General features: G+C 38.2%; 56 protein-coding genes (1 of these 56 running past the window's edge). 24 read left to right on the forward strand and 32 right to left on the reverse strand.

Annotated elements, in window-relative coordinates; all coding sequences use genetic code 11:
- Nucleotides 1-391 precede the first annotated feature (391 nt).
- Nucleotides 392-1828, reverse strand: a complete 1437-nt coding sequence (locus FW757_RS19185) for a sigma-54 dependent transcriptional regulator (protein WP_149981502.1) — start codon at nucleotides 1826-1828, stop codon at nucleotides 392-394.
- A 163-nt stretch (nucleotides 1829-1991) separates the two neighbouring features.
- Complete coding sequence (locus FW757_RS19190) at nucleotides 1992-2777, reverse strand: flagellin N-terminal helical domain-containing protein (protein ID WP_446441579.1); 786 nt, start codon at nucleotides 2775-2777, stop codon at nucleotides 1992-1994.
- A gap of 210 nt (nucleotides 2778-2987) precedes the next feature.
- Between FW757_RS19190 and pseB the strand changes: the two genes are divergently transcribed.
- Genes pseB through FW757_RS19205 form a run of 3 tightly spaced genes read left to right on the forward strand, consistent with a single transcriptional unit; the run spans nucleotide 2988 to nucleotide 6333 of the window.
- Entirely contained in the window at nucleotides 2988-3989 is a 1002-nt protein-coding gene (gene pseB, locus FW757_RS19195) for a UDP-N-acetylglucosamine 4,6-dehydratase (inverting) (protein WP_149981506.1), read from the forward strand.
- The gene (gene pseC / locus FW757_RS19200; RefSeq protein WP_182718186.1) at nucleotides 3986-5140 is read left to right on the forward strand and encodes a UDP-4-amino-4,6-dideoxy-N-acetyl-beta-L-altrosamine transaminase; all 1155 of its coding nucleotides are present in this window, start codon (nucleotides 3986-3988) and stop codon (nucleotides 5138-5140) included. The genes pseB and pseC overlap by 4 nt, the downstream gene beginning before the upstream one ends.
- 56 nt (nucleotides 5141-5196) lie before the next feature.
- Complete coding sequence (locus tag FW757_RS19205) at nucleotides 5197-6333, forward strand: Gfo/Idh/MocA family protein (protein ID WP_446441580.1); 1137 nt, start codon at nucleotides 5197-5199, stop codon at nucleotides 6331-6333.
- Between the two features lie 5 nt (nucleotides 6334-6338).
- Here FW757_RS19205 and FW757_RS19210 read toward each other — a convergent pair whose 3' ends face one another.
- Genes FW757_RS19210 through pseI form a run of 5 tightly spaced genes read right to left on the reverse strand, consistent with a single transcriptional unit; the run spans nucleotide 6339 to nucleotide 11817 of the window.
- Nucleotides 6339-7865: a class I adenylate-forming enzyme family protein gene (locus tag FW757_RS19210; protein ID WP_446441581.1), complete on the reverse strand. Its 1527-nt coding sequence runs from the start codon at nucleotides 7863-7865 to the stop codon at nucleotides 6339-6341.
- Nucleotides 7855-9438 carry a hypothetical protein gene (locus FW757_RS19215; RefSeq protein ID WP_182718189.1) on the reverse strand — a complete coding sequence of 528 codons (1584 nt, stop codon included), beginning with the start codon at nucleotides 9436-9438 and terminating at the stop codon, nucleotides 7855-7857. The genes FW757_RS19210 and FW757_RS19215 overlap by 11 nt, the downstream gene beginning before the upstream one ends.
- 2 nt (nucleotides 9439-9440) lie before the next feature.
- The gene (locus tag FW757_RS19220; RefSeq protein WP_076923517.1) at nucleotides 9441-9683 is read right to left on the reverse strand and encodes an acyl carrier protein; all 243 of its coding nucleotides are present in this window, start codon (nucleotides 9681-9683) and stop codon (nucleotides 9441-9443) included.
- Nucleotides 9683-10771 carry an FkbM family methyltransferase gene (locus tag FW757_RS19225; protein ID WP_182718190.1) on the reverse strand — a complete coding sequence of 363 codons (1089 nt, stop codon included), beginning with the start codon at nucleotides 10769-10771 and terminating at the stop codon, nucleotides 9683-9685. The genes FW757_RS19220 and FW757_RS19225 overlap by 1 nt, the downstream gene beginning before the upstream one ends.
- A complete protein-coding gene (gene pseI / locus FW757_RS19230; protein WP_182718191.1) occupies nucleotides 10768-11817 on the reverse strand; it encodes a pseudaminic acid synthase in 1050 nt (349 codons plus the stop codon). Before pseI ends, FW757_RS19225 begins: the two co-directional genes overlap by 4 nt.
- 186 nt (nucleotides 11818-12003) lie before the next feature.
- On the opposite strand from pseI, the gene FW757_RS19235 reads away from it, so the two are divergent.
- From FW757_RS19235 to FW757_RS19320, 18 genes are all read left to right on the forward strand, one after another.
- A complete protein-coding gene (locus FW757_RS19235) occupies nucleotides 12004-12729 on the forward strand; it encodes a cytidylyltransferase domain-containing protein (RefSeq protein ID WP_076923520.1) in 726 nt (241 codons plus the stop codon).
- Between the two features lie 68 nt (nucleotides 12730-12797).
- Complete coding sequence (locus FW757_RS19240) at nucleotides 12798-13745, forward strand: NAD-dependent epimerase/dehydratase family protein (protein WP_182718192.1); 948 nt, start codon at nucleotides 12798-12800, stop codon at nucleotides 13743-13745.
- Entirely contained in the window at nucleotides 13742-14350 is a 609-nt protein-coding gene (locus FW757_RS19245) for an SIS domain-containing protein (protein WP_182718193.1), read from the forward strand. The genes FW757_RS19240 and FW757_RS19245 overlap by 4 nt, the downstream gene beginning before the upstream one ends.
- A complete protein-coding gene (locus FW757_RS19250) occupies nucleotides 14350-15624 on the forward strand; it encodes a hypothetical protein (protein ID WP_182718194.1) in 1275 nt (424 codons plus the stop codon). Before FW757_RS19245 ends, FW757_RS19250 begins: the two co-directional genes overlap by 1 nt.
- 3 nt (nucleotides 15625-15627) lie before the next feature.
- A complete protein-coding gene (locus tag FW757_RS19255) occupies nucleotides 15628-16623 on the forward strand; it encodes a GDP-mannose 4,6-dehydratase (protein ID WP_182718195.1) in 996 nt (331 codons plus the stop codon).
- Nucleotides 16601-17293, forward strand: a complete 693-nt coding sequence (locus FW757_RS19260; protein ID WP_253188782.1) for a class I SAM-dependent methyltransferase — start codon at nucleotides 16601-16603, stop codon at nucleotides 17291-17293. The genes FW757_RS19255 and FW757_RS19260 overlap by 23 nt, the downstream gene beginning before the upstream one ends.
- A complete protein-coding gene (locus FW757_RS19265) occupies nucleotides 17293-18249 on the forward strand; it encodes a thiamine pyrophosphate-dependent dehydrogenase E1 component subunit alpha (protein ID WP_169019240.1) in 957 nt (318 codons plus the stop codon). Before FW757_RS19260 ends, FW757_RS19265 begins: the two co-directional genes overlap by 1 nt.
- On the forward strand, nucleotides 18239-19294 hold the full coding sequence (locus FW757_RS19270) for an alpha-ketoacid dehydrogenase subunit beta (protein WP_076923526.1): 1056 nt from the start codon (nucleotides 18239-18241) through the stop codon (nucleotides 19292-19294). Before FW757_RS19265 ends, FW757_RS19270 begins: the two co-directional genes overlap by 11 nt.
- Nucleotides 19294-20064: an SDR family oxidoreductase gene (locus FW757_RS19275; RefSeq protein ID WP_145239465.1), complete on the forward strand. Its 771-nt coding sequence runs from the start codon at nucleotides 19294-19296 to the stop codon at nucleotides 20062-20064. The genes FW757_RS19270 and FW757_RS19275 overlap by 1 nt, the downstream gene beginning before the upstream one ends.
- Nucleotides 20065-21843, forward strand: a complete 1779-nt coding sequence (locus FW757_RS19280; RefSeq protein WP_076923528.1) for a thiamine pyrophosphate-binding protein — start codon at nucleotides 20065-20067, stop codon at nucleotides 21841-21843.
- Entirely contained in the window at nucleotides 21843-22691 is an 849-nt protein-coding gene (locus FW757_RS19285; protein ID WP_145239468.1) for an FkbM family methyltransferase, read from the forward strand. The genes FW757_RS19280 and FW757_RS19285 overlap by 1 nt, the downstream gene beginning before the upstream one ends.
- Nucleotides 22692-22694: 3 nt before the next feature.
- Complete coding sequence (locus FW757_RS19290) at nucleotides 22695-23750, forward strand: alcohol dehydrogenase catalytic domain-containing protein (protein WP_182718196.1); 1056 nt, start codon at nucleotides 22695-22697, stop codon at nucleotides 23748-23750.
- On the forward strand, nucleotides 23747-25195 hold the full coding sequence (locus FW757_RS19295; protein ID WP_182718197.1) for a PfkB family carbohydrate kinase: 1449 nt from the start codon (nucleotides 23747-23749) through the stop codon (nucleotides 25193-25195). Before FW757_RS19290 ends, FW757_RS19295 begins: the two co-directional genes overlap by 4 nt.
- Nucleotides 25192-25911 carry a nucleotidyltransferase family protein gene (locus tag FW757_RS19300; protein ID WP_446441582.1) on the forward strand — a complete coding sequence of 240 codons (720 nt, stop codon included), beginning with the start codon at nucleotides 25192-25194 and terminating at the stop codon, nucleotides 25909-25911. Before FW757_RS19295 ends, FW757_RS19300 begins: the two co-directional genes overlap by 4 nt.
- 30 nt (nucleotides 25912-25941) lie before the next feature.
- Nucleotides 25942-27399, forward strand: coding sequence for an AMP-binding protein (locus FW757_RS19305; protein ID WP_182794264.1), 1458 nt, complete (start codon nucleotides 25942-25944; stop codon nucleotides 27397-27399).
- A complete protein-coding gene (locus FW757_RS19310; protein ID WP_145239482.1) occupies nucleotides 27399-27656 on the forward strand; it encodes a hypothetical protein in 258 nt (85 codons plus the stop codon). Before FW757_RS19305 ends, FW757_RS19310 begins: the two co-directional genes overlap by 1 nt.
- Nucleotides 27649-28383, forward strand: a complete 735-nt coding sequence (locus tag FW757_RS19315; protein ID WP_182794265.1) for a hypothetical protein — start codon at nucleotides 27649-27651, stop codon at nucleotides 28381-28383. The genes FW757_RS19310 and FW757_RS19315 overlap by 8 nt, the downstream gene beginning before the upstream one ends.
- Complete coding sequence (locus FW757_RS19320; protein WP_182794266.1) at nucleotides 28380-29210, forward strand: AAC(3) family N-acetyltransferase; 831 nt, start codon at nucleotides 28380-28382, stop codon at nucleotides 29208-29210. Before FW757_RS19315 ends, FW757_RS19320 begins: the two co-directional genes overlap by 4 nt.
- Here FW757_RS19320 and FW757_RS19325 read toward each other — a convergent pair.
- The 24 genes from FW757_RS19325 to FW757_RS19440 form a co-directional block, all read right to left on the reverse strand.
- Nucleotides 29192-30571: an FAD-dependent oxidoreductase gene (locus FW757_RS19325; RefSeq protein ID WP_182739659.1), complete on the reverse strand. Its 1380-nt coding sequence runs from the start codon at nucleotides 30569-30571 to the stop codon at nucleotides 29192-29194. The two genes, FW757_RS19320 and FW757_RS19325, sit on opposite strands and share 19 nt — an antisense overlap.
- Before the next feature lie 51 nt (nucleotides 30572-30622).
- The gene (locus FW757_RS19330; RefSeq protein ID WP_169019233.1) at nucleotides 30623-31288 is read right to left on the reverse strand and encodes a class I SAM-dependent methyltransferase; all 666 of its coding nucleotides are present in this window, start codon (nucleotides 31286-31288) and stop codon (nucleotides 30623-30625) included.
- Between the two features lies 1 nt (nucleotide 31289).
- Complete coding sequence (locus tag FW757_RS19335; RefSeq protein WP_182794267.1) at nucleotides 31290-32597, reverse strand: DUF4910 domain-containing protein; 1308 nt, start codon at nucleotides 32595-32597, stop codon at nucleotides 31290-31292.
- A 2-nt stretch (nucleotides 32598-32599) separates the two neighbouring features.
- Nucleotides 32600-34681: a motility associated factor glycosyltransferase family protein gene (locus FW757_RS19340; RefSeq protein WP_182739656.1), complete on the reverse strand. Its 2082-nt coding sequence runs from the start codon at nucleotides 34679-34681 to the stop codon at nucleotides 32600-32602.
- A gap of 9 nt (nucleotides 34682-34690) precedes the next feature.
- Entirely contained in the window at nucleotides 34691-34990 is a 300-nt protein-coding gene (locus tag FW757_RS19345; protein WP_182718206.1) for a hypothetical protein, read from the reverse strand.
- The gene (gene fliS / locus FW757_RS19350) at nucleotides 34980-35408 is read right to left on the reverse strand and encodes a flagellar export chaperone FliS (protein WP_149981556.1); all 429 of its coding nucleotides are present in this window, start codon (nucleotides 35406-35408) and stop codon (nucleotides 34980-34982) included. Before fliS ends, FW757_RS19345 begins: the two co-directional genes overlap by 11 nt.
- 28 nt (nucleotides 35409-35436) lie before the next feature.
- Nucleotides 35437-36855 (reverse strand): flagellar filament capping protein FliD, encoded by a 1419-nt coding sequence (gene fliD, locus FW757_RS19355; RefSeq protein WP_182734918.1) that lies wholly within the window; start codon nucleotides 36853-36855, stop codon nucleotides 35437-35439.
- A 31-nt stretch (nucleotides 36856-36886) separates the two neighbouring features.
- Nucleotides 36887-37321 carry a flagellar protein FlaG gene (locus FW757_RS19360; protein WP_149981560.1) on the reverse strand — a complete coding sequence of 145 codons (435 nt, stop codon included), beginning with the start codon at nucleotides 37319-37321 and terminating at the stop codon, nucleotides 36887-36889.
- 77 nt (nucleotides 37322-37398) lie between these two features.
- On the reverse strand, nucleotides 37399-38361 hold the full coding sequence (locus FW757_RS19365; RefSeq protein WP_149981562.1) for a flagellin N-terminal helical domain-containing protein: 963 nt from the start codon (nucleotides 38359-38361) through the stop codon (nucleotides 37399-37401).
- 165 nt (nucleotides 38362-38526) lie between these two features.
- Nucleotides 38527-39495, reverse strand: coding sequence for a flagellin N-terminal helical domain-containing protein (locus FW757_RS19370; RefSeq protein WP_182718208.1), 969 nt, complete (start codon nucleotides 39493-39495; stop codon nucleotides 38527-38529).
- A gap of 430 nt (nucleotides 39496-39925) precedes the next feature.
- The gene (locus FW757_RS19375) at nucleotides 39926-40888 is read right to left on the reverse strand and encodes a flagellin N-terminal helical domain-containing protein (RefSeq protein WP_149981565.1); all 963 of its coding nucleotides are present in this window, start codon (nucleotides 40886-40888) and stop codon (nucleotides 39926-39928) included.
- A gap of 349 nt (nucleotides 40889-41237) precedes the next feature.
- Nucleotides 41238-42470 carry a flagellar hook-associated protein FlgL gene (flgL, locus tag FW757_RS19380; protein WP_149981567.1) on the reverse strand — a complete coding sequence of 411 codons (1233 nt, stop codon included), beginning with the start codon at nucleotides 42468-42470 and terminating at the stop codon, nucleotides 41238-41240.
- A 2-nt stretch (nucleotides 42471-42472) separates the two neighbouring features.
- Entirely contained in the window at nucleotides 42473-44479 is a 2007-nt protein-coding gene (locus tag FW757_RS19385; protein WP_182718210.1) for a FlgK family flagellar hook-associated protein, read from the reverse strand.
- A 1-nt stretch (nucleotide 44480) separates the two neighbouring features.
- Nucleotides 44481-45449 carry a flagellar assembly peptidoglycan hydrolase FlgJ gene (gene flgJ, locus FW757_RS19390; protein WP_404674971.1) on the reverse strand — a complete coding sequence of 323 codons (969 nt, stop codon included), beginning with the start codon at nucleotides 45447-45449 and terminating at the stop codon, nucleotides 44481-44483.
- Between the two features lie 204 nt (nucleotides 45450-45653).
- Nucleotides 45654-46748: a flagellar basal body P-ring protein FlgI gene (locus tag FW757_RS19395; protein ID WP_149981574.1), complete on the reverse strand. Its 1095-nt coding sequence runs from the start codon at nucleotides 46746-46748 to the stop codon at nucleotides 45654-45656.
- An 11-nt stretch (nucleotides 46749-46759) separates the two neighbouring features.
- Complete coding sequence (gene flgH, locus FW757_RS19400; RefSeq protein ID WP_182740804.1) at nucleotides 46760-47443, reverse strand: flagellar basal body L-ring protein FlgH; 684 nt, start codon at nucleotides 47441-47443, stop codon at nucleotides 46760-46762.
- 18 nt (nucleotides 47444-47461) lie between these two features.
- Nucleotides 47462-48250 carry a flagellar basal-body rod protein FlgG gene (gene flgG, locus FW757_RS19405; RefSeq protein WP_149981578.1) on the reverse strand — a complete coding sequence of 263 codons (789 nt, stop codon included), beginning with the start codon at nucleotides 48248-48250 and terminating at the stop codon, nucleotides 47462-47464.
- Between the two features lie 21 nt (nucleotides 48251-48271).
- Nucleotides 48272-49036 (reverse strand): flagellar basal body rod protein FlgF, encoded by a 765-nt coding sequence (locus FW757_RS19410; protein ID WP_182718213.1) that lies wholly within the window; start codon nucleotides 49034-49036, stop codon nucleotides 48272-48274.
- A gap of 159 nt (nucleotides 49037-49195) precedes the next feature.
- Nucleotides 49196-50551 carry a flagellar hook protein FlgE gene (gene flgE / locus FW757_RS19415; RefSeq protein ID WP_182740803.1) on the reverse strand — a complete coding sequence of 452 codons (1356 nt, stop codon included), beginning with the start codon at nucleotides 50549-50551 and terminating at the stop codon, nucleotides 49196-49198.
- 56 nt (nucleotides 50552-50607) lie between these two features.
- Nucleotides 50608-51300, reverse strand: coding sequence for a flagellar hook assembly protein FlgD (locus FW757_RS19420; RefSeq protein WP_182718215.1), 693 nt, complete (start codon nucleotides 51298-51300; stop codon nucleotides 50608-50610).
- Between the two features lie 14 nt (nucleotides 51301-51314).
- Nucleotides 51315-51746, reverse strand: coding sequence for a flagellar basal body rod protein FlgC (flgC, locus tag FW757_RS19425; protein WP_149981585.1), 432 nt, complete (start codon nucleotides 51744-51746; stop codon nucleotides 51315-51317).
- A 2-nt stretch (nucleotides 51747-51748) separates the two neighbouring features.
- Entirely contained in the window at nucleotides 51749-52159 is a 411-nt protein-coding gene (gene flgB, locus FW757_RS19430) for a flagellar basal body rod protein FlgB (RefSeq protein WP_149981587.1), read from the reverse strand.
- Between the two features lie 199 nt (nucleotides 52160-52358).
- A complete protein-coding gene (locus FW757_RS19435) occupies nucleotides 52359-53189 on the reverse strand; it encodes a CheR family methyltransferase (RefSeq protein ID WP_149981589.1) in 831 nt (276 codons plus the stop codon).
- Between the two features lie 20 nt (nucleotides 53190-53209).
- Nucleotides 53210-54142 (reverse strand): chemotaxis protein, encoded by a 933-nt coding sequence (locus FW757_RS19440; RefSeq protein WP_149981591.1) that lies wholly within the window; start codon nucleotides 54140-54142, stop codon nucleotides 53210-53212.
- 141 nt (nucleotides 54143-54283) lie between these two features.
- On the opposite strand from FW757_RS19440, the gene flgA reads away from it, so the two are divergent.
- The 3 genes from flgA (at nucleotide 54284) to flgN (ending at nucleotide 55808) form a co-directional block, all read left to right on the forward strand.
- Entirely contained in the window at nucleotides 54284-54991 is a 708-nt protein-coding gene (gene flgA, locus FW757_RS19445) for a flagellar basal body P-ring formation chaperone FlgA (RefSeq protein WP_182718216.1), read from the forward strand.
- Nucleotides 54992-55069: 78 nt separating this feature from the next.
- Complete coding sequence (gene flgM, locus FW757_RS19450; RefSeq protein ID WP_149981594.1) at nucleotides 55070-55384, forward strand: flagellar biosynthesis anti-sigma factor FlgM; 315 nt, start codon at nucleotides 55070-55072, stop codon at nucleotides 55382-55384.
- Entirely contained in the window at nucleotides 55377-55808 is a 432-nt protein-coding gene (flgN, locus tag FW757_RS19455; RefSeq protein ID WP_182718217.1) for a flagellar protein FlgN, read from the forward strand. The genes flgM and flgN overlap by 8 nt, the downstream gene beginning before the upstream one ends.
- A 122-nt stretch (nucleotides 55809-55930) precedes the next feature.
- Here the strand turns inward: flgN and FW757_RS19460 are convergent, their stop codons facing one another.
- Nucleotides 55931-57671: the 3' end of a beta strand repeat-containing protein gene (locus FW757_RS19460; protein WP_446441583.1), read on the reverse strand. The gene runs 3959 nt beyond the window's last position; 1741 of the gene's 5700 nt are visible here — the last part of the coding sequence; the start codon falls outside the window, past its right edge — the gene reads right to left on this strand; it ends in the stop codon at nucleotides 55931-55933.

The raw sequence follows: 57671 nt of genomic DNA on the forward strand, positions 1-57671 counted from the left end.
GTGCTAGGTGCTAGAAAATCTTCTCTTTGCGCAATTAATCTTGTAGGCGCGGGTTTATCCCGCGCAATTAAAATGTATTCACAAAGAGGTTAAGAGTGCGCTGCGCTTATGAGGTAAAAAAAAGTATCAGATTTTAGGGTATTCGAAGCTCATTGCTCGAAGCCCGTGGCATTTTTTCTTCTCATTTACCCTCATTGTTTTCTCTTTGTGCAAAAAGTTTTTAGTGATTTATTCACTACAGCCCCCCCCCGAATTAAAGACGGTGTGCGCGTCAGCAAGCTTAACGCCTACGAGTAATGACGAAACCCATTCTACAGGTGTAATCTCCATCGTGCTTGGTTAATTTCTGCCTAAAACCTGCTACCTGACACCTAAAACCTGCTCTTAGCTGTTAATCTCGTGATAGGTTATATTTTTTCATTTTTTCAACTAAGGTTGTGCGGCGTACACCCAAGATCTCCGCAGCACGCGCTACGACATAATCATAACGCTCTAAGGCCTGAGTGATCAGGCTAATTTCCAGCTCAGCTAAATAATCTTTTAGCTCAATCCCTTCGTCGGGTAAAAGGTCTGCTGATGGCTGAATTGCTTCAACTTCTGGCTCATCGTCGTAATCACTAAAACCAGTACTGAAAATATCATTGAAAGCATCACGCTCCATAAGCTCTTCGGGATATTGTGGTTCATAAGCATCAACTTCAATATAACGATATTTTGCTGGTAGATCGGGAATATCAACCACTTTATCTGGCAACATGATCACCATACGCTCAACTAAGTTCGCTAACTCGCGAATATTCCCCGGCCATGTGTGCTCTTTTAAACTATCAATTGCCCGCTCAGTAAACTTAGCGGTAGTACCACTTTGCTCATTAATACGGCGCATTAACTCTTTTAATAATAATGGAATATCATCAGCACGTTCTGCAAGAGATGGGTTTTCGATAGGAAAAACATTGAGTCGATAATATAGATCTTCGCGGAAACTTCCTTGCTCTATCATTTGTTCAAGATCACGGTGTGTTGCAGCAATCACCCGCACATCGGCTTGAATTGGTTTTGTACCACCAACCCGCTCATAGCTGCGCTCTTGTAACACTCGTAATAACTTTACTTGCATTTGTAGCGGCATATCGCCAATTTCATCTAAAAAAAGCGTCCCACCTTGGGCAAGTTCAAAGCGGCCTTTACGCGCTGAAATAGCACCAGTGAACGCGCCTTTTTCATGACCAAATAACTCACTTTCTAACAGCTCCGCAGGTATCGCCCCACAGTTAACGGGTACAAATGGCCCTGTATTACGTTTTGATAGTAAATGAACATTACGAGCAACCACTTCTTTACCAGTACCTGATTCGCCTAAAATTAATACATTAGCGTCCGTTTTAGCAACTTGTTCAATTAAAAAGCGTACATCTTTAACCGCTTCAGTTTCACCAACTAAGCCATCAAAGGTTTTGTGCGGTTTTGCGTGTTTATGCTCATTTGGTAACATCCGTTGATACTGTTGGCAATCATGCAGTAATTGAGTCGTTACATCATGGTTAAAAGGTTCACAGATAAGGCCAACTACATTGGCAATGCTCAACAGTGGTTTAAGGGTTTCACCAATTAATAGAAATGGTATTGTTGGATGGCGCTTGATCACGCTTTCATGATCTAAGCTTTGCAATGCACCGAGGATCACCATACATGATTGCTTTTGGTATTTTTCACATTCTTGTTCAAGGCTTGCATCGTCAAGCAGTTGCACTGCCTCACCAATAAAGGTAAGCGCAGCATGTAAACCAATCGCACGATTATTATTATTGTCTAAAATCAAGATCATTATTTAGCGAACCACAGTTACTACAAGCTATTAATAATTTAAATTGTAAGCGAGTTTGACAGGGATGCAAGCACAAAGCGGCAGTTTTTTGACATAGATGCCAAAAAACAGACACTAAGCTAATTGCAAGTAATACTTAAGAATTACTGTTTTATCATAGCCGTTATAATAACCCTAAAATAGATTCAGCCGATTGGTTAGCTTGGCCACGCAGTGCTATTGACGCTTGAGCTAAAATATCATTTGATACCTGCTGTGAAACCGCCTGAGCATAATCGGTATCTTGAATTCGACTTTGGCTCGCGGCAATACTTTCTTGCTGAGTACCCAGGCCTTTAATAGTGCTAGCCAATGTATTTTGAAAAGCACCAAGTTCAGCACGCTGGGCGTTAATTTCGTCCGCCGCTTGGTCACTAATATCAATTGCAGCTTGTGCACCTGCTTGAGTAGAAATATCAATTGTTGATATTACTGATGCAAAACTACCATCCGAAGGAGTAACCGTTTGATTTGCATTCGCATCTGGACCAACTTGAAACGACACCGACTGACCATCAAACAAAGGTTTACCTGCAAAATTGGCATTTTCAAACGTCTCTGTAATCTGACTTTGTAATTGCACCACTTCTTCTTGCAAAGCAGCACGGTCATTATCATTTAATGCGCCATTACCTGCTTGAATAGATAATTCACGAATACGCGAGACAGCATCGTTGACACCCGACAAGTTTGACTCGGTCGCTTGCGAATAAGAAATACCATCATAGGCATTATTCACCGCTTGGCTGTAACCGTCTTGCTGGGAGGTTAACCGATCTATAATTTGCAATGCCGCGGCATCATCTGCCGCAGAGTTGACTTTTTTACCCGTAGCAAGTTGCTCTGCAAGCTTGTTACTGGTTTGCTGTGTTTGGTTTAAAAAACTAGTTGCTGGTGATTGAATTTTCATAACAGGCTCCGACACGCTGATTGGTTAAATTATAGCTTAATTTGCCAAATTTTGCACTTTGTACCATTGTTTAATTAAATTAACTTGGCATCGTGCTTGCTAACCTACTCTGTTAATAGGTAAAGTACTGAGCAGTGTATTAAATTTCACTTTTTGCGTATTTAATTTTTTACTATAACTACGCCAATGATAAATAACTTGGGTAAAACTATGTTCGATAACAAAACAATTTTAATTACCGGTGGTACCGGATCATTCGGTAAAAAATACGTAAAAACGTTACTTGAGCGATACAAGCCAAAAAAAATAATTATTTTCTCTCGTGATGAGTTAAAACAATTTGAAATGCAGCAAGACTTTGATCAACCATGTATGCGTTACTTTATCGGTGATGTACGCGACAAAGACCGCTTACGCCGTGCAATGCGTGGAGTAAATTACGTTATTCATGCTGCAGCTCTTAAACAGGTCCCTGCCGCAGAATATAACCCGATGGAATGCATCAAAACTAACATTAATGGTGCTGAAAATGTCATTGATGCTGCCTTAGACAATAATGTTGAAAAAGTCATTGCGCTTTCTACTGATAAAGCAGCCAACCCAATTAATTTATATGGTGCGACAAAATTAGCATCCGATAAATTGTTTGTTGCCGCTAATAATATTGCCGGTGGTAATCGCACCACATTTTCAGTTGTTCGCTACGGTAATGTAGTCTGCTCGCGCGGTTCAGTAGTGCCTATTTTCCAAAAGTTTATTGATCAAGGCCGCGACCATATCCCTATCACCCATGAAGAAATGACCCGCTTTTGGATCAGCCTTCAGCAAGGTGTTGATTTCGTTTTAACTAACTTTGAGAGGATGTTAGGGGGAGAAATTTTTGTTCCCAAGATCCCATCAATTCGTATTACTGATTTAGCAACAGCAATGGCACCAAACCTGCCACAAAAAAATATCGGTATTCGCCCGGGCGAAAAATTACATGAGGTGATGTGCCCTTCTGATTTGTGTTTTGATACCTACGAATTTGATGATCATTTTGTGATTGCACCTGGCATTAAATTTAGTAGTCGCAGCAATAATTTTGATACAAATGCATTAAATGAGTGCGGTAGGAAAGTTGAGATCGGATTTGAATATAGTTCTTTAAGTAACCCCCACTTCTTAACGATAGAAGAAATAGCAGCTTTTAATATTCAGGCACTTTTATGATCCCATATGGAAAGCAATCTATTGACCAAGCAGATATTGATGCGGTACTCAATGTCTTACAATCTGACTGGCTCACGCAAGGTCCTAAAGTACCCGCATTTGAAGCTGGCATTGCTAGTTACTGTAAAGTAAAGCATGGCATTGCAGTAAATAGTGCAACATCGGCGTTACATATCGCATGCCTAGCATTAGGCGTTGGAGAAAACGATATAGTCTGGACATCTCCTATTTCTTTTGTAGCATCAAGTAATTGCGCACTTTATTGTGGTGCTAAGATTGACTTTGTTGATATTGACTTAGATACCGGCAACATGTCGATTAAGGAACTTGAGCAGAAGCTGATCCTAGCAGAAAAAAATAACTGCTTACCTAAAGTTGTAATACCGGTACACTTGGCGGGTCAATCATGTAATATGCAAGCCATTCATCAGCTCGCTACTAAATATGATTTTAAAATTATCGAAGATGCCTCTCACGCCATTGGTGCTAAATATTTAGATAAGCCTGTTGGTAATTGTGAGTTTTCAGATATTTGCGTATTCAGCTTTCATCCTGTGAAAATCATCACGTCAGCTGAAGGCGGTATGGCGGTTACAAATGATGATAATTTAGCAAAGCGTTTAAAAAGATTAAGAAGCCATGGGATCACATCAGATGAAAGTGAAATGACCGATGCAAGCCATGGGCCTTGGTACTATCAGCAAATCGAGCTTGGCTTTAATTATCGAATGACTGATTTACACGCAGCGTTAGGGCTTAGCCAACTAAGTAAAGTTGACGAATTTATTAAGCAGCGACATCACCTTGCTAAAATATATGATACACATCTTAATTTAAATTTGGTTCGTCCATTGCAACAAATTGATACCTGTTATTCCGCTTATCACTTGTACATAATTCAACTTAATAATAGCGATGCAACTCGTCATAAAAACGCTGTAACTCAGCTTCGAGCAGTAGGGATCATTGGCCACGTTCATTATATTCCAATACATTTACAGCCATACTATCAAGCTCTAGGCTTTAAGGCTGGTGATTTCCCTAATGCTGAAAAATATTATCAAGGTGCTATCACCCTTCCTCTTCATCCATCGTTGAAAGAGCAAGAAGTGCATTTTATACTGAACACTCTACAGCAAATCTTAAATTAAAGTTTTCAACCTTTTTGACGATATAAACATATTATTTAATGAACCTTGAGGCAACTATGTTACAAACTCACCCGACTTTCAAACTTGCTTTTATTGGCGGGGGTAACACGTCAGCTGTTGGCTATGTACACTTTTGCGCAGCTCACATGGATCATAAATTTCAAGTTGTTGCCGGTGCCTTTTGTCGTAATCAAGACAATAATCAAGCTACAGGTATTCATTGGGGGATCCCAGCAGAATGTGTTTACGCAGATTGGAAAGAAATGGTCGAAGCTGAAAAGGGTCACATTGATGCTTTTGTAGTGCTCACTCCAACACCGCATCATTTAGAAGTTTTACAGTATTTATTCGAAAAAAAATTACCCGTAATCTGTGAAAAAGCGATGGTTTGTGGACCACGAGAAATTGCAATTCTTCGCCCTTATTATGATCCAAAGAAACAATTTTTAGCTGTTACTTTTAACTACAGTGGCTATGCAATGGTACGTGAGTTAAAGCATTTAATAAATTCAGGAAAGCTGGGAACAATTCAAAAAATTCATTTAGAAATGCCGCAAGAAGGCTTTCGCCGCCCCCCCGATATCGCGGGAAAAACATCACAACCGCAGGCGTGGCGTCTGCGAGATGCTGAAGTACCAACCATTTGCTTAGATTTAGGTGTTCACCTTCATCACCTAAGTAGCTTTTTATTGGGTGAGGAACCAACTCACACATTAGCCGAATTTAGTAACCACTCTCAATATGCTAATTTAGTCGATGACGTACAAATGCTAGTAAAGTATGCCAGTGGCGTCAAAGGCAGCATGTGGATGTCAAAAACGGCTATTGGTCATCGTAACGGTTTACAGATCAGAGTGTATGGAGATACCGGAAGTGCTAAATGGTTACAGCTCAACCCCGATGAGTTAGAACTAAATTTTAATGATGGTAGGCGAGAGATATTAGACCGAGCGGGTCAGTGCGACTACGCCCACCAATTTAGATATAACCGCATGAAACCAGGCCATCCCACTGGTTTTGTAGAAGCATTTGCAAACTTATACAGCGACATCGCTGAAGATTTACAATGTTTTCAACTAGGGCAAAAAAATAACCAACCATACGTATTTGGTTTAGAACACGCCGCAGATGGCTTAAAGTTATTTGCTGCTGCCAAACGTTCGACACAAACACTTGGCTGGGAAAGCGTGTAATACGCTTAATTACAACTCTCTAGATATGCCTGCTTGATACTCGGTTTATGGATTTTACCCATTTCGGTTTTTGGCAGTCTTTTCATCTCAAACAAAATTCGCGGTTGCTGATAGTCAGTAAGTTCTTTGAATAAATGCATTTGCAACTGCATTTTTGCATTCACTGGCGCAGTATCATTACAAACAAAAGATAATAAAATGACTTCTCCAAATTTATCATCACTTACTCCAAAAGCCGCACACTCAGCAATCCAAGGTAAGTAATTAGTTACCAACTCAATATCGCTCGGGTAAACATTGATCCCGCCCGATTTAATAACTTCTTTTGTTCGACCAACATAATAAAGATAATTATCATCATCCAAATAACCAAGGTCACCAGTAAAAAAATAACCATCACTGTCGTAACTCTGCGCAGTTTGCTCTGGTAAGTTATAATATTGTGCAAACGCAGTTGGTGAGCGACAAGCTATTTCACCGATATTACCATTAGACAAAGTATTACGTTCAGCATCACATATTTTTATTTTCAGATTTGGTAAAGGCTTACCTACACTATTGATCGGTACATTCGGCTCGGTTATATCAAAATCACTGATCACCCCCATTTCTGATGCCCCATAACATTCATGAAAACGGCAATTCAAGGCTAATAACAGTAACTTTTTGTCGTCGCATTCAAGCGTTGCAGAAGATGATACAACACACTTCAAGCTTGTTAACTGCGCTTTTGCTAACTCTGGGATCAAGGCCTTTAGTTGACTTGAAACAGCAAATAAAAAACTAATTTTATGAGTATTGATTGCATCAAGCCAAGCATTAACTGAAAACTTGGGTAAAATAACTACACTTGCGCCCAACATTAGTGGCATCAGTAAAGAGCGCTGTGCAAGTGAATGATATAAAGGTGTTGAAACCAACACAACATCGCTTTTATCTAATTGGTAATACTGAGCCGTCGCATAAAATGCGCGAACAATTTTAGTCGCTTGAGTAAATACTATTGGCTTAGGTTGACCAGTAGAACCTGAAGTCATGGTAAGAATATAAGGTAAATTGATATTTTCTACTGGAAACTCATCATATTGCGCCGTGGATGCAGACATTACATTGACCAAATCAATCAAGTTATCACTATTGCCACCTATCGTAATTATATTGTCGGTAGCTAAAACATCATTATTAACAAGTTGTTCAGCCACACTTATCCATGCTATAGCATACTCGCAATCAGCTACTTGTAACGCTTTTGATAAAGCCTGTCCTTTAAGAGTTAGTGGTAATGGCGCAAGCGCAATACCCAGCTTAGCCGCAGCTAATAAACAATATGTAAACTCGAGGTTATTTGGACAAAATAACGCAACTTTATGTCCTTGCTTAATTCCTAACTGAGTCAGGCCAGCAGCTAAAGAATCAACCTTATTTATTAGTTGTTGGTAGTTAATTTGGGTCTGTTGATATATACACGCAATTTTCTCAGGTTGAGTAACCGTATGTGATTGAACAAGCTGGTATATATTTTTATTGTGCATTTGGGTCCCACATTACAAAATTAAACTGCTCATCGGCCAAAGGAAATAACTGTTGCGTTACTTTATATTCTTTTGAATGTATTGGTATTGCCACAAATCCCATATAGCTATTTAGCAAATTTACAAATTTGTTGTCTTTGTGGATCACCGCAAGCCAAATAGCATTGGGATGACTCGCTTTACAAAACTCAAGTTGCCATTGTAAGGCGATCATAGCTATGGGCAAGGAAAGATCTTGATTACAAGAAAACCAGCCGCCATATAAATACTTATCTTTATATAAATTATGCCAGATATACAAACTTTGAGATTGCCTACTGCCTTCTCGCTCTGTAATCACAAAGTTAAAACGTGATTGATTAAACCACCATAAATAATGTTCCAATGGCTTAATAGCATTCTGCACAGTCATTCTCACGCTATTGCTAGGTAAGTTTCTAGCCGATAAATAACTATTTATATGGGTATCATCAACTTGGCAAACAACCAAATTATCTGTTAATTCAGTCTTTACTTCGCAGTGCTGCTCAGCAATAGCAAAACAATTTGTTGATATCTTCTCACCGACAAGAGCTTTAGCTATTCGCCGTGCCCCCTCGCCATCAACCGATACTTTTCTTTTGGCTACCAGCAATTGTAATCTTGGTAATTGACTAAGAGCGATATCAATTAACTCTCCTAATCGCAAAAAATCATCAATAGAAACATCATTAATATGGAGGTAGTGACCTAACCACTCCAAGATATCAATATCATTAGTCTGGTTATCCTCAAGAGAAAAAGTAATCGCTGGTGTTTTAGTCGCAGCACATTCATAAAAAGAGGTGCCTAATGCACCCACAAAAAGTGAGGCTCTTTCATAATACTCTTTCAGGCAAGTTACATTCTCTAAAATATTAATATTTGGAAACTCTTGCCCAATAGCATACATAGTATCTTTATTCGTTGCATAGGGACCTACCACTATATCAAAAAGAACATTTGCTTGAATGGCTCTTGGTAATCCATCAAAGATTCTTTTTAGAATAAAAAGATCACCACCGCCACCTAATGAAAATAAAACTCGAACGGGAAGATCTGACTCCGAAGAGTGCTTTTCAACGGTACGATATGTGGGATCTAAAATACAATAATTCGGGCCTAAAAGACGAACGCAATCAGTCGGTACTAGCGATTCATAACGGCTCTTTGTATTCGGTCCTACCCATTTATAATCAATCAAAAAATCGCAAGTATGTTGTCGCTCGTTATCATCAATAACGGTTAAGGTAAAACCGGATTTCTTTATCAACTGCTCGTATTCATGCGGTAAAGTATAACTATCAACTATTAAATGCGATAAACTATTCTGATGCATATAATTAATTGTTAAAAGTGCGTCCTCTTCATAATTTTGCCAATGAACATCAGCCACTTTAAAATCTGCATACAGCGTTTGGCTAAACTGACATAAATCATCAAGAATTATGTGGACACCTAATTGATGCTGTTTTAATGCAGAAGCCAAATGTTTCATTCGCATTAAATGACCAATGCCATTGTCTTGCTTATTAGTGATACGAATTGCAAACATAATTATTGCTTTGCCATAACCATATCAACAAATCCACTCACATAATTCGTCTTTGGATCAAGCAATTCCTGAGGTTCAATTTTTATACCGAAAGTCAATTCAATCTGCATTACTAATGTCAGAATCTCAAATGAATCCAAAGCTATATCATCCTTGAATGAAAGCTCTAAAATATTATCAATATCAACAGCGCAACCTCTGTCTGTAAAAAACTGATATAAAAAGTTAATAAGTTGATTTTTCATTAATGAGAACCTTTTGGAATACAATACAAAACGGTGCTTAACCCTAAATGTTCATGTACTCGTAAATACATATCGTAATTAGGCTGCAATTGATCGATAAATTGAGGGAGTTCCCATAAATCTTTCGGTTTATGGTAAACACAAATAGCTAGCACAGGCTGTTGGGTTTGAATTAAACTTTTGGCACCTTCAAGAGCAGCTAATTCGGCCCCCTCTATGTCCATTTTTATATAGTTTATATCCATAGCTTGACAAGTTGAGTCTAAATCAACAACAGATACTGAAGAATCATTTATAACTTCACTTTGTATAATATTGCTGGAGCTTGTTTGCCCTTGATTAAAATTAAGTAAATCAACACATTTCCAAACCCCCGAAGGGAATGCTTGAAAAGAAATTTCAGGATTATTTTTCTTTAGCCTGTTTTGTGTATTTGTAAGTGTTTGATAATTATTTGTATCGGGTTCAAATGAGGAAATATGCTCAAGTGTTATAATATTTTTTTTATGAAGTTCTACAAACGCCTCTACTGTATCCCCAGTATAAGCACCACAATCGATAAAACGAATTGGTGATTGAAAATTGAAAGGTATATCATCTGGGAAGTACTCAATTTTTCTATCCGGTTCAGGGTAGTCATCAATAGAAAGGGATGCCCTAAAAGCACACAATTTATCTAATATATTTTTACTTTTATCATCCCCCAAACGCGCTCGTAACCACTTAATACTTGGTAAATTCAACATATCATGATGACTTGTGCGCATCCATAAATGCTCTAGCTGTGCATATTCCTTAAACACTTCTGGGAACTCTCGTGCAGCCTCAAAAAAGCCAAGAACATTATTATAACCGAGCTCTTGTAGGCGCTCTTTGATTTGCCCTCTATTAGAGTTAACTAACGGCGTTACAGCAACAATGACTGTCATATTACGATCAGCTGTATGCTCATCAAAAATAGGTAAATTATACTTCATCTGGCTAACTAAACGTTGATCGATCCACCCATTAACTTGTAGCTTTTGCTTTACTAAAATTCTATAAAAACATTCTCCAAAATGACCCGCTCCGTAAATTAGATAGTTCATTTAATCGCTCCAACGTGATGCCAAGTCAAAGGCATACCTTTTTTAATCGCTTTCGTTGCGAGTCTGCCCGTTATAAATCCTAAATCCTTTGGCATCAGCTCACCTACACCAGGCCTTAGATTGACCACATTCTCTTTGTTCAAAACTTCACCAGCAGCAATATCCCTCACTGCAAATAGGCAACGCCTTGCTTTACTGGGCTCACTAGGGAAATGTACACTGCCAATAGCCAACTCAACTTGCCTAACTCCTTGAACTAAATCTTCAAGTTCATCTGGTGTCATGGAAAAAAAGCTATCAGCCGTTTCATCTTCTTTACTCATCACAAAATGCTTTTCTATAATTGTCGCCCCCATAGCTACAGAGGCGACAGGTATATGGTTACCTAATGTGTGATCCGATAAGCCTATTGGTACTTTAAAAACATCTGCTAAATGAGGGATTGTTTTTAAATTAATGCTTTGCGGGGGAGCTGGGTAGCTACTTGTACATTTCAATATAGCTAAATCTGTTACTCCTGCTTGGTGAGCAACTTTCACAGCTTCGTCAATCTCAGCAAGCGTTGCTCCACCTGTTGACATAATCACCGGCTTTCCAGTCGCAGCAACTTTTCGAATGAGGTCATGATCGATCAACTCTGGCGAAGCTATTTTATATGCAGGTGAATCAAAAGATTCCAATAAATCGACTGCAGAATCATCAAATGGTGAAGAAAAAATAGTGATACCGATTTCATTCGCCAGCTGAATTAAAGGGGCGTGAAAATCCCATGGCATATATGCCCCTTCGTATAAATCATATAAATATTGTCCTTGCCATGGACCTGTTGCTTCAAAATGCGGTAATTTACAATCCATTGTTAAAGTATCTGCGCGGTAAGTTTGTAACTTTATCGCATCAGCTCCGGCCTCTTTTGCGGCTCTAACTAACGCTTTCGCCTGCTCTAAATTTTGACCATGGTTTGCTGACATTTCGGCAATAATATACACAGGATGACCTGGCCCAATTTTTCTACCATCGATGGTAATTTCAGAATTAAACGCCATTTGCGCCCCTTAAATTGCACTGTCAAAAAATCATTAAATCAAAGCAAATTTCATACCTAATTATCTACAATAGCTTACAATTTGATAAACTATATTGATCCAAAAGGATTTTAACTTTTAAGTTATGTGCAAGAGTGTAATGATTTGCTATATTTATCTCAATAATAATTACGATTACCAGTGACCATGTCTGATGTATTAATAATAATTCAAGCACGTATGACATCAACCAGATTGCCTGCCAAAGTGATGTTGCCGCTGTGTGGCAAACCAGTGTTACAAATTATGCTTGAACGCTTACCAAACTGGCACGATCAAATCATTGTCGCAACAACTAATGATGGCACTGAGCAGCCTATCTTGGATTTATGCACACAGCTGAATATTAAAACCTACCAAGGGGATACACAAGACGTACTAAGCCGCTATTATCTGGCTGCTAAACATTATAATGCTCAATCATCTACAACCATAGTTAGGCTAACGAGTGATTGTCCACTGATTGATGAAGAGCTATGTAACAAAGTGATTAATGAAAGAGTGACTCAAACCTATGACATGGTTAATTTAGGTCCTCATAGTGGTTACCCTAGAGGACTTGACTGCTGCGCATTTTCATTTGATTTACTAGAGAATACCCATCTAAAAGCAACATCACCGGACGATCGTGAGCATGTTACGTTAGGCATGGCAAAATTTAATACTATAACGACTCACACATTCAGTGCGTATGAAGATTATAGCCACTTTCGCCTAACACTTGATGAACCAGACGATTACAAAGCAATTACCGCTGTTTATGAGCATTTTTTGAATAAAGTAGATTTTTCCTATAATGATTTAATAAAAACATTAAAGGAAAACCCTCACATCACCGATATAAATAAACATGTAGAGCAAAAATCTACTTAAGTTAGGCATAATAATTGTATGTCATTGAACATTATATTTATGACTACCAAAGAATTAGAGAATATTAAATGAATCCAAAAACAATATTAGTTACCGGTGCAACTGGCTATAAAGGAACTGTACTGGTTCCAAAACTACTGGCTTTAGGCCATCGCGTAATCGCGTTTGACATCCAATGGTTTGGTAATTTTTTGCCCTCTCATGACAACCTCTCAGTCATTAAAGGTGACGTACGCGACACTGATACGATTAACTTAGACGGTGTGGATTCTATTATTCATCTTGCTTCTATCGCAAACGATCCCTGTGGTGATTTAAACCCTAAATTAACATGGGAAGTGAGTGCGTTAGCAACTATGCGCTTAGCCGATAAAGCAAAGCGCTGTGGAATAAAACAGTTTATTTATGCGTCATCGGGTAGCGTATACGGCGTTAAAGATGAAGAGCAAGTAACTGAGGACTTAACGCTTGAGCCTATTTCTGAATACAACAAAACGAAAATGGTTGCAGAGCGTGTACTTCTTAGTTATGCCGACGACATGGCGGTACAAATTGTACGCCCAGCAACTGTATGCGGTTTATCTAAACGAATGCGCTTAGATGTTTCTGTCAATATGCTGACAATGCAAGCTCTAAAAAATGGAAAAATCACAGTGTTTGGCGGCGATCAAGTCAGACCAAATATTCATATTGACGATATTACTGATCTCTATATTTATATGCTGGATAATCCAGAGAAAGTCTCTGGTGTCTTTAATGCAGGGTTTGAAAATATCTCAATTATGGATATAGCAAAAATGGTACAGGCTAAAATAGCATGTGAGATTGAGGTTACTCCTTCAAATGACCCTCGTTGTTACCGTATTAATTCAGATAAGTTACTATCTAGCGGTTTTACACCCAATAAAAATGTCGACACAGCCATTACCGAAATTATTACAGCTTACAAACAAGACTTACTTAAAGATGAAGACCATTTTTACAACCTTAAATGGATGCAAAGAGAAGTTTTATGACTAACAACCAATCTGCAACCACTATAGCCAAGGATTCAGTGAAAAAACTGACAACAAACTATGTGAACACCCTAACGGATGTATTAAAACAGTTAGATAGTGAACAAGTTAAGAGTCTTGTTGATACCTTACTTACTATGAAGGCAAATAACGGCACTTTATATTTATGTGGCAATGGCGGCTCAGCAGCAAATGCAATCCACCTTGCAAATGACTTTACATTTGGTATTAGCCCAGAAGGTAATGCATTAAAAGTTGAAGCATTACCAGCAAACAGCTCTGTTTTAACTTGCCTAGGCAATGACATTGGTTATGAAAATATTTTTGCACATCAGCTAAAAGTTAAAGCAAACAGCAATGATATTTTACTTGTTTTATCTGGTAGCGGTAACTCTGAAAATATAATTAGAGCGACTCAACAAGCACTCGACATTGGCATGAAAACAGTGGGCATTTTAGGATTTTCTGGCGGTAAAGTTAAGCCGATGCTTGACCAAGTTTTCCATTTCGAAGTCCAAGATATGCAGATATCAGAAGATACTCAAGTTATTGTCGGGCATATCTTAATGAAAGCTCTATACAATGCATTACGTGAGGCTAATTAATGACCACCATTGTCTACGGAATTACAGCCTCAACAGAAATGTTTATCCGATCAGAATATAATACTGACAATAATATTTTTGCTTGTACAAATGGTGGCGAATCATACAAAGGCACGCCTGCAAAATCATTAGAAGAATTATCAAAACTAGAAAAAAAACAAACGCTCCAAGTAGTAATTTGTTCTGAATTTGTCTTTGATATCTTACAATCTTTAAATAAAATTGGTATTACCACTAATCAATGTTCTTTTTTTAACCACATGAGCGGTAAGCTCATTCCTTGTATACAAATGCAATTTGCTATTGATACTAAATCAACGTTATATGCTTTTTATGATCTCTCTTATAATTTGCCCTGCTTTGATGTAACTACTTTTATCGTTTTAGCTGAAATAGAACGAAAAAAACAAAATAAAAAAAATATTCAATTTGTAATTATCCCTAGCCATAGTGACGATACTCCAGGATTAAATGTATATCACGATAACGTTGATGCTAAATGGCGTATCGAAAAGGTTATTAAACCCATGTTTAATTGTCTTGCCTCATGCATAGGTATTGATCAGCCGATTTCGCAAAGTAGCCTTGTATACTATAAAAGCTTGAACCCTAGCATATATCCAAATAACTACTTTCAAAACCCTAGACAAGCAGCTGGAGATTTTAAATTATTAAAATCTTATGCCGAGCAAAATATTAAATTAAGTAACTTAGCACCTCCACAACAAGCTTATACTATTGTTAATGACTTCATAAGACATAACGTGGGCAAAAAAAAGCTAATAACAATTACATTGAGAGAATATTGGGCAAATTCCGAGCACAGAAATAGCAATACAACGGCATGGCTTGATTTTGCATTATCACTAGACCTCAATGAATACTTTCCGCTAATTATTAGAGATACTTATAAAGTAAGTGAGCCCCTTGAAGAAAAATATCAATCGCTTACAACGTATCCCCTTGCAGCTGTAGATTTAAGTATCAGGCTCGCCTTATACCATGAAGCGTATATAAATATGGGTGTTGACAGTGGTCCTCTTTATCCGATTAGCTATCTTGAAGGGGCTCGCTCAATCATTTTTAGATGGTGTTCGAATGATATTCCAAATCTATCAGACAGAACAAATAGCATGCACGGCTTTGAAGTTGGAAAAAATCATTACTTTAATGATAATGAATTTCAAATAAATGCATGGATGGATGATTCATTTGAAAATATTCAAACTCAATTTTCTCTTCTTGAGAATAAAATAAATAAGGCGGCAATCTAAACTATGAATGACTCATCAATTTTAGTTTTAGGAAGCAATTCATTTTCGGGAGCATCATTTTGTGCGCATATGCTAAAAAATGAGCAGCAAATTATTGCTGTTAGTCGCTCACCAGAACCTAATTCAGCATTACTCCCATATAGTTGGCAAAAAAATGCAGATAAATTGCAATTTAGTCAACTGGATATAAATCATCATCTGCAAAAAATTATTGATATTGTTAAACAAAAAAAAATTAAAAAAATATATAACTTTGCAGCCCAGAGTATGGTTGGTCAAAGCTGGCAATATCCAGAACATTGGTTTATGACTAACACTGTTTCAACGATCAAGTTACACAATTCTCTCCGACAATTAGATTTCCTTGAAAAATACATCCATATATCAACTCCCGAAGTTTATGGTAGTTGTAACGGATTAGTACCAGAGCATACTAATTATCAACCCAGTACACCATATGCAGTCTCCCGTGCTGCTGCAGATATGAGTCTACATACATTTGCAGATGTTTATGACTTTCCAGTGGTATTTACACGAGCTGCCAATGTTTATGGTGAAGGCCAACAGCTTTATCGCATAATCCCTCGTACTATTTTATATGCCCTACTAGGCAAAAAATTACAGCTGCATGGCGGAGGGCATTCAACACGATCATTTATACATATTGACGATGTATCTTCAGCGACACAACTTATTGGCGAAAAGGGTAAAAATGGTGATATTTACCATATTTCAACAGATAAAATGATCTCTATTCGAGTACTCGTTGAAACAATCTGCAATATGCTTAAGCTCCCATTTGAACAAGTGTGCCAATCGACTGAAGATCGATTAGGAAAAGATGCAGCATATTTATTAGACACAAAAAAAATTCGCTCCGAGCTAAATTGGCAAGATTCTATTTCATTAGAAAACGGCTTAGAACGAACAATTTATTGGATGAAGCAAAATTTAGATGTACTCGCCAAGCAAGAACATGACTATATTCACAAACCTTGAGGTAATCATGATAGGACAAGAAATAGATTTACTAAAAAATTACCCTAAGTCTAAGCGTGATCTTTCTGGTAGATTAGAAGCCAAAAGTGAAGCAGTTAGAGCTATAGCGCGCCAATTTGACGAGGAATTCTTTGATGGTGATAGAGAGCACGGCTATGGTGGTTTTAACTATCATTCAAGATTTTGGCAGCCAGTCGTGCCTGACTTTATTACGCACTTTGGCCTGCAAGAAAATAGCAGTTTATTAGACGTAGGCTGTGCAAAAGGATTTATGCTTTATGATATTTTACAACAGCTACCAACAATGACATTAAGTGGAATAGATATATCCCATTACGCATTAGACAATGCCAAACAGGAAGTAAAGCACTTATTACAACAAGGTTGCGCTACTAAATTACCTTTCGAAGACAATAGTTTTGATACTGTAATATCAATTAACACTATTCATAATTTAGATCTTAATAATTGTGCAAAAGCACTGCAAGAAATAGAGCGAGTTTCTAAAGCTAAAGCATTTATTACTGTTGATGCATATAGAAATGAACAAGAAAAAGAACGCATGGAAGCCTGGAATCTAACAGCCAAAACAATGATGCATGTTGATCAGTGGAAAGAGTTTTTCAAAGATACAGGCTACACTGGCGATTTTTATTGGTTTATACCCTAATGAAAAAACTTGATGCATATTTTGAATCATTAAGAATTCGAAAAATAGAAGAAATGATAGCCTTACGCTACCCTGAGCAAGAAATGAGATGCCCAACACATCTGTCAATAGGTCAAGAGCTAGTACCTGTTGTTGTTTCTAATTTTTTATCTAAAGATGATAAGGCTTTCAGTTCACATAGAGCACATGCCCACTATCTAGCCAAAGGCGGATCATTAAAGAAAATGATAGCTGAATTATATGGCAAGGCGACAGGCTGCACAGGTGGCAGAGGTGGCTCTATGCACTTAACAGACTTGGATTGCGGTTTTATAGCTAGCACTGCAATTGTGGGTAATAGTATACCACTAGCGGTTGGCAGTGCGCTAAGTCAAAAACTACAAAATAGCAATTTTTTGACCGTAAGTTATTTTGGTGACGGTGCAACGGAAGAAGGCGCTTTTTACGAGTCGTTAAATTTTGCAGCAGTTAAATCTCTTCCTATATTATTCATATGTGAGAATAACCGCTATTCAGTGTATAGCCCATTAGAAGTTCGCCAGCCGGTTAATAGAAGCATTACGGATTTATCGCAATCAATTGGAGTTGAAAGCTTTCACGCTGATGGAAATCTTTTAATACCACTAACCCATGCCGTTGAGAGTGCTATTGAATATATTAGAAAGAATAATGCCCCAGCACTCTTAGAGCTTGATACATATCGTCACAGAGAGCATTGCGGTCCTAATTTTGATGATGACTTAAACTACAGAGCCGCAGGTGAAGTCAAAACATGGCTTGAAAAAGATCCGTTAAAATTATTATTCGCGGAACTATCAGCAGATCAACATTTCGAGAAAACTCATAACGAAATGATTATCAAAATAAAAAATGAAATAGAAGATGCTTTTCTTTTTGCTGAAAATAGCCCTTTTCCAAATCCACAGTTAAACGAAGAGTTTCTTTATGCAAAATAAAACAACAACATTCGCTGAAGAAATAAACCAAGCACAGCACTGTGCCATGGCTGAAGACGATAGCATGATTTGTATGGGATTAGGTATTAATGATCCAAAAGCTATTTTTGGTACAACTACAGGCTTACAATCAAAGTTTGGCTCAGACCGTGTCTTTGATATGCCAACATCTGAAAATGCAATGACGGGTGTAGGGATTGGCGCAGCTATTACTGGCACACGTGTATTAATGACCCATCAACGAGTCGATTTTTTCTTGCTTGCCATGGACCAACTTGTAAATAATGCCGCTAAGTGGCACTACATGTTTAATGGGCAAATGACTGTACCTTTAACAATACGTTTAATCATAGGTAGGGGTTGGGGTCAAGGACCCACTCATCAACAAAGCTTGCAATCATGGTTTGCACATATCCCTGGACTTAAAGTTGTTACTCCAAGCTTAACTGATAATGTAGGACAGCTACTTTATCAAAGTATAATGGATAATAATCCAACTATTTTCCTTGAACATCGATGGCTGCATAACCAAAACATCGACAAAGAAACGTGCGTCGATTACAACTCAAACATGCAAACAACGAGAGTCATCAAAGAAGGTGAAGATGTCACTATCATCGCTAATAGCTATATGCTCCTAGAAGCCATACACTGCCACAACTTCCTAAAAAAACAAGGTGTTAACTGCGAGGTAATTGAGGTATCTGAACCGACAAATATTGATTGGCAAACTATTTATAACTCTGTCAATAAGACTCAAACCTGCATATGCACTGATATAGGACATAACTCATTTTCTGTCTCTAGTGAAATTTCAGCAAAAATATATGAAGCATGCTTTACTTCCTTAAAAAAACCAATAAAACGAATAGCACTCCCCTCTTACCCTGAACCTACGAGCTTTGGATTAACAAAAAAATACTACAAAACCAGAACTGAGATTACTAAAGCTGTATCTGAACTCCTTGATAGGGAAATATTTATGACCGAAGATGTAGAATTTCCTCACGATGTTCCTGGTAACTGGTTTAAAGGCCCGTTTTAATGAATCGAGTATTAATTACAGGAATAAATAGTGGTATTGGGCAAGCACTTGCTGAGCGCTTAAGCCAAAATACGATTATTCACGGTACTTATCGAGGGCGAAAATCAAACTTAGATTTTGCTGAACTAACAAAAGTTGATTTTAGCTCACAAAAAAACGTTGACGATTGGTGCCATAAAACGAACTTTTCAATATATGATAGTATAATTTTTGTTCATGGCACACTCGAGCCAATCGGTTCTCTATCAGATTGCTCTTATGACGATTGGGAAAATGCATATAGAATTAATTACTTATCTATAGTGCAAGTGTTAAGTTCAGCAGTTCTAAAAATGAAATCAAACTGCAAAATCCTGACTTTTGCTGGCGGAGGCGTCAATAGCGCCCCGACGAAGTTCAACTCTTATATAAATGCGAAAGTAGCATTAATAAAAATGACTGAAGTTTTAGCTGCTGAATATCCCGATTTAATCTTTCTAAATGTTGGTCCTGGCTGGGTAGATACACCTATTCACCAACAAACACTCCACGCAAAAGAAATAGTGCCGGAAGCATATAAGGAAACAGCCAGAAGATATGAGGAAAATGACTTTGTGTCTATGCAACTGGTCATCGACTCCTTAATTTTTCTTCTTGATAATGCAAATAGTAAGTTTAGTGGACGAAACTATAGCATTGCATCCAAAGAAATTTTTCATGAGGATTTTTTGGAGTCTCTTGAAAACCCAAATATCTACAAATTGCGTAGACTCAATAAAGAGCATACATAAATGAAACTAACGGATTATATTGCATCTTACCTTGCTCAATTAGATATCAAGCATGTATTTGTTCTGCAAGGCGGTGCTGCTTTACATTTAATTGACTCAATTGAAAAACACCCTTCGCTTTCAGCTATTGCAATGCAACATGAGCAATCATGTGCGATGGCTGCTGATAGTTATGCAAAAACACACCATGTACTAGGCGTGACTATAGCCACATCAGGCCCAGGCGCTACAAATTTATTAACAGGTATCGCAAGCTCCTACTTTGACTCTGTAGCTACTTTACATATAACTGGAAATGTAGCTTCATTTAGGCAATCGCATAAATTAGGGGTTCGCCAATATGGTTTCCAAGAAACCGATATTGTTTCTATGGCAAAGCCAATAACAAAGTACGCAATACAATTAAAAAGACCTAATGACATTATCACTGTATTACCTGAAGCTATAAAAGCAGCATTAAGTGGCCGGCCAGGGCCTGTGTTAATAGATATTCCTGATGACTTTCAGCGAGAGATATTAGATATAAAAAAAATACCATTTGAAGCTTTTAATCAATCAACTGTAAACCATAAAGTAATTCAAGAAAACATATTTAATAACTTCATAGTGTCATTAAAACAAGCGAAAAAACCTTTATTTATTCTTGGTGCTGGGTGCCATAACTCAGCAGAACGGTTAATTTCACTTGCAACAAAACTAAAAATCCCCTTTCTATCGACTTGGCCGCTCAAAGGGATTGCAAATCATGATGACGAGCTAAATCTAGGGAATTTTGGAACTCATTCTTTACGTGGGAATAATATCGTTTTACAAAATTGCGATTTTATCATTTCTATTGGGTGCAGACTAGATTCAAAAGCCACAGCAAAATTAGATACCTTTGCACGTGAAGCTAAAATCGCAATGGTGGATATTGACCATAACGAAATAGAGAAATTTGCCCAATTAGGCAAAGTAATCAACTATCAATTTCCTGTATCTGTACAAGTTTTTTTAGATGCTTTTTCACTGCATTGTGAAGATTTAATTGAAATATTTAAAAATAACGATGTGTGGCTAAATTATATTACGGATGTCACACAAGAGTTTAACTACATACCTGAATATAATTACGGTGGTGTAAACCCATATTTAGCTGTTGAGTTGTTTAGTGGTGCTTTCTGTGATGACCAAAATATATGTGTGGATACAGGTACTTGCTTACCTTTAACTCTTGTCTACGGTAAAGAGAAAAAAGGCCAGCAGTATATTTCTTCATATAATAATACCCCCATGGGCTATGCTTTACCTGCATCGATTGGTGTTGCCCTAGCAAAAGAAAAAGAAGTATTTTGTATAGTTGGCGATGGTGGTTTGCAAATGAATATCCAAGAACTTTCAACGTTAAATCACTTGAAACTTCCAGTCATTATTATTGTATTTAACAATAGTGGTCATTGTATGATAAAACAAACCCAAGATGATTGGCTAGACTCAAATTATTTTTCTGCTGATTGTAATAATGGCTTGCCTCACATAAATTTTTCTGAAGTTGCTAAAGCTTATGGGATCGACTCTGAAAAAGTTGAAAATAATGAGCAATTAAAATTATTAGTAGAACGTTTACACCTTCGCATGGATCAAGAAGGGCCAAAGCTTATCGAATTAGTAATTAACCCAAACTTTAGATATGAACCGATTATCAAGTATGGCAATCCATTAGAGAATATGAGCCCTGAACTTGCTTACATAAAACAAAAAAAAGCTATGCTTATACCCAGTTTGAAGGAAAATCTATAATGATAAACTTACACCAAGAGCTGGTTATGCTAGCTAGGAATACACAATCACACGTACAATCAAGCAGTGATTACCAGCTTCTTAACAAAAAACTATCAAAAGTAATTGCCAGCGCTTATAACACGACATCAACACCAACATTTTTATTAACGGATAATATTACATTTTCTCTTCCGTATTACGATATGGGCAATATTAATACGACTCATTTATTTGGTATTGATGAGCTAATCATTTTAAGCTTTTACTTGAAAAATAAAAATAACTATAAGAATGTGTTAGATCTTGGCGCTAATATCGGTCTGCATTCAATAGTGCTGAGCTTATTAGATTATCAAGTTACATGTTTTGAAGCGGACCCTGAAACATTCCGCGTTTTAAAACAAAACCTAGAATTAAATAATTGTAAAAAGATTAAGCCAATAAATGAAGCCGCGGCAAGTTTTGATGGCAAAGCTGAATTTACACGAGTATGTGGAAACTTAACTGGAAGTCATTTGAGCGGCGCAAAAAGTAATCCCTATGGAGAGCTAGATAAATTTGAAGTTAAAGTTAATAACATAGGTAATATAGCTAAAGAATTTGACTTAATTAAAATTGATATTGAAGGTCAAGAAGCAGATGTATTAACTTCAATTTCTTCGGAGGACGCTTTAAAAATTGATTTTATGATGGAAATTAATGGCGAAAAAAATGCAAAAACTATTTTCGACTACAGTTTACAAGTCGGCTTAAATATTTTTCTTCAAAAAAATGATTGGAAAAAAGTGAACTCTCTTGCCGAATTACCCCTAAGTCATAGAGAAGGTAGTGTTTTCCTTTCTAGTAAAAATAAGATGCCTTGGTAAAATATGAATATTCCAACTTATTTTAAAGCAGGTGTATTAATAGATATAGAGCAGCCCCTTCAACTACTCGATTTAAAAATACCGTATTTGAAAGATAATCAAGTTCTGGTGAAAATGCATATGGCTGGCTTGTGTAGAAGCCAGCTGATGGAGAGTAAAGGCCTTAGAGGAGAAGACAAGTATTTGCCCCACTTAATGGGTCATGAAGGTGTAGGTGAAGTAATAGCAGTTGGCAATAGTGTTACCAAGGTTAAACAAGGAAATCGTGTCGTTCTTGGTTGGCTAAAAGGCAGTGGAATCGATTCCGGTGGGACACATATAATTAGCAAAGAGGGTCAAATTATCAATGCAGGTCCAGTTACGACTTTTTCAGAGTACTCTGTTATATCTGAGAATAGAGTAACCATTTGCCCTGAAGGTATTTCAAATGAGTTAGCTGTTTTACTCGGTTGCGCCCTCCCCACAGGAGCCGGTATGGTTCTTAACCAGATACAACCACACTCTAATAGTAATGTGATATTAATCGGACTAGGTGGTATAGGCATAAGTGCACTATTAATGCTTAAACATTTCAGACCAAAAAAAATCATAGTTGTAGATATTGAACAATCTAAATGTGACTTAGCACTACAACTAGGCGCCGATGAAGCTTATTTATATGAAGAAGCAAGCCTAGCTTTACTCAAAGAGCAACACCCTAACGGCTTTGATTATGCTATTGAGAGTGCTGGACTATGTGAAACCATAGAATTCGCTTTTAATAATATACATAACAGCGGTAAATGCTATTTTGCCTCACATCCAAAAACTGGCGATTTTATAAAGTTAGATCCTCATCAACTAATTTGTGGAAAGCAAATTTTTGGAACTTGGGGAGGTAATTGTAATCCAGACAAAGATTTAAAATCGATTGCAGATATTATTCAAAAACTTGAAATATCTATTAATTCTTTGATAAGCCATCGCTATTCTTTGAATCAAATCAATGAAGCAATATCGGCGCTCGAACGAAGAGAAATTACCAGAGCCATCATTACTTTTGAGAATATTGAAGTATGAATAAGCAAGTCCTTGTTCAAGGAAATTTTGACATTTTACACCCTGGCCACATTCGCTTACTTCGTTTTGCAAAAGAGTGTGGTGATAAACTAATTGTTGCTGTTAACAGCGACAAATCTATGGGGTTAAAGAGTCGGGTAAACGAACAACATCGCCTAGAGATGGTTCAATCCCTCGAATGTGTGAATGAAGCATTTTTATCAGATTTAACTCCAGCAGAAACCGTAAAGAGCCTCAAGCCTCATATTGTCGTGAAAGGTAAAGAGTTTGAAAGTAGGCACAATCCTGAGCATGCTCTTGTTGAAATGTACGGAGGAAAGCTTATTTTTGGCTCTGGTGAGTTCGAATCTAATTCCGAACAATATATTACAAGAACAATAAGCCATGGTCATAACTTTGATTATAAAAAATGCCAAAGTTATGCAACAAGGCATCAGTTTAATTATCAATCAATCAACACGGTATTTTCTCAATTTAGTGAAAACCGTGTTGCTGTAATTGGCGAAATAATCGTCGATGAATATATCCAAGGTACTGCGGTAGGCTTATCTCAGGAGGATCCTACCATAGTGATGACACCAGATAGAACGGATACATTTTTAGGCGGAGCAGCAATTACAGCAGGTCATATAAAAGGGCTAGGAGCTAATCAAGTTACGCTTTTCTCGGTACTTGGCAAAGATGATAAAGCTGATTACGTAAAAAATCATATTAACGCATACAATATTGATACTATACTTTTCGATGATGGCAGTCGCCCAACACCATTAAAATCACGATATAGAGCTGGCAATAAAACACTTCTAAGGGTCAATCAAGTTCGACAGCATAAAATTTCTAAAGAAATTCAAACAGATTTATACATGCAACTTGAAAGTAGTATTAACAACTTCGATTTACTGGTATTTTCTGATTTTAATTATGGATTATTACCTCAAACTCTGGTCGATAAAGTCATTGCTTTATGCAAAGAAAACAATGTACGTGTTGTCGCAGACAGCCAAACATCTTCTCAAGTTGGTGACATTGCCCGTTATAAAGATATGATGCTAATAACACCAACAGAAAAAGAAGTACGCGTAGCATTGAATAATATTGATGATGGTCTACCTATATTGGCCCAAAAACTTTGCGAAAAAGCAAATCCAACGTCTTTAGTTATTACCCTCGCAGGAGAAGGTATTTTTATCCATCTACCAGATCAAAACGGCCAATGGGAAAATGATATGCTTCCTGCGATTAACCGTAATGCGGTTGATCCTGCGGGAGCTGGTGATTGCTTCTTAGCTGCCAGTAGCCTGGCATTGTGCTCAGGTGCGACACCTTGGCAAGCTTTTTATATTGCAAGTATTGCAGCCGCTTGCCAAGTAGATACTCTCGGAAATCAGCCACTGTCCTTCAACACGCTACAGCAACGAGTACTGGAGTCATTCAAAAATATATGAAAGCAATATTGCTTGCAGCAGGGTTAGGCACTCGGTTAAAACCTTTGACTAATACAATTCCAAAATGTTTAGTGCCTATTAAAGGCAAGCCTTTATTGGCTTATTGGCTAGAAAAGCTCGATAAACTTGGTGTCAGCGACATACTCATTAATGTGCACTATTTCGCTGAACAAGTAGAAGAGTTTGTGTCAAAGTCCGAATACCGTAATAAAATAACAATCGTTAGAGAGAAAAAGTTACTCGGTACAGGCGGCACTTTGATTAGTAATAAAGAGTTTTGGCATTGTAGTCCCACAATGGTCATTCATGCTGATAACTATTGCGAAGATACCCTTACTAATTTTGTAGAAGCCCATTCAAAAAGGCCCAAAAAGTGTGATGCTACGCTTTTACTTTTTGAATCTGCTTCTCCCTCCTCATGTGGTATTGTTGAACTTGATTCAGACGCTTCAATCCAAAGGTTTCATGAAAAAGTATCCAATCCACCAAGTAACCTAGCAAGCGGGGCATTGTTTTTATTCTCCGCAGGAGTGTATGAAAAATACTTTTCACACTTTAAACAGGAAAGCTTCTATGAAATTAGCCACGACATGGTGCCTTTATTATTGGGCAATCTTTATAGCTATAAAACCCATCTGAGATATATAGATATAGGCACTCCACAAGCTTATAATAAACTTCAAACTGAATTGCTGGCTATCAACAAACCTGCTTAATATTAAGATAAATAAAAACTAGGATATAAAGTGAAGTTATCTGAAAAACTTAAAAACAGCATTGCAAGCCATGCAAAACTTCCTGCAATTTTTGTTGATAATCAATACATTACTTATAAACAGCTTGCAAGTTACGCTAATAATATTAACACGAGCGAAATAAGTGAAGCTGAGCAAGTTGGAATTTTAAGTTACCGAGATACTCACTATTATAGCGCCGTACTTGCCTGCGCTTTAGATTCACGAACATTTATACCACTTGGGGTAAAACTGCCAATAGCTAGATTGGCTTTTATCATAAAGCAAGGCAACTTAAAGTATGTTTTATACAGTAAAAAATATTTGTCGATCAGCCAAGCATTAATAAAAGCACTCCCAGATAGAGTATTTGTATGTTTGGACGATATAGTCAATAAAAGCATTGTATCAACTAAATCACTACAAGCTCGCAGCCTATCCAATATCGCTTATGTTTTATTTACTTCAGGTTCTACAGGCTCACCAAAAGGTGTGCCTATTAGCATTGCGAATCTTAAGTCTTATCTTGATACTATGTGTGAGTCTTTACCCCTCAGTAATACAGATAAGGTAAGCCAAGTATTTGATCCAACGTTTGATCTAAGCATGCATGATATATTTGTTACTTGGCTGCAAGGTGCTTGTCTTTATGTAGTGCCTGAAACCGCTATATTTGCGCCAGGTAAATTCATTAAACAACACGGGCTTACAGTGTGGTTTAGTGTCCCTTCTACTGCATCAATTATGGCTAAACTAGGAATGCTTAAAAATGATGCCTATCCTAGCCTTCGTGTGAGTCAGTTTTGTGGTGAGCCCTTACCTAGAACACTCGCTCTGCAATGGCAAAAAGCAGCACCAAACAGCAAGGTTATTAATTTATACGGACCAACTGAGGCTACAATAGCATGCAGTAGATATGTATTTGATTGTAATGATGATAGTGATAGTAGCTATATTCCCCTGGGTAAAGCACTTAAAAACATGAGCTTTGATTTAGATGCACAAGGTGAGCTTTTGATTTCGGGGCCTCAAGTATTTTCTGGGTATTTAAATGACAATATTAAAACTCAGCAATGTTTAATTAAAACAAATAACATTACCCATTATCGAAGTGGTGATCTCGTAAATCGTGATGCTCAAGGAGTATTTCACTATATTAGCCGTGTAGATGACCAAGTTAAAATCCAGGGATACCGCGTTGAGCTATCCGAAGTAAATACACTAGCACAAAATTTTTTATCAAACCCTTTGGTACAGGCTATCGCAACGCCAATACAACAACCTCAAAGTTTGACTTTATTTATTTGTAATCCAGCCGATAAAGAAAGTGAGCAAACACTGATTGATTACTTAAAGCAACAGCTGCCACTTTATATGGTGCCCAAAAAGATTATATGGATCGATTCCATGCCACTAAATAGTAATGGTAAAATTGATAAAAGCGCCCTACATACCATGATGGAGAAATAATGAGCTTAACAAATTCGATTGAACAAGCTATCAATAATAAATTAATAGAAAAGCATGGTCAGGACATACTCATATCATTAGATAAAAAAAATAGTTTAATAAGTTTAGGTCTTTTAGATTCGCTTGATTTTATTAGTATGTTAATGGAAATAGAAAACAGCTTAAACCTTGATATTGATTTCGAAGAAGCTGACCCTGTGCAATTTACATCTTACAGTGGCCTAATAAAGCTACTTAGTGAGTCTACTAATGCCTAACAAAGTGAATTGGCAAGAAATATATAATACGGAATATGTGAATGCCCCTGAGTGTTGGAAAACATGCGGTGGCTACTGCTGTAAAAATTTTTACGGAGAGCATTTTAATATCCTAGACAAAAGTGGTGTATCTTTACCTCTTCTCGAAAATGAGTATGAGTACTATAAATCTATTGGTGGTATTAAAAATATTACTACACCAGCTAAAAAGCGTACATTTACGCTTTCAAACGGTAAAAGCTTCAATATCTATTTGCTCTCTTGCCAATGTGGTGGTTTATGCGAACCCCATGGACATAGACCCTTAGTTTGCAGAATATATCCCTACTTCCCTATAGTAGATGCGTTTGGTACTGTTATTGATTTTGAGTACTCCGCTTTAATGGATCTTTTTTACCGTGATCCAGATAATAACCATAAATGTACGCTGGTTAGAGAGCAAGCCATAAAGTTGAAACGTGAACTTACAGTTTCTATGAAGCCATTGTTACGTGATCCTGAAGTTGTGTTTATCTTTAGGTGTTTGAAGGAACTTGTAGACCGCCTCAAAGAAAAAATGGGGGGCTTTATTGATACCTTAGATGAATCACAGAAAAAAAAGTTTATTGCTAAATATGAATGGATGATTCTATCAGGCAAGCCGTGGAAAGATCCCGCTTTTTCAAAAAGAATTGATACTATCTACGACGAAGTTAAAGCAGCTTTCGGTAATGAGGACTTTTTGTGAGAAGTATCAGCCAAGAACAAATTATCGCAACATTACATTCAGTTGGTATCAACATGAATGACAGTGTGTTTATACACTCTTCATTATTTACACTTGGCGCTATAGAAAATCACTCAGTAAAAGAAGTGCCTGAGGCGTTCCTAAACTGCTTTAAAACTGCAATTGGTGATAACGGTAATATATTTATGCCAGCCTTTAATTATCAATTCCCACGCAGTCGCAAAGAAGATTTGCGCTCACAAGAATGTGTCTTAGGGTATTGGCCTGAGTGGTTTCGACAACAACCAAATGTAGTACGCTCAGGGCACCCTATGTTCTCAATCTGCGGTTTAGGGCCTGATGTGGCAAAAATCTGTTTACCCAAAAAACCTGAATATTATGCCTTTGCAGAAAACTCAACGTTTAGTAGGTTAATAGAACAAGATACAGTGCTTGTACTGCAAGGCATTGGCCTTAGAGTCGCCACGGTGATTGTTCAAATAGAAGCAATGTTAGGATTAAAATACCGGTTTAATAAACCTTTTACCGGTGTGACAACGCTCACAAATGGAGAAGAGGCTAACGGTACTTTTTACCACTTTTGCTTTCCTATAAATAATGCCTACAGGGAAGACTATTCCAAGTTAGAAGCTGCATTATTAAACTCAGGGATTATGAAACAAGCCCAACTTGGAAGATCATTTATCTATACAATAAAGATGAAAGCACTTTATCATTTTGTAAAAGACTTTGTTGCTGATAACCAATTTGCATTGCTTAACTGTAACCCATCTGAACTATATCGTTTTGATAATGGAAAAGAAGTCTCTTATTCTGTCGATAAATAATTGTTTATATCGTTATATGCGGCAACAAGTACATCAGCTTGTCGCCATTGTTTACCGCCTGATCTGCCTGAAATAATTATATTATCGACACTGTTTTTTAATGTATCAAAATTAGCTTGATTATTTTTTTCAAATTCTAAAGTTGGCACAGGAAAAGTGCCATGTATGACCTGTTTAATATGACTGATACATGTAGCATCTTGGCCGACAACTTGCATTTTCTTTAATGTATTCACAATTTCATCCACGTCATACTGCTCCACCTCTTCTGGCCTGCATAATATTTCTGCCGACAAGTTCGCATGCTGACTTTTAGTGCTGAGGTTAGGGTATAACGTCAACCTAAATATATCCGTTTGATGATCCCACACCCATAGATAATGCGATTTTTGATCAAGTAAAGGCAAGTCAAAATTCAAATGAAATACAATAGCAGTTCTCAGTTCTGGCTTGTTATAAACTAAAGGTAAGCCTAATGCTTTTAAGGCAATAAACGGAGGAGCACTCCAAAATAACAACTGACACTCAAGGATTTCTGCTTTATTAGTAAGCTTTACTCCCGTGATCTGCCGTCCATTAGTCTCTATCTTCTCTATTGATGAAGAAAGTACAACCTCAACTCCAGCGCTTTTAACTTTAGTTACTAAATACTCAACCCAAGACTCAATGCCTTTATTTTCTAATGGATAAAAGTAATTTGGAGTTTTTGAGTTGTCTTTGGTTTGTCTTTCATGAAAATGCGCTTGCGTTTGATATCCAATTTTAGCATCAAAAGTAGGAATATTTTTCAGTGCATTTGCAACATCGGGCTCAAAAGCAAGAATGCGAGTAAAGCCAAATAGTCCTGCTGCGACCGTTAATGTATTTAAATCTGTATGTTTACCATAGAGCTTATACAGAATTGGTTTAATAATATGCTGGGTAAACGTCTTGCCTAATGTTTCTTCGCAATAAGGGAGTATAAGCGAACTGCCACTAGAAGAGGTTGCTTGAATAAGCTCAGCACAACCTTGATAATACTCTTCGCTTGGCAGTTTGTGACTATCTGGAAACGGAGAGTTTAAATCCCATTCACCGGCAAAGTAATTACCTGATTGCAGTTTTTCTATTACGTGCCAATAGTAATCACGATTTTCTAGCTCGCCAAATAACAGAGTATCAAGCGCTTCTATGCCCGTTGCGTTCGGTATATGTGATCCCATATCATAATATGCACCTAACTCATCTTTTATAGAACAAAATAATCCCCCAACACGCTCACTTTGCTCAATTATTGTAACTTTTTTAAAAGACTGTTTGAGTAGTAATGCCGCCATTAAACCACATACCCCACCACCAACAACGATAGCTGAATTTCGCATAATAATTCTCCAGAAACTAGTAAGTAGTAGCTATATGATAACCACTCATGATTACGTAATTTGAGCAATAGGTGATTTATATGCAACGATACTTCTTTGTGCAGAAGTGATCTTATCGTTCTGATCATAAGAAACATCATACGATTGCTGCGTTATTGCAAATTTACTGAATAGTTCGCAAACATCTGCTTTAGAAGCAAAAAATAGGCCATCAATGTCAGAGAAATAATCCGGCGAAAATTGTCGCGCAAACCCATCATGCTGATATCCTGAGTTTATAAATGCAGGATGAGTATCAGCATACATAATAGAAAATATACAACCGCCTGGTTTTAACACTCGGTAAGATTCACTAAGGGCAACTAAAATATCTGAGCGAGGAACACAGTTTAAAGCGCTTCTGTCTATCACTAAGTCGAACGAATTATCTTGCCAAGGTAACTGAGTAAAATGACCATTAACTAAATCAGCTTTAAGTTGTAACCTTGTTAGACGCTCTTGAGCAAAATCTAAAGCAACTGAAGATATATCAATACCAGCAACATCAACTCCCTCTTCAGCCATAAAAACGATATTATTTCCAGCACCACAGCCTAACTCTAATGCGCTTAAACTTGAATTAGTGTGCCTTAATCGCATCACCAATGATACGATTGCATCATAAGGGTATTTATTTAATTGCCTGCCCTGCTGATAAATATTCTGCCAATTACCCATTTCACTTCATGACCAAGAGTGTTTGTTGCTCTAGCTTGTCAATTGCAGACGCCATATCTAAAACACTGCATCCATATTTATCCGCAATATCAATAGAGTCGTGCTCTCCATCACTATAATTTAATAACATCTTAATGTGATTAAGCTCATCGAGTTGGCTTACACGCTCTTTACTAAAAAAACTTAACGTTGGATACAACCCTTTACTACCTAAGTTAGGTTCACCAAAAGGTAGTGTATTCTCAAAAGTCGCAGCTTGTTCAAACGCCAAAAATATTTTCTCTAATTTATCAATACTATCAAGCAGTGGTTTTATTCCCATAAACGCTTTAGTATCAAGGGAAGTATGATACTGGTGGTAGCCAGAATGAAAACTACGGCTGACACAGCACACTGGCAATTGAAAGCCGGGAGAATTATATTGCCTTTCATCAGAACCACTTAAAGGACTAAATTGTATGTTTTCATGGTTATAATCATGTTGATTTAGATGATATAAAAGTTTATCTAGCATACCATTATCATTCCGACTATGTTTAAAAACTAATTTTTCAGGTTCTCCACCCATACAATTAATAACCAGTCCAGAAACCATGTTTGCAGTAAAATGCTCCCCCATTAAATGAAGCAATCCTAAACTACCTATTGTTTCAGGGTGTAATGCAAAACGGTAGGAGTAACGACGTTTTGGCCATTTTTTAATACGATTAAATAAGCCTAAAAGAACTAAAGGGCCGCTCAGCTCATTATTCGCCATTGATGGATGACATAGATATGAACTTAGTAATACTTCTTGTTTTGATTCACCATTTAAAACTGATTGGGCGATATCCAACGAACCATCTACAAACTGACTCTTAATTACAGCTTTGTATGTTCCCTCTTTAAGTTGTTCACGTATTTCATGAGCGATACAAAAACCCCAACGCTTTTTATAGTAGCTAGTAACATAAGGGATTGCCGTTGGCTGCTCAGGTAGGCTATATAAGTGCTTTTGAAGCTCTTCAAGGCTAAGCTCTATTTCTACAGATTCTGAGTAATTAACGACCTCAATATTCAATCGCTGCATATCAGCAATTTTCTCTCCATCAGGCCCTAATAAATAAGCATCTTCACAATGCCACTCCTTAGGTACAGTCCAATCAAATATTTTTTCACCAGAAGCAATAGAAGAAATATTAAGCGGCATATACCGCGAGAGAATACTATAACTTTGTCGTAAGCCTGGACCTGTTATAGAACGAAGAATAGGGAAAAGCTCATCAAATAACTCATTGTAGAAAGCCTCTGATTCTTGGTAATCTGTCACTATTATTCCTTTCCTAAGTCACATTTTTCATCATAGTGGATTTTATAATCAGCCATTATCTCTTGGATATAACATTTCCATAACTTATTTAGCTGTTTATATTTTTCTAAACAAAATACTTCGTCTTCATATTGATACAAAAGCGTAATCATCGGGCAGTGATAATATAAGAGCGCGCCTTTTATTATATGAAATATATGCCCTAAGCTAGTATTTCTTAAAGAGTAAACATACCTAGCTTGACGCTGTAATTGCTTAGCAGCAATACTACGACTTGTAATATCTTCATCAATAATTGAGAGTAGATGCTCGCAAATATCCTGAAGTCTATCCACTGCAATCAATCTATCTTCTACATCATCAACAGGTAATACTGTAAAATAATTATTCTTGATATTGCTGATAACCAACTCTTTATCAATCTCTTTTTCAATATCAATTAAATTATCTGCTGCAGTAGGAATAGCACCTTGAAGTTTTGCACCGTTTCCTACATTTATGCAGTTATTCACTTTGTAAAGACTTAGAAGCTTTTCTAACTGCGCATGAGCCACAAGAAAGAGATCATTTGAAACAACATGGCCACCCAAATTACCTTCAATCAATCGACCATTGAACTCTAAACTACCGTACCCCTCTGAATCATCATCATTATTTACTTTGTAAATACTATCTTTACTGTGATGTGAGCCTGATGGCTGTTTACCGTTATCAATACCAAAAAGATAGATATTTCTAAATCCCATATGAAGTAAAAACGAAAGGGCTGCATTTGCAACAACAGGATTACAGTAAGGGATCAATGGTAAAATTTGGGACAAATGAACTTGAGATATAACGTCCATTAAACATGTTCCCGCCTCATTACCTTTTCCCGCTATTCCTGCCCATTTATAACGTTTATTCGTATCAGGATATAAAGTATTAAGGCCCAGCAAGTTCACTTTTTTGTATTCATCAGCAGGGAAAATATCACCAAAAATTTTATAGTTCGAATATGGACGTTCAACTAACACATGAAAGTCAACTGGGATACCCTTCTTATATAATGACGCTATGGCGGTTCCCGCAGCGATTACGATCCCTTTTTGATGGTTATTTTTTAAAAATACTTCAGCTTCATCCAGCGATGGACCATTACCAACAATAAATATAGGTGTATCAAAGTCTATTTCCTGGGTCGTCTTCGTTAGTAACGCAGCTTTATTTCGAATATGATGGATACTATGAGCAAGCCCAGTTATTGCATCGTTGTAAAACCCATGACCAAACTGAAAACGGAAGTAATCTTCACTCCACTGCTTAATCAAAACATTTAGTTCTGTACCGGGTGTATGCTGATAGCAAAAACTGCGCACTAAGGAAAATGCACCAATGTCTTCGGCTATTTTTTCAAGGTCAATTATAAATGATTTATGATCAACACCTAAATGAAAAAACAAGCACCCTCCATTGGAATCAATTTTTTTTATAATTTCAAACCAATCAGTGCAAAATAAACTCGCAAAAAATTGTTCAAAATCTGGTTCAACTAAAAATATATAGTCAAATTGAGTATCTTCCAAAAGAAGCGGAACATGATAACCTAGCCCGATACCAAAAATAACTGCGGAAGGAAATGAAGATGGTAAGTTACGAACTACAGGTTTACTTTCGGCTCTGACTTTTTTCATAAAGCGAGTTAACTTTACCATATATCGAGAGTGAATACGGGTATCGTCATCATCTTCAGGATAACCAGTGTAGTCAGTTAAACTAAATACGGGCCTTTCTCTTTGTGCCTGTATTTGTTTTTCAGTTTGAGTAATGGGGTCTTGTGAATAAAGTAAAGTATTTCCACCACTTGGTATAAAATTACCATGCCCGGACTCTGTAACATGTAAGCAAAAGTCATCTTTGGTTTTAAAGTTTTTTATTGCTATTGCTATATCAGGGAAAAACTCAGAAAAACACTCAAAATTCTTTTCAAATCGCTCATTTGCTTCTGTAGCAAAAATCGCCTCTCTTTCTTGATGTTTTATAGTTTTTTCAAGTTTTTCTGAGATGTGCTCAAGCTCGTTATTAATATCTATATTCTTTATCATGTCGGTTACCTACTTGATATTTTTATACACATTTATTTTTTTTTGCGTATTAATATGAATACCAAGTTCTTTTGCAGCCTGCTGTTTTTTGAGGCTTATTTCTAATACCGTAGTATTCAATTTGATTGAAAAATCCGATAAAAATAACACATCGTTTTCGCTGAGGTTCTCAGGTGAGGTAAAGAGTGCTTTCAATGTTCTATCAATTAATAGTAACTTGCTTTGAGCTGACTCTATATCACCTTCAGCTAAATATTGATTAATTACAGACAAATCGGGGGCTAACTGAGACAATAAACTAGCCGACATTAGCATCTATACCATTTTCACTAAGTGTTTTTTCTCGAACGTCATGAGGAATAGCATCCCAAGCAGACTTTATTTCTTTCAATAAATTAGATACTTCTTCAACAATTGCAGGATCATTTTTTATTGTTGCATCAACTAAGCGATCTATCATATAAGAATAAAGTGCATATAAATTATCAGTCACTTCACCACCAACTTTAAAATCTAAACAGCCCCTTAAGGCTTCAATAATAGCAGTCGCTTTAGATAAATGTTCGGCCTTCGCTTCCATATGTTTTCTTTCAATAGCAACTTTAGACATCACCATTTTTTCAATCGCACCCGCCATTAACATTTGAATTATTTCATAGCGATCAGCACCGGCAACACGGGTCTTGAGTGCTTCTTTCTGATAATTTTTTACTTTGGCGTTATACATATTAAAACCCTTTTAAATCAAAATTAATTTATGATTTGTTTCTTGTAAATCCCGGTAAGCTCGCAAGCTGCGCTCCTAAGTACTGTTGTGTTGATTGCATTTGCGCCAGTAACACATCTAAACCCGCATATTGCTTTCTAAGCCTACTTTCTAATTCGGTCATTCTAAATTCATGCTTTAGTACATCATCTTCTAAATCAGTGACCTGTGTATTTAAATTATCTTCTCGTTGCTTTAAAATGCCTTTTGAACTTACGTAATTATCTAAAAAAGATTCGAACTGTTTAGCAACACCATTTTCACCAGCAAAAGCCTTTCCGATATCATCAAAATTTTCATCCATTGCTGTATTTAAACTGCGGACTAAAGTTGATTTTTCTAGATAACCTTTCTTATCAACACCCAAGCCAATATCGAAAATACTTGTGAAAGGCCCTGCATCCGTTAAATTTGTAGAAAGCATATTGACCATTTGCGAGCTCAAAGTACGAATGGTTGCATCGCTATTTAAAGGTTTACCAACTCTCGATTGCAGACCTAACTGCCCTATAGCATTGTTATAATTAGCAATAAATTCATCAATTAATGTTGTAACGCTCTCACGGTCATAGCTAACAGCTAACTTTGCCGTCTCTCCATCAACGCTTTGTCGTTTAGCAGTGATCGTCATATCTTGTACAGCATCTTTAAAGGTATTGGTGTCATTTGTTATTGTTATGCCATCTACTTTTATAACTGCACTTTTTGCTTCATTTCCAGCTGTTATACCAATACCACCGCTACCAGAAGCTCCACCATTAGCATCTGTAGATACATTGTCTAGCTCAGCATTATCATTGGTAATTACCAAGTCATTACCAGCGCCACTCACACTCGAAGTAAGAACCAACTTTGACTCAGTACCAGTATTTATTATATTTGCTGTTACACCAAAATTATCATCCGAGTCATTAATTGCGTCACGCAAATCAGCTAATGTCGCACCCGCATCAAGAGTTAGGTCAAAGCTTTTGTCTCCAGCAGCAAATGACAAGGTGCCTCCAGAAGCAGTGACCACATCGTCAGTAGATGTAAACAAAGGAGGTACGGCATCGTTTGACGTTGCACGACTGCCTTGAGCAAGTGCAACAACTTCAATTTTAAAATTACCAGGCGTAATATCTTTTGTTGGGGTAACTGAGACGAGATCACCGTCATCACTTGTTGGTTGAGTGATATTAGCAATACGTTTATTAAAATTATCAGGATCTGCTAGCTTTTTTATTGTGTCTTGTAGCTTGGATAACGCAGACTTGATCTCTCCGATTGAAGATAATTCAACTTCTAACGACTTGTCCTTTTTTGCAAAGGCATTCATTTTTGGAACATTTTCGGCATCAACAGATGCTGTAATGATACTTTCGAGATCCAGCCCAGATCCAATACCTGCGGATGTTATAAGTGGCATACTTCTCTCCTACTATCTGTTCCAAAAAATATTATACAGTTTGATTTAGTAACAAACCTTTGTTAGTTAGTTTATCGGCAAATTCATCTAAAGCTTTAGCAACTTCTCTAAACTCTTCAGTTGGAATTTCACGAATAACTTCTTCGCTTGTTTTATCAAACACTTTAATTATTGGTGGATCACCCTGCTCATCAAATTCAAATTTTAAATTTGTTGCCGTCACAGGAATATATTTATTTAATTTCTCTAAGTTTTCTTTCACTTCGTCGATCAGTGCTTTTCTTTCACTTTCAGAATCAAGTTGCTGACTATTATCAACAAGTGCGGGCTCTCTACCAGCAATTTTTGTACCAGCTTTTTCAACAGTTGCTTTTTTACTTGCTTCGTTTAACTCATTTTTATTTGTAAAAGATGAATTAGCGGTGAAGTTTTCACTCGATTTAATTATTCCACCTAAGTCAGCCATAGTAGCTCTCCTTCAAAATACAAACAAAGTATAAGTCATTATCGAGACAATATCTCAATAATGACCTAATTAACCGTCTAGCCTAGTAACGATAATGCTACTTGTGGACGCTGGTTTGCTTGACTCAAAATAGATTGGCTTGCTTGTTGTAATATTTGAGATTTAGTCAAATTAGCTGTTTCGGCAGCGAAATCAGTATCTTTAATACGTGACTTAGCAGCACTCAAGTTTTCTGAAATGTTAGATTGGTTACGAATAGTTGATTGAAAACGATTTTGTACAGCACCGAGTTCGGCACGTTTTTTATCAACTACTGCAATCATTGCATCCATACCTGCCATTACTGCTTGTGCGTTAGCTTGAGAAGATACACTAATACCACTTGCTGTAAATACAGTTGCAAAGTCGGTATTATCAGCTGAAGCACCAACCTGCGAACTAATTGTTCCCGCAGTAGCACTTAAGCTTGCACCTGTCACAGCACTTGCTACACCTGCAATACCTGACATAGTAAAGCCATTATTACCCGCAACCGAGTTTGCAGTGCCACCAACAGAAGCCATACTAAAGCTAATATTCTGTACAGCATCAGCACCAACTTGGAAGTTAGCTGAGAATGAACCATCTAGTAGATTTTGACCACCAAATGTTGTATCTGCAGCAACACGATTTACTTCTTCTGATAATGAACGAATTTCTTCTTGTACTGCTAAACGATCTTCATCTGTATTTGAACCGTTTGAAGCTTGTTGAGCAAGAGTACGAATACGCTGGAACATTGACGTAGTCTCATCAAGTGCGCCTTCAGCAGTCTGCGCAAGTGAGATCCCATCATTAGCATTTCGGTTACCTTGATTCAAACCATTTATTTGACTAGTTAAACGGTTAGATATTTGCATGCCTGCAGCATCATCTTTTGCACTATTAATGCGAAAACCTGATGATAGACGTTGAAAGGATGTATCGAGCTGGTTACCAGATTTCATCAACTGGCGCTGTGCGTTCAATGAACTCACATTAGTATTTACATATAAAGCCATAATAGCCTCCGCTTTATCATTTTAAATAGAATAACAACGGGATACCCCTACCCTGTTATTACTCCAGACTGAGAGTCCTAGATTTTTAGTTCTCTAAGTCAGTTATCGTCAGATAAAACGGAAACTTTAGCTTTATTTATAAATTTTTAACAACGTTATACTATTTTAACCCTGTAACAAGCTTAATGCAGCCTGAGGCCTTTGATTTGCTTGGCCTAATATTGTTTGGCTCGCTTGTTGTAAAATTTGGTTTTTAGTTAAGTTAGCTGTCTCCATTGCAAAATCAGCATCTTTAATTCTTGATTTAGCAGAGGCTAAATTTTCAGAAATATTAGCTTGATTTCGTATTGTCGACTGAAAACGGTTTTGTACCGCACCTAATTCAGCGCGTTTTTTATCAACCACCGCTATTAGAGAATCCATACCCGCAAACACAGCCTGTGCATTTACTTGTGATGACACACTAATACCTGCAGCTGTAAATACAGAAGAAAAATCTAATGTTGTTGATGCCGTTGCGCCATCAACTGAGCTTACATTAGCTGCGAGCGTTGAAAGTGCTTTACCACCCACGGCTGAAGCAACACCGGCAACACCTGATATAGTAAAACCACCATTAGCAGCGAGAGAATTAGCTGTATCGCCAACAGACTGCATACTAAAACCAATAGTCTGTACAGCATCAGCACCAACCTGAAAGCTTGCAGAATAAGAGCCATCCAATAAATTTTGACCACCGAATGTAGTGTCCGTGGCAATTCGGTTAACCTCATCAGATAACTGTCTAATCTCTTCTTGGATAGCGAGCCTATCTTCATCTGTATTAGAGCCATTTGCTGATTGCTGAGCAAGTGTTCGGATACGTTGAAATGTAGAAGTAATTTCATCAAGCGCACCTTCAGCCGTTTGTGCCAGCGAGATACCGTCATTCGCATTACGGTTGCCTTGGTTTAAACCCAAGATTTGCGATTGCAAACGATCCGATATTTGTAAACCAGCAGCATCATCCGCCGCGCTGTTAATACGCAGACCAGATGATAAACGTTTAAAGGAAGTATCTAAGTCGTTGCCAGTTCTTTCAAGCTGTCTTTGCGCATTAAGCGCGCTGACATTCGTATTTACAAATAAAGCCATAATAAACTCTCTTCTTATCTGTCAAATTAAAGCCACTCTTTAATTTAATGAGTGGAATTTTGACAAAGTGACCTGTTACTACAGTCAAGTTAAGTTGACTGGGGGCAATAAACTGCCACTTTGCAGATTAATTTAAATCGTAATAAGTATTCAGCAATCTTTAGGCCAACTTTATAGATAGAGTTGCATTGAATTATAAAAAACGAGAAAAGGGCCTATAAGGCCCTTTGAAGATAAGTTTGAGAGTGGGTATGCCTAACACTTACTATTGGCATAGTTTGTGCTTTAACAATTATGTTCTTACAAATGTTAGAACAATACAGGATTTTTAAGCGCCTCCGCTTTATCAATCCGTTTCAGCGCCTTTGTTAATACCCCATTAAACAAAGGCGCTACATTCTTAGTCAATTAATTGACTATTTCCAACCTATTATCCTAGAAGACTTAATGCAGCCTGTGGACGTTGATTAGCCTGACTAAGAATTGTTTGGCTAGCCTGTTGTAGAATCTGCATTTTTGTTAAGTTTGCAGTTTCTTGCGCAAAGTCTGTATCTTTAATACGTGATTTTGCAGCACTTAGGTTTTCTGAAATATTTGACTGGTTACGAATCGTTGATTGAAAACGATTTTGTACCGCACCCAGCTCAGCGCGTTTTTTATCAACAACCGCGATTAATGAATCCATGCCGGCCATTACCGCTTGCGCATTCGCTTGTGAAGATACGCTTATGCCGCTTGCTGTAAATACCGCAGCAAAACCTGTAGCATCAGCTGATGAACCTACTTGCGAACTAATTGTTCCAGCTGTAGCACTTAAACTTGCGCCTGTTACCGCACTGGCAACCCCTGCAATACCTGACATGGTAAAACCGTTATTACCAGCGATTGAGTTAGCCGTACCGCCAACTGACGCCATACTAAAGCTGATATTCTGTACAGCATCTGCGCCAACTTGGAAATTCGCGGAGAAAGAACCGTCTAAAAGGTTTTGACCACCAAACGTTGTATCTGCTGCAACACGATTTACTTCTTCAGATAATGAACGAATCTCTTCTTGCACCGCTAAACGGTCTTCATCAGTATTTGAACCATTTGCTGCTTGCTGTGATAATGTTCTGATACGTTGGAACATTGATGTTACTTCATCTAATGCACCCTCAGCTGTTTGTGCTAATGAAATACCATCGTTTGCGTTACGGTTACCTTGGTTCAAACCGTTAATTTGTGATGTTAAACGGTCAGAAATTTGTAGACCTGCCGCATCATCTTTCGCACTGTTAATACGAAAACCTGATGATAAACGTTGGAATGATGTATCCAGTGCATTACCAGAATTATTTAATTGTCTTTGTGCGTTTAACGCGCTAACATTTGTATTTACATATAAAGCCATGATATCTCTCCAGAAGTAAACTTATCATTTACTCTCAAACTTACTAGATTAAGCAGTGGTTGTTATTTACAACGCTTTGCTTGGTTAATTAAGTTATCGGTCTAGCAAAAAAATCCTTTAGCTTTTTTTTTTATTTTTTTTCCATTATTTTTTAAGCTCATGTAATTTAATGAATTTTATAGTGACTAAATTAATAAAGCTCATTAAAAAACTAAAAGGATTATTGTGCAGGTCTTTTTCTTCAGGAAATTATTAAGCTGTTAAATAGTAAGGAGATGATCTTAAAAGGCTGGAAAAATACGAGAGTAAGGCAATATATTGCCTTACTCTTGATGTTCTTATAACTTACTTATAAGTAATCGAACAGTGATAATTTAGCTAAGCGGCCAAAAGTTGCCTGCGACGCTTGCAGTGCAGTTTCTTGCTTCGTGAGTTCAGTAATAGCCTCAGCCATATCAAGTTCAATTAAATCTGCACGGGAGGATTTATTATTTACATCCAGATCACTATTAGATTGCGTGATTTTCTCAGCTGTATTTAACCGCCCACCTAAACCAGCCTGTGTTAAAGAGACCTGATTTTTACTGTTATCGATTTGGACCATGGCCGATGCCAATACTTGGTCATAATCTTCTTGACTAATTGTTGGGTCAGTTAACCCAGCAATTAAATCGCTTAATGTGTTTAAAATATTTTCTTTTTTCGGCGCTTCTAAAGTAAAGTCTACCTGCCCGTTTGCAACTGGGCTAATATCAATTTCCATCCCAGCAAATTTAATTTTTGATCCCTCAAAGCTACCAGAGCTGATCACACTTCCACCTTGTTCAACCTGATATGTATTAGGTGTACCTGGGGTTGTTATAATATTAAACGTATTTGCTCCGGCCGCGGCTGCGGGATCAGCGTTATAATTTGCTTTATGAAAAGCATCAAACTGAGCTTGCTCGCGTACATACACTTTTGCGCTAGTGATCCCTCCTGAAACAACGCCGTCATTAGAGGCAACATTCAACCGGGCATTGACCTTTTCAAACGTATCAACCCCATTATCACTGGATTTAATTTCAACTCCTTCCGCTACTTTAATTTTATGCTGGCCTTGGTCGCCACCATAAACATATTTGCCAGTTGAAGAATCAAGCGAATAGGTTTGGGTGTTATCTTGATAGCCTGAAAATATATACTTACCATCTTCAGTTTTAGCATTCATTAAATCAAGCACACTACTTTGTATAGATTTAATCTCTTCAGCAATACCTTCACGATCGATATCGGTATAAACACCATTACCTGCTTGAATTGCCAATGTATAGGCTTTTTCAAGTGAGCCTTTAATATTTTCAAGCACACTGTCTTGAGTCTTTAATCGACTCGTTAGCATGGTAATGTTTTTACTGTATTGCTCATTCGCTTGTATACGATCGGTATACAGTAACGCCCGTGCTGTTGCCGATGGATCATCTGAAGCTGTAAGCACTCGCTTTTGGGTATTAACTTGCTCTTGTGCTTTATTGACATTTTGCTGATTATTCAAAATCGAATTAACACTGTTTTGATACATCAAATTATTAGATAAACGCATAATTACCTCGCAGCATTAAGTAAAGTGTCAAATATAGAACGGGCTGTTGAAAGCACTTGTGCAGACGCCGCATAAGATTGTTGAAACCGCAATAAATTGGCAGCCTCTTCATCAAGGTTAACTCCCGAGAGTGATTCATACCAGGCTTCAGACTGTTGAGCTAATGCCTCAAAAGCAGCACCATTGGTCTTCGCTTGATTGGTAACAACACCAATATCAGTAACTAACCCTGCATAGGCTTGATTAAATGTTTTATGATTATCAGCCGATGCGGTTGTGGTAACATTTTGCCGCACTAGCTCGCCACTTTGTAACCCAGCTAACATTAAGCCATTGCGGTTATCGTCAAAACCACCTTCATTAAACTCCAGTGTAAAACTATCACCTACCGCTGTGGTGCCTTCAATATCAAAATCAAAACCGTAACTATCATAAGGAGGGCCAGCTTGCTCTAGTAGATTTTTAGCAGGTGGAGTAATCGTAAAAGTCGAGCTGCCGTTATTGTCTGTAATTGTATATTCATTAGCATTAGCGGTTTTCACTATCGTGATATCGCCATTTGCTAGATCCGGAGGCGTCGTGGCTGTAAAGCCACCCGAAGTCACACTAGTAACAGTCCCTGCTGATATATTGCCATTACCTGTATTGTTTATATTATCTGCCGTACGAATTGGAGAAGCCAGCGCTAGCGCTTCTGGTCTATCGGTAGCCAGTGTTAAACTCGATGCAGCCTCGGCATTCAGTTTAACTGCAAATTTATCGCCAACATTACCAGTCCCTGTAACGTTTAATTGTAAACCAAAAGATTCCCCACCGGTCATAGTCGATGAATCAATAACGCCAGCAACTATATTGGCGGTTGAGGGAGAGCCTAATGGTTCACCTTTATTATCGACCGGTTGTATTTCTACCGTTGTGCCACTGGTATAAGTAACAATAAAGTCACTGGCAGGAATTTCACTGCCTTTACCTGGTTCTAAGGTAGCCGTTATGCTTGAATTGCCTGTATTGGCTTGATAAGCGTGACCGCCAATCGTTGGGATTGTAAAAATATCACCACCGAGCTCGCCATTACCGTCCATTCCTAAACGGTTTTGTTGATTAAAAGCATCAGCAATCGCAAGCCCCATTTGGCCAAGTTGGTTTTGTGCTGGCACTAAAATGTCATCACGAAATGCTAATAATCCGCCAATTTTACCTTTAAGCTTAGTCACATCAACATCAAGCGGCACAGCTTTGCCGCCATCTATGTCTAAATGTAATTCTTTAAAATTAGGATCAGGATCGCCCGCCATCGAAAATAAATTAAATGCGCCATCTTGCATTACTAATGATTCGCCGGTGCCCATAAATACGAGCTTTTCACCGTTGGGGCCATCAAGTGTCTCTACATCAATTAATTCCGATAACTTACGAATAGCAAGGTCTCTTTCGTTGTACGTGGTGCTTGAGTTTGCCTCGTTACGCGTACCATTTACGGTAGCTATTTGCTTATTCAAGCTGCTAATATTTTGAATTAATGTATTCGCTTCATCAGAAAATATTTCTAACTGATCATTCACGATATTTTTTTGATTAAATACAATGCCTGATAAGCGATCCATTTGATCAATCAAATTTTTTGCATCCGTCATTACGAGCGATCGTGCAACTGAGGATGATGGCTGATTTAAACTTTCCTGCACATTATTGAATAACGAATTCATACTAGTCGATAGACTATTGGATTCTTGAGAAAACAAACTATCAACCCGGCCAGCCTCAGTCACAAATTGGTCGAAAAAGGTTTTATTTGAGGTATCACGATTGAGTTGCTTTTGTGCAAACTCATTTAATAAACGATAGGTTTCTCCACGACCGACTTGGTTATCAATCATGGTCATATGCTCTGTACGCTCGCGTACATAACCTACCGTATTAACATTGGTAATGTTCTTACTGGTGGTTTGCAGTAACTCAGAGCTAGCTCGAACTCCTGAGCTTGCAATGTCAAATAAGTTAAACGACATGTTAATTTACTCCTTGGCGAACCAATGATGTCGCCAATGTCTTAAGCTCTGTGTGGTTTAGCACTTGCTTAATTTTGTCAGCGTAATTGGGGTCAGTGGCATAACCAGCTTTTTGTAATGAATCTAAAAAGGCAGCCGGTTTTGCGGTATTTTGTAGCGCTTCTTGGTAACGTGGGTTTTCTGTCAAAAACTGCACAAAGTCATTCACACTCTCTTTAATAGAATCATATGCACGAAAACTAGCTTGTTTTTTAACTGGTGTGCCTTGCTCAAATTCAAGCGTCATTTTGTTGGCTTTCTCACCTTGCCAGCTTTTATCTGATTTAATATTGAATAAATTAAAGCTGCTATTACCATCACTTTTATTAATGATATGTTTCCCCCAGCCAGTCTCAAGAGCTGCTTGTGCAACCATCACCGCGGGGTTCAAACCAATTTTCTCAGCGGCTGTTTTGGCATGTTCCCAAACACTACTGATAAAATCTTCTGCATTTTCAAACTGAGGTTTTTGCGCTGTTGATGAGCTGCTATTGACAGCCTGAGTGTCAGCCGCGTTATCAGCATTCTTGCTGGTTGCACGTTGATCACTGGTAAAATCATCGACGGTGCGCAGCACTGAACTAGGGGTAAATTTTTTCCCGTCAGGAGAGAGTTGTTGCACTATGAGATCGGCTAAGCCCAATGAACCTTTTGAAGATAAATCAACCGATAACTGTTGATCATGCATTTCTTCAAAAAACTTTACTCCACTGGAGTTAAAAGGGCTGTCTTCGTCTTCAAACGCTTCGTTTGCTTTACGCATACTTTTTAAAAGCATTTGCGTAAAAATAGATTCAAATTGTGCCGCTGCTTTTTTTAGCGCTTCTTTTGATGCTTCAGGCGAGGCACCACTTTTTAAGGCATCTTGACGTAATGTATTGAGATTGCCTAAATCAAAGAAGTTTTGTTTATCGAGATGATTAGTATCCATCAGCAATTTGACACAGCTATTAATAATAGTATTAATAATGCAATAATTAAGCCAATGCGAGTTTGCGAGTTTGCGAGTTTGCGAGTTTGCGAGTTTGCGAGTTTGCGAGTTTGCGAGTTTGCGAAAGTATAAAAGCGTTGATTAATTATGCAAGTCAAGCCCCCCTAAATGCAAGTTAACGCAAACTTAGGGGGTCAATATGGTTTAAATAACCACGAGTTGACCGCTAATGGCACCCGCTTCTTTTAATGCTTCTAGTATCGCCATTAAGTCACCAGGCGCTGCGCCAACTTCGTTAATTGCGCGCACTAAATCGTCAAGGCTAACACCGGGGTTAAATACAAAGGCCCGAGAATCATCTTCGTTAACATCAATAATACTTTGATTAGTAACGGCAGTTTCCCCTTCACTTAATGCGTTAGGCTGCGATACATTTTGCTGTTCTGCGATCGTAACGGTAAGACCACCATGGGTAATTGCCGCCGCTTGTAACCGCACGTTTTTGCCGATCACTATGGTGCCAGTGCGTGAATTTACAATAATTTTTGCCGAAGTATCGGCAGGTTTAAACTCTAAGTTTTCAAGCGTAGACAAATAAGCAACACGCTGCGACGCATCACGCGGGGCAATAACACGAATTGAAGCGGCATCAAGGGCATGTGCACTGTCTGGACCGATAAGCTCATTAATGGTTTGCTCCAAACGTTTAGCAGTAGTGAAATCAGGACGATTTAAATTAAAAGTTATGTAATCACCTTGCATAAAAGGACTTTTAATTGCCCGTTCAACCGTTGCGCCATTTGGAATACGTCCTACCGTGGGCGTGTTCATTACGATCTTACTACCATCAGCTCCTTCGACACCTAACCCGCCAACAATTAGACTACCTTGCGCGATAGCATAAGTATTTCCATCAACCCCTTTCAAAAAGGTTTGTAGTAATGTTCCACCACGTAAGCTACCCGCACTACCAATTGACGATACAGTAATATCGATTGTCTGCCCTGGCTTTCTAAATGCAGGTAATTCTGCATGCACAGCAACCGCTGCTACATTTTTGATTTTGGGTTTTAAATTCGATGCCATGGTAATACCAAAACTATTTAGCATGGCTTTAAAACTTTGTTCAGTAAAACGACTTTGCTCACCGGTGCCAGGTAAACCTACTACCAGACCATAACCAACTAACTGGTTTGAGCGAACACCTTCAACCATTGAGACATCCTTGATACGTTCAGCGCTAGCAATAGAATGCCAAGCTAATAAACATATACACAGCAACGCTTTCAAGCTATTCATATCAACATCCTTTAAAAAGGGAACAGAGAGCTAGTGAAGAATCGAGTTAACCATCCTGCCGTTTGAGTCTCTTGCATTTGCCCTTTACCAGAATACTGAATACGCGCATTTGCGATTCTGTTAGAGGTCACAGTATTATCTGCAGTAACATCTTGCGGGCGAACAAGACCTTCCAAACGAATAAATTCTTCGCCGGAGTTTAAAGTCAGCCATTTTTCACCACGGATCACTAAATTACCATTAGGTAATACCCGCATAACATTTACGGAAATATCACCAAATAAACTATTAGATTGATTTGACTTAGTATCACCTTTGAATTTAGCACCGCTGCCCACACCAAACTGAATACTATCGCCACCAATATTAACCGGTAGTCCGCCTAATCCAATGACAGGATCTAAGCTGGCATCACTTTGTTTATCCGTTTCAGTTTTAGCTGCTTTAGATGATTGCGTCGATTCTTGCAGTTTAACTGTAATAATATCTCCGGTGCGTAACGCTTTTTTATCTGAATATAAATCGTTTGATAAATTGCTATCAAACAATGAGCCTGTCGGCACAACTTGCTCTGCAGCAGGCTCTGGGTACATAGGAGCATAGTATGGATCATCTTGAACCACGCTGTGGTTTTGAGTCGTCATACAACCACTCAATATAAATGCACCCGTTAAGACTATAGATAAATTACGCATAACTTTGCTCCGAATTAGTTAAAGTTGCTGACTGATGTAACTCATCATTTCGTCAACCGCTGAAATCACCTTTGAATTCATTTCATAGATACGTTGAGTTTCAATTAGGTTAACTAACTCTTCGGTTACATTTACGTTAGAGGTTTCAAGTGCGCCTTGGACAACAGTGCCTAATCCTTCTAGACCAGGGTTACCTTGTACAGGTGCGCCACTGACGGCCGTTTCGGTATATAAATTTTGGCCTACAGGCTCTAGACCTGATGGATTGATAAAGTCACTGATCGTTAACTGACCAATCACCACATTCTCAGGTTGTCCTTCTATTTTCACAGACACCTCACCATCTTGTGATACGGTAATTGACTTCGCATCATCAGGTACATTCATTTCTGGCTGCACAGGAAAACCTGCACCAGCAGTAACAATACGACCATCCTCATCCGTGGTAAATTGACCATTTCGAGAATAGGCGATATTGCCATCGGGCTGTAAAACTTCAAAAAAACCTGGCCCTGATATCATCCAATCCAATGAGTTTTCAGTGGTTAACATGTTACCTTGAGAAAAGTTCTTCTGATTAGCAACTACTTTGGTACCAGCACCAAGCATCAGACCAGAAGGCATCTCTGTATCTTGTGATGAACGCCCCCCTGGCTGATTAATATTTTGATAAAGCAAATCTTCAAATACAGCACGACTTTTCTTATAACCAACAGTACTGGCATTGGCTAAATTATTTGAGATAACCGAAATATCGGTTTGTTGAGCATCAAGCCCCGTTTTACTTATCCACAATGCAGGATTCATATTAATGTCCTCTCAATAAAGTTAAACAATACGCAGCAATTGAGTTTGACGTTCGTCAATTTCTTCAGCCGTTTTCATTAACTTAACTTGTAATTCAAATTGGCGTTGATGGCTTATCATATCCACCATCTCATGTACCGGATTCACATTTGACATTTCCAAAGTGCCACTCATTACTTTCACATCATTAGAGATGTCACAAAATCCACATATACCATTTTCCAGTAATTCGGGTTTTGGTCGAAATAAGCCATCATTGCCTTTTTCAAGCTCAGAATTATTTGCCTTAATTACCTTCAAACGGTCAACAACTTCTAAAAAGTTAGCCGGCGCACCTTGCGGGCGAACTTGGATTGAACCATCGTCACTAAATTCGACTTTCTCCACTGGCAATGGCAAAATAATCGGTCCACCTTCGCCAATAACTTGACGCCCGTGACTGGTGATCAAAGCGCCATCAGGGGTGATATTCAACGTGCCAACTTTAGTATATGCCTCATTCCCTGAAGCATCTTGCACTGTAAGCCACCCTTTATCGCTCATAGCAATATCAAGATCACGTCCAGTTTCAACAATACCGCCGGAAGTCATATTAGAGCCTGGCCGTTCCTGCATAGTAAAAACACGTGTCGGTAAGCCTTCACCAAAAGCTTGCATTGAGCGCGCTTGCGCGAAGTCAGCTTTAAAGCCTGTGGTATTGGCATTTGCTAAATTATTTGCTTTAAGCTCTAGGCCCCGCAAACTTTGCTTAGCTCCAGACGCTGCAATGTAGACCATCTTGTCCATAACATCGACTCACGTTAAAAATCTATAACATGACAAATGCAAGATAAGTGCCACAATAAAATGACGTAATAAATTACAAAATATAATCAAGCACAAATAAAAAAGGCTGCTAATAAATAGCAGCCTAGGTGTCGGATTGTAAAAAATATTAAAACGAGATTAACGGATCTGCAAAATAGCTTGCTGTAGTGTTGAATTCACTTCGAGTGCACGCGAGTTAGCTTGGAAGTTACGCTGTGCGCTGATCAAATCAACAAGCTCATTGGTTAAGTTCACGTTTGATTGCTCTAATGCTGATGAGCTAATCTTACCAAATGCGCCTGAATTTGCTTCACCCGCTACAGGGTCACCTGAAGTTAAACTTTTCTTCCATGACGTATTGCCTACTTGTTGTAACCCCTGTGAATTGGGAAAACGGACTAACGCAACTTGACCTAGGTAGTTAGAGTCACCATTACTATAAGAAGCAACAATTTTTCCATCAACACCAATGTCTATATTTGCCAACCGTCCCACAGCAGCACCATCTTGAGATAATACTTTATTTTCAAACTTGCCTGCATGCTGGGTCGGGATTTTTGCAGAGGTACCTGCTTCATCACGCCAGTTGATAGTTACATTATTAGGAAAGCTAGCACCATTGCTTAAAAACCCTGTCAAATTAGTGCTATCTAACACAACAGGGTTAAATGTATTGCCTGTATTTGCGGTACCATTGGTGTTAAGTGGTAAGCCGTTCGCATCAAACTGAAATGTTGAAATTGGATTAAATGGTCCAGTAGCGCCTTGCGAGCTTCCATCAGGATTGAATGCTTGACCGTCTAACGTGGCATAGGTTTGCCACTCATTAGCATTACCTGTAACAGCTGCATCCGTTTTCACAAAAAACAATTGCATAGTATGCGGCTCACCTAGCGAATCATAAACATTGGTTGAGGTAGAGTGAGTATATGACCCTGATTGAGTTGGATCAAATGGTGTAATAGTCGGTGTATCTTTGGTCGAATCCAATCGAAATGACGAATATACACTTGAGGTAGCCCGCGGGGAACCTGATGAATCAGGAATTTGAATCGCCCCAGAGGAGGTTAAACTTACTGATGTTGCATCTCCACTAATTTCATCAACAGGAAAGCCTTGTAAGTAATTACCTTGTGCGTCAACGATAAAGTTATCTTTATCTAATTTAAACGCCCCTGCACGAGTGAATGTTTTATCTTGTGAGCCTAACTCATTGCTAAGAGCAAAGTATCCTTCACCTCCTATAGCAAGATCGAGTGAATTTTTAGTGCCTAATGTTGAACCTTGATGAAACTGCTGTGCTACAGATGCTGTTTGTACACCATCACCATTTTTAGTTTTACCCGAAGAAAAAACTGATGATGAATAAACATCGGCAAACTCAGCTCTCGATTCTTTAAAACCGTAGGTATTTACATTAGCGATGTTATTAGCAGTAACATCCAAATCTTTTTGTGCGGCAGCAATGCCAGTTAATGCAATATTAAAACTCATAATTCACCTCTAACCTATAAAATTTAGCCAATAGGCTAAAAAATAAATAAAATTTATCACGCAATTTCTGCGACATCAGACAGCTTAACTGCCCCTTCTTTAGTGTTAATAATAATACCGTTAGCGCCATTAATATTGACGCTATCAATATTTTTATAAGAGGCCATGGGTAAACTAGTAAATTCTTCGCCCATGCTGCCCTCTGCTTTGATATTGTATTCTCCTGGCGGAAGGCTCTCACCGGCTTCATTTTTTCCATCCCAGTTAAAACGTAAGCCACCAGCAGGTTTATCACCTAACTCAATTACTCTCACTAGTTGTCCGGAAGCATCTGTAATACTGAGCCTTAAATCTTTAACGGGACTTTCAACAGCAATCATGCCCGAGACATCACCACTGCTGTTAAGATCTAATGTATCTGATTCAACTAAAGCTTTTTTGCCTACCAGAGTTGATGCTTGCAACGCTGAATTAGAGGTCATTGAAGCAGCCAAAGACTCAAACTTTGAATTTAAATTTGAGATACCTTCTGCCATGGTAAAGTTCGTCATTTGTGCAATCATTTGGTCGTTGTCCGCAGGTTTACTGGGATCTTGAAACGACAGTTGCTGCGTTAATAATGAAAAGAAATCCTCTTGCGTTAATGCATCACTTTTCTTTTCACCAGTCTTTTCGTCAGCCTCTTGTTTACTCGGCCAACGAAGCGAATCTATATAGCTTGATGATGCAGTATTTATGTCGTTACTCATAATCTAACCCTCAATTACCGCTGCCCAAGCAACAGTGTTTTACTTAACATTTGCTTCGCTGCATCAGCAACTTGCACATTGGTTTGATAAGAGCGTGAGGCGGAAATCATATTAGCCATTTCTTCAACGACATTAACGTTAGGTTTGTAGATATAACCATTTTCATCCGCACTGGGGTGATTTGGGTTATATTCAATTTGCAGTGGTTTATTACTCTCTACAATGCCTAGTACTTTAACGCCAACAGACGATCCCTGCGTATTACCAGTTGATTCTGATGCTTTCATCAGTTCAGCTGCAAAAACAGGGTGACGCGCCCGGTAAGTTTTGTCTTGGCTTGAGCTAATGCTATTGGCATTGGAAATATTACTTGCGGTGGTGTTCAAACGCACATTTTGCGCACTCATACCACTACCTGAAATATCAAAAACGTTATATAAACTCATGCTTAGGCTCCTTGACTACCGAGGGCTTTTTTAAGGCCTTTAATTTTACTACTCATAAATTGCAGGCTTGCCTGATACTCTAATGAGTTCTTTGTATACAAGTTTCGTTCCACTTGTATATCAACCGAGTTACCATCACCTGTATCTGCTTGATTTGGCGAACGAAACATTTCACTATTACCGATATAACGACTACCACCTGCAATGTGATTCGGGTTAGTTGTTACCATGTTATTGCCGCCTTGCTGGTGGCTTTTTGCCGCTTTCAATGCTGAGGCAAAGTCGATATCCTTCGCTTTATAGCCCGGCGTATCAGCATTAGCGATATTGGTTGCTAATAACTCAGCACGTTGCGAACGGATCAACATTGCATGAGGATGAACCCCAAATGCTTTATCAAAACTGATAGCCATAACCATCTCCAAAAAATTGACTTAAGATGATTAATGCAAAAGGTGAGCCAACTAGGTTAGTGTTTTATGATGTGTTTAATTTTTGATTTAAAAAGAAAAACGATGTGGAGGCACATCGTTTTATCGTATTCTAGATTCGGCTTTACTACCGATGAGACTTGAGTTACTTGCGTTTTAGCGCGTTATTTACGCTGGTAAGTTATTTCTTTTGATAAATAATACCAGGATTACAGCGTACCATATCAAACTCGTTACTTAACCCTGACATAGACTCTGAAGCACCTAAAAATAAATACCCCTTAGGGTTAAGTGCTTGAGCAAACTGAGCAATAATTTTGGCTTTCACCTCAGGTGCAAAATAAATCAGCACATTACGGCAAAAAATAATATCAAATTTGCCCATTAGTGCGTATGAATCTAATAAATTAAGGTGTCGAAAACTCACTAATTTTTTTATTGAGTCGTTAACTTGCGCCATCCCATTGCCGCTATCTTTGAAGAACTTCTTCCTGCGCTCTACCGACAGCCCTCTAGCTAAAGCAAGAGAGTCATATTCTGCATGTTTACACATATCTAACATAGTATTAGAAATATCGGTGCCGATGATCTGCGCGCCCATTTTTAATACACCCGGCTGCTTAGCTTGAAACTCAGCGACCGACATGGCAATAGAATATGGCTCTTGTCCTGAGGAACTTGCCGCTGACCAAATTTTCAACGGTCGACGCAACTCTTTATGCTCTGGGAATAACTTACTTTGTAATAGTTCAAACGGGTATTGATCCCGAAACCATAAAGTTTCATTGGTCGTCATAGCATCAACAACTGCGGCACGTAACTGCCGCTCATGCGGACTCAGTGTTTTACTGACCAATTGTGACAATGACTCAACATTGAAACGAACCATTAGCGGAGCAAGCCTGCTTTTGACTAAATAAAGCTTATTATCACCCAAAACAATGCCACATTGTTGCTCTAAAAAAGAACGAAACTGATCGTACTCACTTTGTTGTAAATGCTTATTTTCCAAAGTAACACCGCCTTTTCAAATTAGTCACAATGAACCCATTTTTTCACTGCTGTAGCTAACTCATCCGGATTGAACTTAGCAATAAAGTCATCAGCCCCCACTTTTTCAATCATCGCTTGATTGAACACACCACTGAGTGATGTATGCAGAATAACATGTAATGGGGCTAACTTTGGATCTGCTTTTATTTCAGCCGTGAGGGTATAACCGTCCATTTCTGGCATTTCAACATCAGAGATCAATAAACCAACTCGCTCGGTAATATCATGCTTACAGTCAAGTGCAGCAATTTCCCGGAGGCGAATTAATGCTTCTTTCCCGTTTTTAGCAAGCTCAGTCTGCACGCCTAACGGCTCTAGAGCACGTTTGACTTGATTACGAGCAACGGCAGAGTCATCGGCAATAAATACGATGCGCTCACCTAAGTCTTTTTGAATTTCACCATCATTAGCTATTGCTGCACTGACTTCAGTATTTACCGGGCAAATTTCATTTAATATTTTTTCTACATCAAGAATTTCGACTAACTCATTTTCAATTTCTGTCACTGCTGTTAAATACGAATATCTGCCAGCCCCAGACGGTGGCGGCATTATTTTTTCCCAATTCATATTTACAATTCGCTCAACGCCGCCAACCAAAAAACCTTGTACGGAGCGGTTATATTCAGCAATGATAATAAAACTATCTTTAATATTCTCGATCGCAGGGCCACCTACAGCCATTGATAAATCAATAACAGAAATAGTTTGCCCACGTATATGTGCGACACCTCTTACATAGGCATTCGACTTCGGCATGTTTGTTAAAGGAGGGCATTGCAGTACTTCTCTCACTTTAAACACATTAATACCAAAGCGCTGCCGCCCTCTTAGCTTGAATAATAATAATTCAAGACGGTTTTGCCCAACCAATTGAGTACGTTGGTTAACTGAGTCTAAAATGCCTGCCATTTCAATCTCCTGAAGAAAGCGAATAAGAACGGAACAATAATTGCTTTCTTTCTGTAAAGCTACATAACTACACGGGAGCGTCTGTTTATTGACGCTAAATATTTATACCCTGTTTTCAACCATAAGCATAGTCGAAACATTATGAGTTTGTTAAAAAAAAGCCGAAGATACAGTGTTTTTTATTTTCTTGCTAGCTTATGCCTAGTTACTCCACTGTATGCACAAACATATAGCAAAGAACAATTGCAAGAACTTGCTGTATCCCATGTCTATGATCAATTAGACCCTAATACCGCCGATGATAAGGAACTCAATGCTCTAACATTGGATAGTCGGATACCTGATCGTGGCTGCAACAGCGACCTTGCATTTAATATTCCTACTGAGCCGCCATTTAATCGCCAAATAACCGTACAAATAAAATGTGATGACCTCAATGGTTGGAGCCAATATGTTCATGTACGTATGATTGAACTCACCCCTGTGATTATAGCCACTGAAAATTTAAGTCGCGGGGAGGTTATTGAAGCTCATCATTTACGTTTGATTATGAAACCAAAACATTTCGTAAGAGCGCAGTATTTACAAAATCAAGAGCTGCTGATTGGTAGCCGCAGCAAACGTAATATCCGCAGTGGTTACCCTGTTGCATTAAATCAAATCTGTATGGTCTGCAAAGGCGATAATGTCACTATTTTTGCAATAATTCGAGGATTGAAAATAAAAACTTCCGGTTTAGCCCTAGAAGATGGTACTTTAGGAGAGCAGGTAAAGGTTAAAAATGCAAAGTCAGGGAAAGTTTTAAATGCCCGCGTTGATGGTGTTGAGTCTGTGCAGGTAATTATTTAAATTTTCGTATTTGTGCTAAAGTTTCTAACATGGTTGCCGATAACAAGGCATGTGTTGGATAATGTATAGGTTAAAATCATGGTAAGCCAAGTAAATAAAGGTCAGCAACAGGCTAATGTGTTGACCAATGCTAAACAGCAAAAAATTGATTTACAAAATAATAATGCTAATACTGCGCAAGCAACTACGCCAAAAGCGACAGCTGACTCAGTAAGCTTAACGCCACAAGCGCAACAATTAAAATCTTTGCAAGATAAAGCACAGCAATCTTCTGGTTTTGATAGCAACAAAGTGGCTGAGCTAAAAAAAGCAATTACTGAAGGTAAATATCAAATCGATGCTGAAAAGCTAGCTAAAAATATCGCTGCATTTGAGTTTGATGTGTATGGCTGATCACACCAGTTTGATCAGTTCTAAACTTGTTATGCAGCTAAATTGCTTAACATCCCTTGCTGATATCTTAGAAGATGAATTAACCGCTATAGCCTCCCGTCGTGGCGAGGGCCTTAAAGATATCGCGAAACAAAAACTTACCTTTTTAAGTCAAATTCAAACGTTAGATAAAGAACTCAAAGCCTTATTTGCAGGTAATGACGTTGAATCTGACGAAGTAACAAGCTTAACGAGTGATGTGCATAAGCTATTAGAGTCATGTAAAAAGAAGAATGACGTTAATGCTCATGCAGCCCACCATGCACAATTAACAGTAAAACAATTAAAAGACATTTTGATTGGTGTGCCAACCTCTACAACATATGACCAAGATGGTAGTGTTGTCCATGGTAACAGTAAGATCGTCCATAACTTAAAAGCATAATTTGACTCCTACTTTTAGTTTTACAAAATTCCCTTTATTATTTTTCTTTCCCTATTTAAAATTATCTCGAAAGTGATTAAGCGCGGGACAACCCGCGCCTTATATCTTTTGCTTAACAATAATTAACTATCAATTTGATTATTGCCGCTTTCGATTAATTTCTTAATCATTTCCTCTGATTGATTTTGCACATCAAGAGCAGGCTCCGCAGTAGCTTTCTGCTGTGCTGTAAACACCAGACTATTACTCTCACTCACAGGATCGAGTGCGAGCAAGTTATTTTGTTCACTCTCTGCAAGAAGATCTGCAACTGTTAATTGACTCAGTTGTGGTGTTAATTCAGATACCGGAGCAACACTGCTAATTTTACTTAAATCAATATTATCATCGTTTGATGATAATAATTCAGTACTATTATCACTGCCACTGAATTCAGCGCTAGGTTCAACACCTGCAGAACTAACATCCACTCCATTTATCTCAAGGTCCTGACCATTAATATCAACCACTCTTATATTACCGATTGAATCTGTAATGCTAAAGCGAGCATCGCTTAAGCCTGCGCCAAGTAAATCGGCCAAATTTACATCAACAATGCCGATATTCCATGTGCCATTATTTACAACAGCCCCACCATCACTTAATAAGGTGATCCCGAGTGCCAGCGCATTATCAAGCCTTACAATAGCTCCATCTTCAGCATCAGTTTCACCATCAAAACCTGTCACAACTAGGCCTAACAATATACTATTTGTATCTATGTTCGTAAGTGATGGCGGGATAGTATCTATCTCAAGACCTGTCATCGCAGAGGTAGCAGTGGTATTCCCAGCAATATCTGACACTGTTGCACTGACGGTATAACTGCCATCAAGCAGAATATCGTTTGGTGAAATACTCCAACTACCATCGCCTTGCGTAGTAGTTGTTACTGATGTTTGCGCTATACCATTATCAAATATCAGCGTGACTGTGCGCCCTGCTTCACTCGATGTGCCGCTGATTTCAGGTGTCGCATCATTGGTTAATATCAGCCCACTCGTAATGGCAATAGTCGGAGCAACCGTGTCAATAACACCTGATTCTTGTACCGTGGTGGCATTACCGTATTCATCCTGCACGGTCACATCCACAGTATAACTACCCGCTGCAAGTGCTGTATTTGGTTCAATTAACCAATTACCGTTACTCGCAGTTGTGGTTGTAACCGTTTGCGTGTTACCTGCCGCATCAGTAAACAATACAGTAACTTGGCTATTTCCAGGTGCACCAGTTACTGTGCCGGTGATCTGAGGTGTTAAATCATTTGTGTCACTGATTACATCAATAGCAATAACAGGACCCGTTAAATCTAATATTAGTGTCGCGGTATTGCTACCTTGATTACCTGCACTATCATTAACCGAGGCGGTAATTGCGACACTCCCTTCAGCCAGTATTTGATTTGATGCAACACTCCATACTCCCCCAGCTTGTACCATAGCAGTAACTGTATCTGTAGTACCTAAGCTATCAACTAGTACTATGGTAACTATTGAACCGACTCCCGCATCAGTGCTACCCGATATTACAGGTGTTGCATCGCCACTAGTACCAGGCTCATTAATAGTCAATACCGGTGCAGTAATATCAACTAAACCGCTAACACTAGCATCTGCTGTTAGCCCTGCTTCAGTGACTGTCGCTGTAACAGTATAAATACCTTCGCTAAGAGCTTGAGTAACTAAGACAATCCACAAACCATCGACTACTGTTGTATTATAAGTTTGTGTCTGGGCCGCGCTATCCGTTACTGTAACAACGACTGCACTGCCATCGACAGCGTCACTACTGCCACTGAAATTGGGAGTTGTGTCATTGGTA

This window comes from Pseudoalteromonas sp. 1181_04 (assembly GCF_052850545.1).

Coding starts and splice junctions, on each gene's coding strand:
- FW757_RS19220 (WP_076923517.1), bottom strand. CDS start 9,683: ATGAAAAATCAACTTATTAACTTTTTATATCAGTTTTTTACAGACAGA.
- pseC (WP_182718186.1), top strand. CDS start 3,986: ATGATCCCATATGGAAAGCAATCTATTGACCAAGCAGATATTGATGCG.
- flgM (WP_149981594.1), top strand. CDS start 55,070: ATGGTAAGCCAAGTAAATAAAGGTCAGCAACAGGCTAATGTGTTGACC.
- FW757_RS19205 (WP_446441580.1), top strand. CDS start 5,197: ATGTTACAAACTCACCCGACTTTCAAACTTGCTTTTATTGGCGGGGGT.
- flgH (WP_182740804.1), bottom strand. CDS start 47,443: ATGCGTAATTTATCTATAGTCTTAACGGGTGCATTTATATTGAGTGGT.
- FW757_RS19185 (WP_149981502.1), bottom strand. CDS start 1,828: ATGATCTTGATTTTAGACAATAATAATAATCGTGCGATTGGTTTACAT.
- FW757_RS19315 (WP_182794265.1), top strand. CDS start 27,649: ATGCCTAACAAAGTGAATTGGCAAGAAATATATAATACGGAATATGTG.
- FW757_RS19325 (WP_182739659.1), bottom strand. CDS start 30,571: ATGCGAAATTCAGCTATCGTTGTTGGTGGTGGGGTATGTGGTTTAATG.
- FW757_RS19345 (WP_182718206.1), bottom strand. CDS start 34,990: ATGTCGGCTAGTTTATTGTCTCAGTTAGCCCCCGATTTGTCTGTAATT.
- FW757_RS19225 (WP_182718190.1), bottom strand. CDS start 10,771: ATGAACTATCTAATTTACGGAGCGGGTCATTTTGGAGAATGTTTTTAT.
- FW757_RS19260 (WP_253188782.1), top strand. CDS start 16,601: ATGACTATATTCACAAACCTTGAGGTAATCATGATAGGACAAGAAATA.
- FW757_RS19410 (WP_182718213.1), bottom strand. CDS start 49,036: ATGGACAAGATGGTCTACATTGCAGCGTCTGGAGCTAAGCAAAGTTTG.
- FW757_RS19235 (WP_076923520.1), top strand. CDS start 12,004: ATGTCTGATGTATTAATAATAATTCAAGCACGTATGACATCAACCAGA.
- FW757_RS19190 (WP_446441579.1), bottom strand. CDS start 2,777: ATGAAAATTCAATCACCAGCAACTAGTTTTTTAAACCAAACACAGCAA.
- pseB (WP_149981506.1), top strand. CDS start 2,988: ATGTTCGATAACAAAACAATTTTAATTACCGGTGGTACCGGATCATTC.
- fliD (WP_182734918.1), bottom strand. CDS start 36,855: ATGCCACTTATAACATCCGCAGGTATTGGATCTGGGCTGGATCTCGAA.
- FW757_RS19330 (WP_169019233.1), bottom strand. CDS start 31,288: ATGGGTAATTGGCAGAATATTTATCAGCAGGGCAGGCAATTAAATAAA.
- FW757_RS19290 (WP_182718196.1), top strand. CDS start 22,695: ATGAATATTCCAACTTATTTTAAAGCAGGTGTATTAATAGATATAGAG.
- flgB (WP_149981587.1), bottom strand. CDS start 52,159: ATGGCTATCAGTTTTGATAAAGCATTTGGGGTTCATCCTCATGCAATG.
- flgG (WP_149981578.1), bottom strand. CDS start 48,250: ATGAATCCTGCATTGTGGATAAGTAAAACGGGGCTTGATGCTCAACAA.
- FW757_RS19300 (WP_446441582.1), top strand. CDS start 25,192: ATGAAAGCAATATTGCTTGCAGCAGGGTTAGGCACTCGGTTAAAACCT.
- fliS (WP_149981556.1), bottom strand. CDS start 35,408: ATGTATAACGCCAAAGTAAAAAATTATCAGAAAGAAGCACTCAAGACC.
- FW757_RS19385 (WP_182718210.1), bottom strand. CDS start 44,479: ATGTCGTTTAACTTATTTGACATTGCAAGCTCAGGAGTTCGAGCTAGC.
- FW757_RS19285 (WP_145239468.1), top strand. CDS start 21,843: ATGATAAACTTACACCAAGAGCTGGTTATGCTAGCTAGGAATACACAA.
- flgC (WP_149981585.1), bottom strand. CDS start 51,746: ATGAGTTTATATAACGTTTTTGATATTTCAGGTAGTGGTATGAGTGCG.
- FW757_RS19240 (WP_182718192.1), top strand. CDS start 12,798: ATGAATCCAAAAACAATATTAGTTACCGGTGCAACTGGCTATAAAGGA.
- FW757_RS19295 (WP_182718197.1), top strand. CDS start 23,747: ATGAATAAGCAAGTCCTTGTTCAAGGAAATTTTGACATTTTACACCCT.
- flgE (WP_182740803.1), bottom strand. CDS start 50,551: ATGAGTTTTAATATTGCATTAACTGGCATTGCTGCCGCACAAAAAGAT.
- FW757_RS19310 (WP_145239482.1), top strand. CDS start 27,399: ATGAGCTTAACAAATTCGATTGAACAAGCTATCAATAATAAATTAATA.
- flgJ (WP_404674971.1), bottom strand. CDS start 45,449: ATGGATACTAATCATCTCGATAAACAAAACTTCTTTGATTTAGGCAAT.
- pseI (WP_182718191.1), bottom strand. CDS start 11,817: ATGGCGTTTAATTCTGAAATTACCATCGATGGTAGAAAAATTGGGCCA.
- FW757_RS19270 (WP_076923526.1), top strand. CDS start 18,239: ATGCAAAATAAAACAACAACATTCGCTGAAGAAATAAACCAAGCACAG.
- FW757_RS19265 (WP_169019240.1), top strand. CDS start 17,293: ATGAAAAAACTTGATGCATATTTTGAATCATTAAGAATTCGAAAAATA.
- FW757_RS19395 (WP_149981574.1), bottom strand. CDS start 46,748: ATGAATAGCTTGAAAGCGTTGCTGTGTATATGTTTATTAGCTTGGCAT.
- FW757_RS19275 (WP_145239465.1), top strand. CDS start 19,294: ATGAATCGAGTATTAATTACAGGAATAAATAGTGGTATTGGGCAAGCA.
- FW757_RS19375 (WP_149981565.1), bottom strand. CDS start 40,888: ATGGCTTTATATGTAAATACAAATGTTAGCGCGTTAAACGCACAAAGA.
- FW757_RS19360 (WP_149981560.1), bottom strand. CDS start 37,321: ATGGCTGACTTAGGTGGAATAATTAAATCGAGTGAAAACTTCACCGCT.
- FW757_RS19365 (WP_149981562.1), bottom strand. CDS start 38,361: ATGGCTTTATATGTAAATACTAATGTGAGTTCATTGAACGCACAGCGC.
- FW757_RS19210 (WP_446441581.1), bottom strand. CDS start 7,865: ATGCACAATAAAAATATATACCAGCTTGTTCAATCACATACGGTTACT.
- FW757_RS19280 (WP_076923528.1), top strand. CDS start 20,065: ATGAAACTAACGGATTATATTGCATCTTACCTTGCTCAATTAGATATC.
- FW757_RS19250 (WP_182718194.1), top strand. CDS start 14,350: ATGACCACCATTGTCTACGGAATTACAGCCTCAACAGAAATGTTTATC.
- FW757_RS19215 (WP_182718189.1), bottom strand. CDS start 9,438: ATGTTTGCAATTCGTATCACTAATAAGCAAGACAATGGCATTGGTCAT.
- FW757_RS19255 (WP_182718195.1), top strand. CDS start 15,628: ATGAATGACTCATCAATTTTAGTTTTAGGAAGCAATTCATTTTCGGGA.
- FW757_RS19340 (WP_182739656.1), bottom strand. CDS start 34,681: ATGATAAAGAATATAGATATTAATAACGAGCTTGAGCACATCTCAGAA.
- flgA (WP_182718216.1), top strand. CDS start 54,284: ATGAGTTTGTTAAAAAAAAGCCGAAGATACAGTGTTTTTTATTTTCTT.
- FW757_RS19420 (WP_182718215.1), bottom strand. CDS start 51,300: ATGAGTAACGACATAAATACTGCATCATCAAGCTATATAGATTCGCTT.
- FW757_RS19370 (WP_182718208.1), bottom strand. CDS start 39,495: ATGGCTTTATTTGTAAATACGAATGTCAGCGCGCTTAATGCGCAAAGA.
- flgN (WP_182718217.1), top strand. CDS start 55,377: ATGGCTGATCACACCAGTTTGATCAGTTCTAAACTTGTTATGCAGCTA.
- FW757_RS19245 (WP_182718193.1), top strand. CDS start 13,742: ATGACTAACAACCAATCTGCAACCACTATAGCCAAGGATTCAGTGAAA.
- FW757_RS19440 (WP_149981591.1), bottom strand. CDS start 54,142: ATGGCAGGCATTTTAGACTCAGTTAACCAACGTACTCAATTGGTTGGG.
- flgL (WP_149981567.1), bottom strand. CDS start 42,470: ATGCGTTTATCTAATAATTTGATGTATCAAAACAGTGTTAATTCGATT.